Source organism: Mucilaginibacter gotjawali, from assembly GCF_002355435.1.
Taxonomy (GTDB): Bacteria; Bacteroidota; Bacteroidia; order Sphingobacteriales; family Sphingobacteriaceae; genus Mucilaginibacter; species Mucilaginibacter gotjawali.
The window spans coordinates 4,723,025-4,780,695 of the sequence record NZ_AP017313.1; the positions used below are offsets into that span (position 1 = coordinate 4,723,025).

Annotated in this window: 50 protein-coding genes; 33 read left to right on the plus strand and 17 right to left on the minus strand. The window is 42.8% G+C overall.

Annotation, left to right across the window (positions count from 1 at the left end):
* Positions 1-1,034: 1,034 nt before the first annotated feature.
* The 12 genes from MgSA37_RS20810 (at position 1,035) to MgSA37_RS20865 (ending at position 14,383) form a co-directional block, all read left to right on the plus strand.
* A complete protein-coding gene (locus tag MgSA37_RS20810) occupies positions 1,035-1,961 on the plus strand; it encodes an outer membrane protein assembly factor BamD (protein ID WP_096354681.1) in 927 nt (308 codons plus the stop codon).
* Between the two features lie 13 nt (positions 1,962-1,974).
* Positions 1,975-2,310, plus strand: coding sequence for a DNA-directed RNA polymerase subunit omega (locus MgSA37_RS20815; RefSeq protein ID WP_096354682.1), 336 nt, complete (start codon positions 1,975-1,977; stop codon positions 2,308-2,310).
* A 148-nt stretch (positions 2,311-2,458) separates the two neighbouring features.
* Entirely contained in the window at positions 2,459-3,661 is a 1,203-nt protein-coding gene (coaBC, locus tag MgSA37_RS20820; RefSeq protein WP_096354684.1) for a bifunctional phosphopantothenoylcysteine decarboxylase/phosphopantothenate--cysteine ligase CoaBC, read from the plus strand.
* Complete coding sequence (gene porD, locus MgSA37_RS20825) at positions 3,658-4,554, plus strand: type IX secretion system protein PorD (protein ID WP_096354685.1); 897 nt, start codon at positions 3,658-3,660, stop codon at positions 4,552-4,554. Before coaBC ends, porD begins: the two co-directional genes overlap by 4 nt.
* A gap of 151 nt (positions 4,555-4,705) precedes the next feature.
* On the plus strand, positions 4,706-5,176 hold the full coding sequence (locus MgSA37_RS20830; RefSeq protein WP_096354687.1) for a TolB-like translocation protein: 471 nt from the start codon (positions 4,706-4,708) through the stop codon (positions 5,174-5,176).
* 104 nt (positions 5,177-5,280) lie between these two features.
* Positions 5,281-5,640 (plus strand): hypothetical protein, encoded by a 360-nt coding sequence (locus MgSA37_RS20835; RefSeq protein WP_096354688.1) that lies wholly within the window; start codon positions 5,281-5,283, stop codon positions 5,638-5,640.
* A 179-nt stretch (positions 5,641-5,819) separates the two neighbouring features.
* Positions 5,820-6,194, plus strand: coding sequence for a BlaI/MecI/CopY family transcriptional regulator (locus MgSA37_RS20840; protein ID WP_096354690.1), 375 nt, complete (start codon positions 5,820-5,822; stop codon positions 6,192-6,194).
* Positions 6,195-6,313: 119 nt separating this feature from the next.
* The gene (locus MgSA37_RS20845; RefSeq protein ID WP_096354691.1) at positions 6,314-8,188 is read left to right on the plus strand and encodes a M56 family metallopeptidase; all 1,875 of its coding nucleotides are present in this window, start codon (positions 6,314-6,316) and stop codon (positions 8,186-8,188) included.
* Positions 8,189-8,297: 109 nt separating this feature from the next.
* The gene (locus MgSA37_RS20850) at positions 8,298-10,334 is read left to right on the plus strand and encodes a M56 family metallopeptidase (protein ID WP_096354693.1); all 2,037 of its coding nucleotides are present in this window, start codon (positions 8,298-8,300) and stop codon (positions 10,332-10,334) included.
* 143 nt (positions 10,335-10,477) lie between these two features.
* On the plus strand, positions 10,478-12,154 hold the full coding sequence (gene recN, locus MgSA37_RS20855; RefSeq protein WP_096354695.1) for a DNA repair protein RecN: 1,677 nt from the start codon (positions 10,478-10,480) through the stop codon (positions 12,152-12,154).
* A 143-nt stretch (positions 12,155-12,297) separates the two neighbouring features.
* Positions 12,298-13,110, plus strand: coding sequence for an enoyl-ACP reductase FabI (locus MgSA37_RS20860; protein WP_096354696.1), 813 nt, complete (start codon positions 12,298-12,300; stop codon positions 13,108-13,110).
* A 130-nt stretch (positions 13,111-13,240) separates the two neighbouring features.
* Entirely contained in the window at positions 13,241-14,383 is a 1,143-nt protein-coding gene (locus MgSA37_RS20865) for a carboxypeptidase-like regulatory domain-containing protein (RefSeq protein ID WP_096354698.1), read from the plus strand.
* A 122-nt stretch (positions 14,384-14,505) separates the two neighbouring features.
* On the opposite strand, the gene MgSA37_RS20870 is transcribed toward MgSA37_RS20865, so the two are convergent.
* Positions 14,506-14,916: a hypothetical protein gene (locus tag MgSA37_RS20870; protein ID WP_096354700.1), complete on the minus strand. Its 411-nt coding sequence runs from the start codon at positions 14,914-14,916 to the stop codon at positions 14,506-14,508.
* Positions 14,917-15,125: 209 nt separating this feature from the next.
* Here MgSA37_RS20870 and MgSA37_RS20875 point away from each other — a divergent pair, with 209 nt between their 5' ends.
* Positions 15,126-17,087: a PAS domain S-box protein gene (locus MgSA37_RS20875; protein ID WP_096354701.1), complete on the plus strand. Its 1,962-nt coding sequence runs from the start codon at positions 15,126-15,128 to the stop codon at positions 17,085-17,087.
* A 46-nt stretch (positions 17,088-17,133) separates the two neighbouring features.
* Here MgSA37_RS20875 and MgSA37_RS20880 read toward each other — a convergent pair whose 3' ends face one another.
* Positions 17,134-17,775: a fibrobacter succinogenes major paralogous domain-containing protein gene (locus tag MgSA37_RS20880; protein WP_096354703.1), complete on the minus strand. Its 642-nt coding sequence runs from the start codon at positions 17,773-17,775 to the stop codon at positions 17,134-17,136.
* Between the two features lie 369 nt (positions 17,776-18,144).
* Here MgSA37_RS20880 and MgSA37_RS20885 point away from each other — a divergent pair, with 369 nt between their 5' ends.
* The 4 genes from MgSA37_RS20885 to MgSA37_RS20900 are packed head-to-tail and all read left to right on the plus strand — an operon-like array spanning position 18,145 to position 25,154.
* Positions 18,145-20,055, plus strand: a complete 1,911-nt coding sequence (locus tag MgSA37_RS20885) for a type I restriction-modification system subunit M (RefSeq protein WP_096354705.1) — start codon at positions 18,145-18,147, stop codon at positions 20,053-20,055.
* 1 nt (position 20,056) lies between these two features.
* Complete coding sequence (locus MgSA37_RS20890) at positions 20,057-21,301, plus strand: restriction endonuclease subunit S (RefSeq protein WP_096354706.1); 1,245 nt, start codon at positions 20,057-20,059, stop codon at positions 21,299-21,301.
* Positions 21,292-21,843 (plus strand): uracil-DNA glycosylase family protein, encoded by a 552-nt coding sequence (locus tag MgSA37_RS20895; RefSeq protein WP_096354708.1) that lies wholly within the window; start codon positions 21,292-21,294, stop codon positions 21,841-21,843. Before MgSA37_RS20890 ends, MgSA37_RS20895 begins: the two co-directional genes overlap by 10 nt.
* 38 nt (positions 21,844-21,881) lie before the next feature.
* Positions 21,882-25,154 (plus strand): type I restriction endonuclease subunit R, encoded by a 3,273-nt coding sequence (locus tag MgSA37_RS20900; RefSeq protein WP_197706030.1) that lies wholly within the window; start codon positions 21,882-21,884, stop codon positions 25,152-25,154.
* Positions 25,155-25,587: 433 nt separating this feature from the next.
* Here the strand turns inward: MgSA37_RS20900 and MgSA37_RS20905 are convergent, their stop codons facing one another.
* The 4 genes from MgSA37_RS20905 to MgSA37_RS20920 all read right to left on the minus strand — a co-directional run bounded on the left by MgSA37_RS20905 (position 25,588) and on the right by MgSA37_RS20920 (position 29,799).
* The gene (locus MgSA37_RS20905) at positions 25,588-26,298 is read right to left on the minus strand and encodes a transposase (RefSeq protein WP_197706031.1); all 711 of its coding nucleotides are present in this window, start codon (positions 26,296-26,298) and stop codon (positions 25,588-25,590) included.
* A gap of 560 nt (positions 26,299-26,858) precedes the next feature.
* Positions 26,859-27,395 carry a dCTP deaminase gene (gene dcd, locus MgSA37_RS20910; protein ID WP_096357639.1) on the minus strand — a complete coding sequence of 179 codons (537 nt, stop codon included), beginning with the start codon at positions 27,393-27,395 and terminating at the stop codon, positions 26,859-26,861.
* A gap of 249 nt (positions 27,396-27,644) precedes the next feature.
* A complete protein-coding gene (locus MgSA37_RS20915) occupies positions 27,645-28,832 on the minus strand; it encodes a Gfo/Idh/MocA family protein (protein WP_096354709.1) in 1,188 nt (395 codons plus the stop codon).
* Between the two features lie 112 nt (positions 28,833-28,944).
* Positions 28,945-29,799, minus strand: coding sequence for a phytanoyl-CoA dioxygenase family protein (locus MgSA37_RS20920; protein ID WP_096354711.1), 855 nt, complete (start codon positions 29,797-29,799; stop codon positions 28,945-28,947).
* Between the two features lie 97 nt (positions 29,800-29,896).
* Here MgSA37_RS20920 and MgSA37_RS20925 point away from each other — a divergent pair, with 97 nt between their 5' ends.
* Genes MgSA37_RS20925 through MgSA37_RS20940 form a run of 4 tightly spaced genes read left to right on the plus strand, consistent with a single transcriptional unit; the run spans position 29,897 to position 32,741 of the window.
* Positions 29,897-30,547, plus strand: a complete 651-nt coding sequence (locus tag MgSA37_RS20925) for a 4'-phosphopantetheinyl transferase family protein (RefSeq protein WP_096354713.1) — start codon at positions 29,897-29,899, stop codon at positions 30,545-30,547.
* Positions 30,537-31,262, plus strand: coding sequence for a lipoyl(octanoyl) transferase LipB (gene lipB / locus MgSA37_RS20930; RefSeq protein ID WP_096354715.1), 726 nt, complete (start codon positions 30,537-30,539; stop codon positions 31,260-31,262). Before MgSA37_RS20925 ends, lipB begins: the two co-directional genes overlap by 11 nt.
* Positions 31,259-31,981, plus strand: coding sequence for an SGNH/GDSL hydrolase family protein (locus tag MgSA37_RS20935; RefSeq protein ID WP_096354716.1), 723 nt, complete (start codon positions 31,259-31,261; stop codon positions 31,979-31,981). The genes lipB and MgSA37_RS20935 overlap by 4 nt, the downstream gene beginning before the upstream one ends.
* Before the next feature lie 31 nt (positions 31,982-32,012).
* The gene (locus MgSA37_RS20940) at positions 32,013-32,741 is read left to right on the plus strand and encodes an SGNH/GDSL hydrolase family protein (protein WP_096354718.1); all 729 of its coding nucleotides are present in this window, start codon (positions 32,013-32,015) and stop codon (positions 32,739-32,741) included.
* Here the strand turns inward: MgSA37_RS20940 and MgSA37_RS20945 are convergent.
* Positions 32,738-34,039, minus strand: a complete 1,302-nt coding sequence (locus tag MgSA37_RS20945; RefSeq protein WP_096354719.1) for an aminotransferase class V-fold PLP-dependent enzyme — start codon at positions 34,037-34,039, stop codon at positions 32,738-32,740. The genes MgSA37_RS20940 and MgSA37_RS20945 overlap by 4 nt on opposite strands.
* Positions 34,040-34,092: 53 nt before the next feature.
* The gene (locus tag MgSA37_RS20950; protein ID WP_096354721.1) at positions 34,093-35,520 is read right to left on the minus strand and encodes an L-serine ammonia-lyase; all 1,428 of its coding nucleotides are present in this window, start codon (positions 35,518-35,520) and stop codon (positions 34,093-34,095) included.
* 138 nt (positions 35,521-35,658) lie between these two features.
* On the opposite strand from MgSA37_RS20950, the gene MgSA37_RS20955 reads away from it, so the two are divergent.
* Complete coding sequence (locus MgSA37_RS20955) at positions 35,659-36,126, plus strand: DUF5684 domain-containing protein (RefSeq protein WP_183475879.1); 468 nt, start codon at positions 35,659-35,661, stop codon at positions 36,124-36,126.
* Positions 36,127-36,138: 12 nt separating this feature from the next.
* Positions 36,139-36,489 (plus strand): DUF2752 domain-containing protein, encoded by a 351-nt coding sequence (locus MgSA37_RS20960; protein ID WP_096354722.1) that lies wholly within the window; start codon positions 36,139-36,141, stop codon positions 36,487-36,489.
* Here MgSA37_RS20960 and MgSA37_RS20965 read toward each other — a convergent pair.
* Entirely contained in the window at positions 36,471-37,196 is a 726-nt protein-coding gene (locus tag MgSA37_RS20965; RefSeq protein WP_096354724.1) for an RDD family protein, read from the minus strand. The genes MgSA37_RS20960 and MgSA37_RS20965 overlap by 19 nt on opposite strands.
* A gap of 85 nt (positions 37,197-37,281) precedes the next feature.
* On the opposite strand from MgSA37_RS20965, the gene MgSA37_RS20970 reads away from it, so the two are divergent.
* The 7 genes from MgSA37_RS20970 to MgSA37_RS21000 all read left to right on the plus strand — a co-directional run bounded on the left by MgSA37_RS20970 (position 37,282) and on the right by MgSA37_RS21000 (position 43,769).
* Entirely contained in the window at positions 37,282-38,235 is a 954-nt protein-coding gene (locus tag MgSA37_RS20970; protein WP_096354725.1) for a stage II sporulation protein M, read from the plus strand.
* A 6-nt stretch (positions 38,236-38,241) separates the two neighbouring features.
* Positions 38,242-39,138: a hypothetical protein gene (locus MgSA37_RS20975; protein WP_096354727.1), complete on the plus strand. Its 897-nt coding sequence runs from the start codon at positions 38,242-38,244 to the stop codon at positions 39,136-39,138.
* Positions 39,139-39,140: 2 nt separating this feature from the next.
* The gene (locus MgSA37_RS20980; protein ID WP_157750666.1) at positions 39,141-39,896 is read left to right on the plus strand and encodes a hypothetical protein; all 756 of its coding nucleotides are present in this window, start codon (positions 39,141-39,143) and stop codon (positions 39,894-39,896) included.
* A complete protein-coding gene (locus MgSA37_RS20985) occupies positions 39,893-41,074 on the plus strand; it encodes a DUF4350 domain-containing protein (RefSeq protein ID WP_096354729.1) in 1,182 nt (393 codons plus the stop codon). Before MgSA37_RS20980 ends, MgSA37_RS20985 begins: the two co-directional genes overlap by 4 nt.
* A 1-nt stretch (position 41,075) precedes the next feature.
* Positions 41,076-42,053 (plus strand): AAA family ATPase, encoded by a 978-nt coding sequence (locus tag MgSA37_RS20990; RefSeq protein ID WP_096354731.1) that lies wholly within the window; start codon positions 41,076-41,078, stop codon positions 42,051-42,053.
* A 60-nt stretch (positions 42,054-42,113) separates the two neighbouring features.
* Positions 42,114-43,460 (plus strand): DUF58 domain-containing protein, encoded by a 1,347-nt coding sequence (locus MgSA37_RS20995; protein WP_096354732.1) that lies wholly within the window; start codon positions 42,114-42,116, stop codon positions 43,458-43,460.
* Positions 43,461-43,547: 87 nt separating this feature from the next.
* Positions 43,548-43,769, plus strand: coding sequence for a hypothetical protein (locus tag MgSA37_RS21000; protein WP_096354733.1), 222 nt, complete (start codon positions 43,548-43,550; stop codon positions 43,767-43,769).
* A gap of 5 nt (positions 43,770-43,774) precedes the next feature.
* On the opposite strand, the gene MgSA37_RS21005 is transcribed toward MgSA37_RS21000, so the two are convergent.
* From MgSA37_RS21005 to miaB, 8 genes are all read right to left on the minus strand, one after another.
* The gene (locus MgSA37_RS21005) at positions 43,775-44,563 is read right to left on the minus strand and encodes a mechanosensitive ion channel family protein (protein ID WP_096354734.1); all 789 of its coding nucleotides are present in this window, start codon (positions 44,561-44,563) and stop codon (positions 43,775-43,777) included.
* A gap of 404 nt (positions 44,564-44,967) precedes the next feature.
* Positions 44,968-46,602, minus strand: a complete 1,635-nt coding sequence (gene groL / locus MgSA37_RS21010; RefSeq protein WP_096354736.1) for a chaperonin GroEL — start codon at positions 46,600-46,602, stop codon at positions 44,968-44,970.
* An 88-nt stretch (positions 46,603-46,690) separates the two neighbouring features.
* Positions 46,691-46,966: a co-chaperone GroES gene (gene groES, locus MgSA37_RS21015; RefSeq protein WP_096354737.1), complete on the minus strand. Its 276-nt coding sequence runs from the start codon at positions 46,964-46,966 to the stop codon at positions 46,691-46,693.
* 284 nt (positions 46,967-47,250) lie between these two features.
* Positions 47,251-47,613, minus strand: a complete 363-nt coding sequence (gene secG / locus MgSA37_RS21020) for a preprotein translocase subunit SecG (protein WP_096354738.1) — start codon at positions 47,611-47,613, stop codon at positions 47,251-47,253.
* Between the two features lie 9 nt (positions 47,614-47,622).
* A complete protein-coding gene (locus MgSA37_RS21025; protein ID WP_096354739.1) occupies positions 47,623-49,428 on the minus strand; it encodes a hypothetical protein in 1,806 nt (601 codons plus the stop codon).
* A 20-nt stretch (positions 49,429-49,448) separates the two neighbouring features.
* On the minus strand, positions 49,449-49,982 hold the full coding sequence (locus MgSA37_RS21030) for an LptE family protein (protein ID WP_096354741.1): 534 nt from the start codon (positions 49,980-49,982) through the stop codon (positions 49,449-49,451).
* A gap of 5 nt (positions 49,983-49,987) precedes the next feature.
* Positions 49,988-51,226, minus strand: coding sequence for a sigma-54 interaction domain-containing protein (locus tag MgSA37_RS21035; RefSeq protein ID WP_096354743.1), 1,239 nt, complete (start codon positions 51,224-51,226; stop codon positions 49,988-49,990).
* 242 nt (positions 51,227-51,468) lie between these two features.
* Positions 51,469-52,938 (minus strand): tRNA (N6-isopentenyl adenosine(37)-C2)-methylthiotransferase MiaB, encoded by a 1,470-nt coding sequence (miaB, locus tag MgSA37_RS21040; protein WP_096354744.1) that lies wholly within the window; start codon positions 52,936-52,938, stop codon positions 51,469-51,471.
* Between the two features lie 113 nt (positions 52,939-53,051).
* Here miaB and MgSA37_RS21045 point away from each other — a divergent pair, with 113 nt between their 5' ends.
* The 3 genes from MgSA37_RS21045 to MgSA37_RS21055 all read left to right on the plus strand — a co-directional run bounded on the left by MgSA37_RS21045 (position 53,052) and on the right by MgSA37_RS21055 (position 57,540).
* Entirely contained in the window at positions 53,052-54,917 is a 1,866-nt protein-coding gene (locus tag MgSA37_RS21045) for a hypothetical protein (protein WP_096354746.1), read from the plus strand.
* Positions 54,917-56,734, plus strand: coding sequence for a hypothetical protein (locus tag MgSA37_RS21050; RefSeq protein ID WP_096354747.1), 1,818 nt, complete (start codon positions 54,917-54,919; stop codon positions 56,732-56,734). The genes MgSA37_RS21045 and MgSA37_RS21050 overlap by 1 nt, the downstream gene beginning before the upstream one ends.
* Before the next feature lie 98 nt (positions 56,735-56,832).
* Positions 56,833-57,540, plus strand: coding sequence for a head GIN domain-containing protein (locus tag MgSA37_RS21055; protein ID WP_096354749.1), 708 nt, complete (start codon positions 56,833-56,835; stop codon positions 57,538-57,540).
* Positions 57,541-57,671: the final 131 nt, after the last annotated feature.

The window sequence follows — 57,671 nt, forward strand, 5'->3', positions numbered from 1 at the left end:
GCGGCTCAGCTGTTATGCTACATGATTATCTATCTTTTATAAGAACTTTTCATCTTCGCCTCACGGTTCAGACTTTATAGTGTTCCACTCTTTCAAGTGTCAACTTTTCATTTTTTAAAGCTGAGAATCGCTCTCCGCTTTTTGCCTTTCGGCGACCCTTTCTTTTGGGACTGCAAAGGTATCAACCTTTTTCTGTTTCGCAAACTTTATTTTTTTTTATTTTCTAAAGCTTACTTTTCTTCTTTTTCCCCGCTTCCCCTCTCCTTTTCTTTCCTCGTTTGCGGGCTGCAAAGGTAAGCACAGTTTTCGATTTTGCAAATAGTTTGTAAGAATAATTACATGTGTATTGTTAACACTTTGCAAATCAGCAGGAAAAAGTTTAGTTGACTGTTCATCGCTCATGGTTTATAGCTAAAACAGGCATCCAGGAACAGGTATTCCGGATTTATCAATATATAGACTTATACATCAAATCAAACAAATCCGGCATGGAAACTTTAAATGAAAGCAGCAGCCAGGTAGCTTAAATGAGGCATGTTGCTTTAAATAACCTATCGCACATCGTTTGCACCTGGCATTTGCCGGCCCGATCTGCCGGGATCAGGTGAGCTATTCTGCCTGAAACCCGACTTAACGCAAAAGATTGCGCGGTTGTATTATATATATACTATATAAAAACAAAACAGTTAAATTAACCCCACTCGTCCCTCTTACCTAAACTAAACAGTTTTAATTAAAACTATTTGCCCCTCTTATATATACTATATAAAACCAAACAGTTTTAATTTAAAACCATTCACCGATCAAACTATAATCTATGAACTATCAACGATGAACCATGAACCACTCACAATTCGTTAAAAGATGTTAAATCATACCTGTATATATACTACGGGCAAAACAAGCATCCTATATTAGCCGAAGAAAAAGGGAACCGCTTCAAAAGCAGCAATGGGTTTGAGCCCATTTGCTATGGAAAAGGCCGAAGAAAATAATTAATTGACTGATTTATATTATTCACGTATCTTTGCAAAATGTTTAAAAAACAACTAGGGTTATTAGCCGGTGTTTTCACTATTTTAATTATTGCGCTGGGCAGTTGTAAAAGCAAATATGAAAAATTGCGCACCGGTAACGATAATGCCAAAAAGTATTCGGAGGCGATTAAGTTATATAACAAAAAGGAATATTCAAAAGCTTTAGGCTTGTTTGATCCCCTGGTAACACGTTACCGCGGACAGGAACAGGCGGAAGATTTGTATTATTACTATGCGTATACCAATTATAAGTTGAAGGACTATACTTCGGCCAGGTATCATTTTAAAACATTTGCGGATACCTATCCGTCAAGCCCCCGGGCTGAAGAATGTCGCTTTATGTCGGCCTATTGTTATTACCTTGATTCGCCGATCTTTTCGCTCGATCAGGACAACACCAACAAAGCTATTGAATCGCTACAGTATTTTATCAACTTATACCCTAAAAGCGACCGTGTGCCGGAAGCCAGCAAACTGATACAAAACCTGCGGGATAAACTGGAACAGAAATCATACGCAAATTCAAAGTTGTATTTAACAATAGGCGACTGGCAGGCTGCTGTTATTGCATTTGGTAATACCCTGCGCGATTACCCTGATACCAAATACGCTGAAGAGCTTGATTTTTTAACCATAAGGGCACAGTACCAATATGCTGACCATAGCCGCGAAGACCACCAGGTTGACCGTTTTAACCAGGATATTGCCTATGCACAGCAATTTATTGAAAAATACCCCAACAGTAAATATTTAAAAGAAGCTAAGGACTATTTAAAGGAAAGCACCCTGGCCATTGAAAAAACCAAACGTGTTTTGGCTGAAGCAGCTTTTAACCCCAGGTTAGCCAACAAAATAGCGACAAAAGATACAGTAAAAAGTCAGCCACCATCTGAAAAAAACAATGGTGACCAAAAAATCCCATAAAACATAATTGATTATGAACACAGTTAACAATACTACCAAGCCAGCCGTTGCCAACAGCACGGTAACCCGCGACTTGCGCGAACTGGATGTAAAAACCAACAACATTTACGAATCGTTGGTGATTATGTCAAAAAGGGCTAACCAGATATCAAATAACGTAAAGGAAGAATTGCACCAGAAGCTTTCGGAATTTGCGTCATCAAATGATAACCTGGAAGAAGTTTTTGAAAACCGCGAACAGATCGAGATCTCAAAATATTACGAAAAACTTCCAAAACCATCTTTGGTAGCTATCCAGGAATTTTTAGAAGACAAGATCTATTACAGGAATCCGGCTAAAGAACAATAACCCTCGCCCCCCAGCCCCCTAAAGGGGGAGCAAAGGAGGAGTGCTTCGGTTACCCATATTAAACACCCTTATAGGGTGTTTTTTGTTTACATATTTTAGTAATTTTACTTCTAAATTCCCCCTTTAGGGGGCCAGGGGGCTTGGCCTTATGCTACAGGATAAAAACATTGTTTTAGGCGTATGCGGCAGTATTGCAGCTTATAAAGCGGCTACCTTAATAAGGCTACTGGTAAAAGCCGGCGCTAATGTACAGGTAGTGATGACGCCGGACGCTACCAATTTCATCACCCCTTTAACCCTTTCTACCCTTTCCAAAAAACCGGTATTGGTTGATTACTTTATTCCCGAAACCGGTGAATGGAACAACCATGTGGACTTAGGGCTTTGGGCCGACCTGGTGATTATAGCCCCGGCGAGCGCCAATACCATGGCAAAAATGGCCGGCGGCTTATGCGATAATTTGTTGATGGCGGTATATCTTTCGGCTAAATGCGAGGTGTATTTTGCGCCGGCTATGGACCTTGATATGTGGAAACATGATGCCACCCGCGAAAACATTGTTAAACTACAATCCTTTGGGAATATCCTGATCCCGCCGGGTGTTGGCGAACTTGCCAGCGGGCTGAGCGGCGAAGGACGCATGGCAGAACCTGAAGAAATAGTAGCATTCATTTCCTCATCGCTTAAAAAAAAGCTTCCCTTAGCTGATCAAAAAATACTGGTAACCGCCGGCCCTACCTACGAAGCAATTGACCCGGTACGTTTTATCGGCAACCACTCTTCGGGCAAAATGGGCTTTGCCATTGCTGATCAACTGGCGCGGCTTGGCGCCGATGTTACGCTGGTTTCGGGGCCATCGGCACAAAAAAGCAAACAGGCATCTATAAAAAGGATTGATGTCACTTCCGCAGCCGAAATGCTGGAAGCCTGCCTGCTGCACTTTCAAAATTCCGTTGCATGCATCATGAGCGCCGCCGTTGCTGACTATACCCCGGCGCACCCGGTGCAGCAAAAAATAAAAAAAGCAGACAACTATCTTCATATCGAACTCAAACAAACCGTTGATATTTTGAGCACTTTGGGTGCGCAAAAAACAAACGGCCAGGTGTTGGTGGGCTTTGCACTGGAAACTAATGATGAAGAAAAAAATGCAATAAAAAAGCTGCAGATGAAAAACCTGGATTTTATTGTGCTAAATTCGCTGAATGACGCGGGGGCCGGGTTTAAAAAGGACACCAATAAGATAACGATCATCGACAAAACCTTACAAAAAACCACCTACCCTGTTAAAAACAAAGATGAAGTTGCCCTGGATATCTGCCATAAAATTATTGAGCTGATAAAACGATGAAAGTATTAAGTATTTATATTTTTCTTTTTTTGCTATGCGGTATGGCTTCTGCTCAGGACCTGAATGCCACCGTCCAGGTTTTGTCGCCCAAAGTCCAATCAACCAATAAACGGATCCTGCAAACGCTTGAGACAGCGATGAAGGATTTTTTGAACGGCCGCAAATGGAGCCAGGATAATATTTTACCACAGGAACGCATTGAATGCAACTTTATACTGAACGTTACCAACTGGGACGGCAACAGCAATTTTAGCGGCGAATTGCAGGTACTCTCTGTAAGGCCCGTTTTTAATTCGGGTTATACCTCCACTTTATTAAACACGCTTGACAAAGATATCTCATTTTCGTACACCGAAGGGCAAACGATGGATTTCAGCGACCAAAGTTACCTGGGAGAGTTGACCTCGATACTGGCTTTTTATGCTGATGTTATTGTTGGATTGGATTATGACAGTTTTTCGAGGTTTGGCGGCACTCCTTATTTTGCCGCGGCCCAAACCGTAGTTGCCAATGCCCAGGGCTCCAGTGCAAAAGGCTGGAAAGCATTTGACGGGAATAAAAACAGGTATTGGCTGCAGGAAAACCTCAATAACAAACTCTACCAGCCGCTACGCAGTTTTATGTATGATTACCACCGCAACGGGTTGGACCTGATGGCTGACAATGCCTCTAAGGGAAAGAAAGCCATTTTCGACCTGATGCCTACCCTTTCGCAGGTGGATATGCAGCGCGTTGGGGGTATGTTCCCGCTGGTGTTTTTTACAGCGAAGCGGGATGAGTTCGTCTCCATTTTTGCCAATGCTGATATGCAGCAAAAGGTGCAGGTAATCAATATATTAACCCAGGTTGACCCGGCCAACGGTTTGAAGTACCAGGCACTGCAGAAGCAGTAGGCAGTTGGCAGTAGGGCAAATTTATTCAGTATTCAGCTCGTTATTACAGCGTTGTATACATTTTTGTTGAATTTATAATAACCAAAGCATTAAATAGGCGTCCAGCAAAACTCCTTATTAACTTCTAAGATCTAACTATTATCACTATTTTATGATCAATTCATTCAAAATCGCGGTTATAATTTCGATACTTTCAACAATTTCTTCTTGCAGTCGTGCAACTCAGAACAGTAGCGATCTAGGTCTGTTTGATATTTCGAAAAACGATCAGTATATTTTATTTTCAATTTATTCGAGGCAAAATTCTTCCATCTACCAGATAGGTACAGATGGCAGCGGATTAACTTGTATAATACCTTCAACAAAAGACAGCAACTATTTTAACCCAAAATATTCGAAGACTGTGACGAAAATTTTGTTTTTGGCGTGTCCAAAAAAAGACATCAATAATACAGCAATATACATATCTAATTTAGATGGTTCGCAAAAACAAAAAATCACGACCGGCAATGAAAACATAAGCGAAGCTTTTTTTCGGAGTGCGAGGATAAAATTTATTATTGTAAAGCAAACGACTACGGGCACTCGTCGCCACTTGGGACAGATCAAAATCATGATGTAGACATCTATTCAATATCGTTAAGAGATAAAAAAGTTGAGAGAGTTACGAACCTGAAATCCTACGGCATTTTTGCCATTTCAGAATATGATTGTCGGCACATTTTAATGTTTGTCCCAGTCCCCAATCAAGAAGGAATGACGTTGGTTTCAAAAGACAGTTCAACGCTAACCGTCATTGATCCTGTGAACAATCCTAAAGATGATTTTGGCTTATATTATAATCCAAAATATTCTCAAAAATATAATATGCTCGCGTTTTCTGCTCCTCATTTATTGTACATAATGAGCATGGCAAATAGAAATGCAAAATTGGTAGTTAATAATGTTGATCACCCAAACTTAGCAGATTTTCGTTTTTTTAATAATCAAGAAAAAATTATTTACACCAATGAAGATGAAAATACTTTTTATATAGTAGATTTTAATGGCGCTATGATGAAAACGATATTGATTAAGATCAAGTAGTATCTCTTCCAGACATTTAGCTCAAATAATAATTCCGAAATCGAACATCCGAAATCCGAAATTCCTGTAACATCTCCCATTTTCGCGCGTCATTTTTAAAAAAATATTCAAATTAATTTGCATATACGAAAACTATCGTACATCTTTGTACGAAGAAATTCGTATAACATAAAAGGATAATGGAAATTAAACCAACAGAGAGTGAATTAGAGATCTTACAGGTGATCTGGAAGAAAGGCCAGTGCACCGTTCGCGATGTGCATGAGGAATTGGCAAAAAACAAAGATGCCGGCTATACCACCACTTTAAAACTGATGCAGATAATGCACGAAAAAGGCCTGGTTGAGCGCGATACCGCAGCAAAAACGCATTTATATAAAGCGTTGATCACCCGCGAGCAGGCGCAGCAAACGGCTTTGGATAAAATTATATCCACGGTTTTTAAAGGCTCCACCTCCGACCTGGTGATCCAGGCCCTCGGTCACCACCGGGCATCAAAAGATGAGATAGATGCGATAAAGAGTTATTTAGAGAAGTTTCGTGATAGTGATTAGAGATTGGAGACTAGAGATTAGTGTTTTGTTGTAAGGGTAAAGGTTAAAGATAAAAAACAGACGGCAGCGTCTTTCGGACTTCCGGACTTTCCGGACTTTCGGACTAAATAAAAACGGCAATGGAAAACATATTATACAACATCAGCCAGGTTTTTGGCACCACCATTATTCACTCCTTATGGCAGGGGATGCTGGTTTATTTTTTGCTGCGGATGGTTTTTGCGGCAGCGCCGGCGTTATCGGCGGTAAAAAAATATAACCTTGCCATTGTATCGCTGGCATTGGTTTCGCTGTTGTTTATTTATACTTTGCTGGTTGAGATCCACTCTTATAGCTGGTTAAATGCAGGGCCGGTGAATTTTGCCCGGTTGCTGCCATCTTTTAAACTGGCGTATTATACACCTGTTAAACCATCTTTCTTTGTTTCACTGGCGGTTTACATGCCTTATATATGTACCGCTTATTTTGCCGGGCTTTTGGTAAATATTTTTAAGCTGGCGTTTGAATGGAATAAGATCAGGCAGATCAAACGGTCGGTGATCCCTGCCGAACAAATGCAGCAGTTTATCACTAAATTTTCAAAAAGGCTCGACATCAGCAAACCCGTCCAGCTAAAATTCAGCCAGCTGGTGGATGTTCCCTGTATAATAGGCTGTTTTAAACCGCTTATTCTTTTGCCGGTATCTATAGCCACCCAGCTTTCTGCCTGTGAGATTGAAGCCATTTTATTACATGAATTGTCGCACATCAAAAGGAATGATTACCTGGTTAACATCGCGCAGCAAGTTATTACCATTCTCCTTTTCTTCAATCCGTTTGCGCACCTGGTTAACCGGATCATTCACCAGGAAAGGGAAAACAGCTGCGACGACCTGGTGATTGAAAAAACCCGCAAACCATTGATATATGCCAGGGCTTTGCTAAAGCTGGAAGAAACAAGGGTGTCCAGCCTGCCATTAGCGCTGGCCGCAACAGGCAAAAAGTATCATTTATTAAACAGAATTGAACGAATTATGAAAACCAATAAGCCGATAGGCAACATCCGTCACCTGGTGATCGTCATGTTTTTGCTGGCAGGAAGTTTGGGCAGCCTTGCCTGGTTTAACCCTAAAACTGCCGTTGCCGCTACCCGCAGAAACGAGGCACACCAGTTAATAGCAAAATCAAATTTTGTTATCGATACAACAAAACAAGCTGTTATAAATACTGACGCCAACAGGAATTTATTTGACAGCGATACGATCAAACATCCCCGCAAAGGTAAAACTACTGTTAAGGGCAAAAAAGGGGATGCCATGGCAGACAGCGTTATGGAAGAAGCAGACAGCAATTTCTATTCGGGCACGGCATGGAGGCAGCAAATGGAAATCTTCCGCAAACAGCGCGGGGAGATAAGGAAACAATTTAACAGCCCTGAATGGAAGGCACAGATGGATGCTATGAAAAAACAGGGCGAACAAATGAAAAAGCAGTTTAACAAACCTGAATGGAAAGCCCAAATGCTGGCGATGAAGAAACAGGGTGAAGAAATGAAAAAACAATTTGATAGCCCCGAATGGAAGGCGCAGACGGACGCTATGAAAAAACAGGGTGAACAAATGAAAAAGCAATTTGACAGCCCCGAATGGAAGGCGCAGATGGATGCTATGAAAAAACAGGGTGAACAAATGAAAAAACAATTTGACAGCCCTGAATGGAAAGCGCAGCAGGAACAGTGGAAAAAACAAGCTGAAGACCTCAAAAAACAATTCAACAGCCCTAAATGGAAAGCGCAAATGGATGCTTTTAAAAAGCAGGGCGAGGAAATGAGAAAGAAATTTGATAGCCCTGAGTGGAAAAAGCAAATGGAGGATATAAAGAAACAAGGCGAAGAGTGGCGCAAAAAATTTAACAGCCCAGAATGGAAAAAGGCCATGAAAGACAAGAAGTGGAAATTGAGAGATACCGTTGGCGGCGTTGAAATTTACGAACCGGCGAAGAAGGATTCGCTGTAAGAGGTTGCAAGGGTTGTAAACGTTGTAAGGGGTTAAAAAAAGTAAACCAACAATAATCTTTCGGACTTTACTGACTTCCGGACTTTCGGACTAAAACTAAAAAGAGGCAATGGGAAACATATTATACAACATCAGCCAGGTTTTGGGGATAACGGTGATCCACTCGTTATGGCAGGCACTGGTGGTATACTTTATACTAAAGGTCGCGCTGATGTTCGGCAATAAGCTGTCGTCTTCAGCCAAATATTTGATGGCCGTTAGCGCTTTGTTTGCTATAACCGGCTGGTTTTTTTATACACTGATTACCGAGATTAATGTTTATGAATGGATAGTTGTTAAGTCTGCACCCCCATCGGTTTTGCCGGTAATTACCGGGATACCTGCGGCTATTCACCAGTTTAATGAGGTAACCGCGCGCTATTACTACGATATTGAACAATATCTGCCTTATATCGCTATCCTTTATATTGCCGGCCTGCTGTTCAATACAGGGAAACTTGTTATCGCCCGCAAAAAGCTGGATAACATTAAGCAAAATATGAGTATCGATATTGAGCTGCAATATCTTGTAAATAAGTTCAGCGATACATTCGGCATCAGCAAAAAAGTAAAAATAGGGCTGAGCAACCTGGTTGATGTACCCTGCATGGCAGGTTATATCAAGCCGGTAATATTGTTACCCTTAACTTTAACTACCTACCTGTCGCCCCGGGAACTGGAAGCTATTATATTGCACGAACTGGCCCATATCAAACGAAATGATTACCTGGTGAACCTGCTGCAGCAGGTAATAGCCATACTGTTATTTTTTAACCCCTGTGCGATATTGATCAACAGGGTTATAAATGAAGAACGTGAGCTCTGCTGCGACGACCTGGTTGTAAAGGCCACCGCAAGCCCGCTCATCTATGCGAAAGCATTGTTAAAACTGGAACAAACCCGCCAAAACGACCAGAAGCTAGCGCTGGCCGCAACAGGCAAAAAGTATCATTTATTAAACAGAATTGAAAGAATCATGAAATCAAAACCAACTACAACAGGCATGCGCCCGGCTTTGCTGGCCATGCTTATATTTACGGCAGCAATAGGCTGCATCACGCTGCTGAAACCTGAAATTGCGCAGGGTAAAATATCTGTAAAGGCAATCAGTCCGCTGATCAACAGTATGCTGGCTGATACCGGCCATAAGTCGTCCGCAAATAAAACCGCGCAGGCCCATCCCATCAAAAAGCATCATGCAAGTGCTGTTCACAAGGAAAATGACCACTACGCAGAAGCTGAAAACGATAAAAAGATGGAGGATTTGAACGCCGAGATCCACAAACATTCGGAAGCGGTTAATGGCTATTTTAACAGTGGAAGTTTTAAGGAAATGCAGGAGAAGATGGAGCGCCTGGGCAGGGAGTTGCAGGAGTATTACGACAGGCCGGAAGTAAAAAGGGAACAGCAAGAATTGGAAAAAGCGGGTAAAGACTTCTCAAAAAACTGGGGAAGGGATGAAAAAGAGGAAAAGATGTCGACTCAGATGGGTGAACTTGGCGGGAGCATCGGCGCTTATTTCAAATCCCCTGAATTTAAGAGAATGGATGCCGAACTAAGGAAAAAGTACGGGATCCCGCTGGAAAGGAATTATAATGACGACAGGGACGAAAATTATAAAAAATACGAAGAGGAACTCGAAAGCAAACTGCCCCCGGAAATAAAGGATAAAACTGAAAAGTTAAAAAGAATGGGCGAAGAAATAGGCGCCCGCTATAAATCGCCGGAGTTTATGGAGCAGAACAAGCGGATGCAGGAACTGGGCGACAGCATCAACAAAGCCTATTCCAATCCAGAAATAAAGGAAAAACAAAAAGAAATGGAAAGGCTGGGCGCAGAAATGAGTGAATGGCAACACAACCCCGAAATAAAAAGAGAACAGGAAATGCTGAACGCTGCAGTTAAAAAACTGACCGCTTATATCAACAGCCCAGCTTATCGCGCATACATTAAACAGCTGCAACACATGAACTTTAATTATAATTTTAACTTTAACGACGACGAGAGGTCTGAGAAGGTAGAGAAAACAGAAAAAGTTGAAAAAACAGAGAAAGCTGAAAAACCCGAGAAACCGGAAAAGCCGGAGAGCCCGGATGGGGATAACTAAGTCGTAATTGTTGTAAAAGTTGAAAAGGTTGTAAGGTTTTTTCGGGTCGAACATTTACAACCATTACAACTTTTACAACATTTATAACCCTTACAACACAAAAACAGTAACTTAGTATCCTCCAAAACAAGGATACTTTTTTTATGCTTCAAAAGCTCAGTATTAGCAATTACGCTTTAATTGATAACCTCGAAATTACCTTTGGCAAGGGGTTAAATATACTTACCGGCGAAACAGGGGCCGGAAAATCGATCATTTTGGGCGCGCTTTCGCTTATTTTGGGACAGCGTGCCGAAAGCCGTTATTTTTTTAACCAGCAAAAAAAATGTGTGATAGAAGGCCAGTTCAGCATCGGTAATTTTGAGCTGAAACCTTTTTTTGAAGATAACGACCTGGACTATGAGGCCGAAACTGTTTTACGCCGTGAAATCTCTGCCGACGGCAAATCGCGTGCTTTTGTAAACGATACGCCGGTTAACCTGAACGCCTTAAAATCGCTGGGCGAAAAGCTGATCGATATCCACTCGCAGCATGCTACGCTGGAGATCAACGACCCGGAGTTTCAGCTTTTGGTGGTGGATGCAGTTGCTAAACACGATGGTTTGCTGAATGATTATCGCACGAAATTCCGGTCGTATAAAAAATCAACCTCAAAATTAAAGCAACTGATTGAAGAGAGTGATAAGGCCAAAGCCGACCTGGATTATTACCAGTTCCAGTTTGATGAATTGGAAAAAGCGAACCTCGCCGAGGGCGAGCAGGAACAGCTGGAACAGGAGTTTAACGAACTGAGCCATGCCGAAGAAATCAAACGCAACCTGCTTGGCGCTTATTACCTGATGCATGAAGGCGAAACCTCGGCTATTATTCAATTGCGGGAGGCTGCGCACCAGCTATCGGTTTTAGAACATTTTAACCCGCAGTTTGCTGAACTTTACCAGCGCCTCAACAGCGCCATCATCGAATTAAAAGATGTGGCCAATGAAGTTGAAATTATAGAACAGCGCACCCATACCAATGAAGCCCGCGCCGAGGAGATAAACGCTAGGCTAAGCCTGATCTACAACCTGCAAAAGAAACACCGGCTGAACAGCACGGCTGAATTATTGAAACTGCAAAATGAGTTGTCGGACAAAATACAGCAGGCTGTTTTTGGCGATGAAGCCATTGAAAAACTGCGTAAACAATTGGATGCGGACAGAGCCGAACTGGAAAAACTGGCCGCCGAACTATCTGCCAACCGTAAAAAAGCTATCCCCGGTATTGAAACCGATGTGCTGAAAACCCTGGAAGAAATGGGCATGGGGAATTCGTCTTTGAAAATAGAACTTTCACCAAGCGGACATAACTCTCCGCCCAATGGCGGAGGTTTGGGGGACAACGGAATTGATGTTGTGCGCTTTCTTTTTACCGCCAATAAGGGCCACTCCCTTGCCGAAATGAGCAAAGTGGCTTCGGGTGGTGAGCTATCGAGATTGATGCTGGCGATTAAATCCCTTATCACCCAAAACACCGCTTTGCCAACCATTATTTTTGATGAGATAGACACAGGAGTATCAGGCGAAGTTGCGAATAAAGTAGGGCAAATAATGGAGCGCCTGGCGGATAATTTGCAGGTGATCACCATAACGCATTTGCCGCAAATAGCCAGCAAAGGCCAAAACCATTATTTTGTTTATAAAGATGAGGAAGGTGCCACCACCTATACCCGCATGAAACAACTGGATAAACAGGAACGTGTATTGGAAATTGCCAAAATGCTGAGCGGTGATAAACCGGGCGAAAGTGCACTGCAGAACGCGAGGGAGTTGTTGGGGTAGTGGGCAGTTTTAAGTTGGCAGTTGGCAGTACCAGTTGGCAGATATGATAACCTATTAACTGCTATATTTTTAGTTGCAAACTGCACACTAAAAACTGTAAACTAATTTTATAACTTTGCGTCCATTATAATCAAAATCTTAACATGGCATACAATTTATTAAAAGGTAAAAAAGGGATCATTTTTGGAGCGCTGAACGAGCAGTCCATTGCCTGGAAAGTAGCACAACGTGCTGTAACAGAAGGCGCTGAAATTATTTTAACCAATGCCCCTATTGCCTTGCGCATGGGCGAATTAAACAAACTCGCCGAAGAATGTAATGCCCCCGTAATAGCGGCTGATGTAACCAGCAACGACGATATTACCAACCTGTTTACCAAAAGCCAGGAACATTTTGGCGGCGGCGTTGATTTTGTTTTACACTCCATAGGTATGAGTGTTAACGTACGCAAAGGCATCAGCTATCCTGAAAATAATTACGATTTTACCCACAAAGGGTTAGATATATCTGCATTAAGCCTGCACAGGGTATTGCAAACCGCCATGAAAATGGATGCCATTAATGATTGGGGATCCGTAGTGGCCCTTACCTATATTGCCGCACAAAGGGTATTCCCTGATTATAATGATATGTCGGACAATAAAGCCTACCTGGAAAGCATTGCCCGCAACTTTGGTTACTACTACGGGGTTAAAAAGAAAGTGCGCATCAATACCGTATCACAATCGCCAACCCGCACTACTGCAGGATCAGGCGTTAAAGGGTTTGACGGTTTTATCAATTATGCCGAAAAAATGAGCCCGCTGGGTAATGCCAGCGCCGACCAATGCGCCGATTACTGCGTGAGCTTATTCTCTGACCTTACTAAAATGGTGACCATGCAAAACCTGTTTCATGATGGTGGTTTCAGCTTTACCGGCGTAACCCAGGCCATTATTGAGCAGATGGAAAAGTAGGGGTTAGTCGGGAAAGTCCGAAAGAAGAAGAGAAGTAGTAAAAAAAGAATATATAAAAAGCGCCATTGAACATTCAGTGGCGCTTTTGTTTTTCAGGGCTTTGATTAACTAAATAATTAGTTTATTTTTGATGATGCGGCGGATCTGGATCATCTTATTTTTAGCATTGCCTTTTACGGGCTTTGCCCAATATTCCATTTCCGGCAGGGTGATCAACAAAAACGATCAAAAGCCCGTAGCCGATGCCAGCGTATTTTTAAATAACGCTAGCGCCGGTACCAAAACTGCGGACAACGGAACCTTTACCCTCACCAACGTGCGGCCCGGGCAGTATGACCTGGTGGTATCTATTATCGGGTATGAAACCGTTCATCAGCCTATTATGGTGAATAAGGACCTCCGGCTGGGCGATATCCTCATCAGCCCAAAAACAATCGCCCTAAACGAAGTAAAAATAATGCCGCCCGGCGACCGGGATAAATACTACCAAAAGTTTTTACGGCTTTTTTTTGGCTACGGCGAGTTTGCGGCAGATTGTAAAATATTAAACCCCGACCTGCTGGATTTTGATTACGACCGACCGGCGAAGGTATTTACGGCCTCTTCGTCGGATTATTTGGAGATTGAGAACAAAGCCCTGGGTTACCGCATCAAATATTTTTTAAACAATTTTAAGAATGATGAGAAATCGGGTGTTTTATATTTCGAAGGGACGGCGGCTTTCAGCGAGATGCAGGGCAAACCATCGGCAGTACGCAGGTGGGTAAAAAACAGGCTGAAAGTTTACCAGGGCTCCAGTATGCACTTTTTGCGCTCAGCCATCGCCAATGATATAGAAACGGAGGGCTTCAGGGTGCTGAAGCTGATCAGAACGCCCGACACGGCGAAAAGCGTAACCGGTATCCCCCGTTATAAGGAAACCCTGGTAAGCAAACCTTATTTAAACGTCAGCGATTTTATCCGCACCACCGATATACCGGGCGAATATGCACTGGGCTATCCCGATTGCCTTTATATAATGTACGCCAAAAAATGGGCACACCAGGCTATAAAAAATCCTGCTGCTCCCCTGCCGGATAAACCTGCATTTTTGGACGACCCGGTATGCACTACCCTCATCTTCAACGGGGCCTATAGCTATTTTGATGCAAACGGCATTATCATTAACCCCCAAAGTATTCTTTTTGAAGGCGCCTGGGGAATCGGTGGCGTAGCGGAATTACTGCCGGTGGATTATGTGCCGGGGGAAGTTGGGAAAGTTGATGGGCCATAGTCCATGGTAAAAGGTCGCGAAGTCCAAAATCTAACAAAAAAAATAGTCCGTGGTACATGTTCTGAGGTCTGTCGACCAAAAAGAACCATGGACCATGGACTATCAGCGATGGACTCCCCTGCTTAACTATTCGAGTCCACTAAAATAATTTTCACCTTGATAGGTAAAGTTGGCTGCACTGCCGTGGTACCATCTGCCGATTGCGCATAAAGCGAAATATTGCCGCCGCTATAGGTAAAGCTATAAGCAACGTTGGCATAAGTTTCGGGCAATTGCTCGTAGGTTTTACCCCCATCGTAGGATATGTCAATAATAACGCCGCCAATGGCTGCAAAATTATTGGTGAGGGCGTTAATGTTGATGGATGCCGTATACGATTTACTGCCGTTGTTGTCGGTGTACGCGGTCCAGTCGCTGCTGGCTAAATCAGCATAAAGCGTTTGGTTGGTGGTAGCCGGCGACACATACTGTTTGGTACATGCAGAAAACGCCAGTAAAATAACACATCCTAAAATAGTGATGATTTTTTTCATAAGTGTATAATGTTAATTAATCCTAAACCATTAAACTAACGCTTTTAAAAATGGTTTAATGTGTTTTTTTATTTTTTTTAAAGAAAATCTGTTTTTTTTAGTGTTATACGTAGTGTTGCCGGGTTACGCTACAAGCTTAACGTATTAATTGGCCCTTTGGGTAAATATCGCTTATATTTACGATCGAAAAAAAACGCTTTAAAAAAAATATGCAAATTACACCGGGGGACGAACTTTTTCAACTTGCGCAAACCGCACCCATCGGTATTTGTATATTGGATGCGGCCACCCTTACCTGTGAAATTGTTAACGGGCAGTTTTTAACCATAGCGGGCAAACCTTTGGATGCCATTAAAGGAAAACATTACTGGGACGCATTTGCCGAAGTGAGGGTCTTTTATGAAGCGGCATTGGCGGGCGTGGTTAGTACAGGCAATGTATATTCGGCCAACGAGGTGGAAATGACATTGATCCGCCATGGGCGCGAAGAAACCATGTACGTAACCTTTGTATATTCGCCGGTAAAAAACAGCGAAGGCAAAGTAATAAAGGTTGCCGTTTGGGTGCTTGACAATACCCTTGAAGTGCTGGCCCGGCAAAAATCTGCCGAAAACGCGCTGGCGCTGCAGGCCGTAAATGAACGCATGGCCGACATCAACGAAGAGCTTAATGCAACCAATAGCGAACTGGAAAACACCATTGAAGAACTGGCGGCCATTAACGAAGAACTGGCCAGCACCAATGACGAACTTACCCAAACCCGCGACGAACTGCAGCGCAGCGAGAACCTTTTCAGGTCCATTGCAACAAATATACCCAACTCCATAGTAGTAGTGATTGACAGGGAACACCGCTACATTATTGTGGAGGGCGACCTGATGGAACGCCTGGGCTATAACCGTACCGATTATGAAGGCAAACACCCTACCGAATTAGGGCAAACCGAACGCTACCTGGCCGTAAAACACTTGTACGACCGCATGATGGCCGGCGAAAAATTTTCGCTCGAGCGCAGCGGCGCCGGCGGCGAAACCTATATGGTGCATTTTGTACCGCTGAAAAATGAATACGGCGGCGTAGATGCGGGCATTATTATGGCCATTGATGTTACCGAACTCAAACATGCCGAAGAAAAATCGGCTAAGCTGGCAGCTATCGTGCAATCGTCTGATGATGCCATCATCAGCAAGACCCTCGAAAGCGTGATCACCAGCTGGAACGACTCCGCGCAACGCATCTTTGGCTATAAAGCCGAAGAGATCATCGGCCAAACCATTTACAAACTAATCCCGCCCGACCGGCAGGACGAGGAACCCCGCATCCTTCAACGCTTAAAAAAGGGCGAACGGGTGGAACATTTCGAAACCCAACGCCTCACCAAGGACGGGCGCCTGCTGGATGTTTCGCTCAGTATTTCGCCGCTTAAGGATGGACAGGGCAATATCATCGGCCTTTCAAAAATTGTGCGCGACATTACCGAACGCAAGCTTGACGAAGCCCGCAAAAACGACTTTATCGGTATGGCCAGCCACGAGCTGAAAACGCCCCTTACCTCGCTGCACGCCATTATACAGGTGGCCAACGCCAAATTAAAAAACAGCGACGACAAATACCTGGCCCACGCCATGGAGAAAGCCAACATGCAGGTAAAACGCATGACGCGCATGATCAACGGCTTCCTCAATATTTCAAGGCTCGAATCGGGCAAGCTCATTGTTGAGCGGCAATCCTTTGATATGGGGCAGCTCATCCGCGAAATCCTGGACGAAACCAGCCTCACCGTCAGCACGCATACCATCAGCCTGCAAAGCACCGCCCCGGCAGTGGTTACCGCCGACCGCGACAAGATCAGCTCCGTGCTGTCAAACCTCATCAGCAATGCGGTTAAATATTCGCCGGCGGGCGGCACCATCGCTATCGATTACCAGCTTGCCGGGCAAACCCTTACGGTAAGCGTAAAGGACCAGGGCATGGGCATCAGCCCCGGCGATCTCGACAAAATTTTTGAACGCTATTACCGCGTTGAAGCCGCCGAAATGCGCAATATCTCCGGCTTCGGCATCGGCCTGTACCTCAGCGCCGAAATCATTAAACGCCATAACGGCACCATCCGCGCCGAAAGCAGCGAGGGCGAAGGTTCTGTTTTTTCGTTTACGCTACCGGTTGATTAAGGTTAAATCCGAAGTCTAAAGTCGGCAGGCAGGGAGTCTTTGGTCATTAATTATCTTTCACAAATCGTAACAAAGTACAGGTAACCATGCCCGCGCTGTCCAACAGAACGATGCCCGCACCCGTGCTGTTTAACTTGTAAGCATAATTGTTATACCAGTTGGACCCTGGGAAATTTATATCCGAAGTAAGGTAATACGCGCTGTTTTTATCAAACCGATAAGCAACAGCCGTTTGGTAATAATAATACCCGGTGGGGGTGTTTAAAAAGTGTAGCTTGTTTACCAGGGTTGCTACTTCGGCGCCGGCGGTATAATTGCCGGCGGCATCCGCCTTTTTCGAAACATTGGCTGTTAGCTGATTAAAATCGGCCACGGTGGGCACACGCCATAACGGCGGCAATACTACGTCGTAAAGCGCTACGTACTGCGGGTACCAGGCCCCCAGGGGGTCGCCGGCTATTGGATATACAAACCCGCCCTTGCCCTGGTAATTGTCCACCGTCCAGGTTTGGCTGCCTATTGCTACCGTTCTGTAGTCCGATCCGTCAACGGTAATTTTACCGTAATCGTTAAAAGGTGGCTGCACCGGCGCCGGCATGTTTTTTTTACAGCCCTGCAGTATTGCGCAACAGCCAAGCAAAAACAGGAAACAGGTACGGATTTGGCGAGAGGTATATTTTGCTGACATCAGTGTAAACAAGGCGTTAGTTTTTGTTTGATAAAACTAAGCATTATAATGGGGATTTGCAGGGCACAGTTGCGCCGGGGGGAAATTATATTGATTGCGCCGCTGTTTGGTGTTTTCACCAACAGCATAGGGTGTATTGAAAACAGGGTAAGGAGTGTTATTTACTGGCAAGACTTTTGACTTCTGAAACGCGGGCGTTTCCCGCCTGGTAGAAAGCGGGCCGCGCTTTCTGCTCATACGCCTTCAGGCCTTAAGCGCGGGCCGGTAGCCGCGCCAATCGCTAACGCGGGGAGTGGGGTAAAAACGAATTTTACCTAAAATATATGGACAATAGCGTTTGTTTTTACTAATTTGGTTCCCTTACAAGATATGACAGCGGAACAGATAAAGGAATTGGAAGACAGCCTCTGGCAGGCAGCAGATAAATTACGGGTTGACAGTGGGTTAAAGGCAAGCGAGTATGCAACCCCTATTTTAGGGTTGATTTTTCTGCGTTTTGCCTCTATAAAATACAACAAGGTAAAAAAGGATATTGAAGCGGAACTCGAAGCGCAGAAAAGCAGCCGCATGCAAAGGGAAAAGCACGAAATAGCGATTGATAAATACGGTTTTTATTTGCCGCCCGAAGCGGAATATGATTACCTGCTTAACCTGCCCGAAAAGGAAGACATTGCCAAGGCCATAAAGGTGGCGATGGAAAAAGTTGAATTGTATAAACCTGAATTAAAGGATAGTTTACCAAAAGACGAATATTTTAAACTGGTGAACGACCAGGATAAAACCCTGCCCAAAACCTTGTTAAAGTATTTTAAGGATATACCTGAGGATGCTACAGGCGATGTTTTCGGAAAGGTTTATGAATACTTTTTGGCAGAGTTTGCATTGGCTGAAGGCCAGGGCGGCGGCGAGTTTTTTACGCCGACCAGCGTAGTGAAATTGATGGTAGAAATTATTGAACCCTACCGGGGCAAGATACTTGACCCGGCCTGTGGCAGCGGTGGTATGTTTGTACAAAGCTCGTATTTTATCGACCGGCGTAAAGAGGAATTGCACGATACCGATAACAAAGACCTGTTTGTTTGCGGCGTAGAGCGCACACCGGAAACCGTAAAGCTGGCACGGATGAACCTTGCGGTAAATGGTTTGCGCGGCGAGATAAAACCGGCAAACAGCTATTATGACGACCCGTTTGACAGTTACCAAAACTTTGATTTTGTAATGGCTAATCCGCCGTTTAATGTGGACGACGTAAACCTCGACCGGGTTAAAGCTCAAAAACGTTTTAGCGAATACGGCATACCGCAAAACAAAACCAAAAGCAGCGCCAAAAAGAAAGAAAAGGAAGTTGATACCGTGCCTAATGCGAATTATTTATGGATCAATCTTTTTGCAACCTCGTTAAAACCAGAAGGTAGGGCGGCCCTGGTAATGGCCAATAGCGCCAGTGATGCCCGCAACAGCGAAGCCGACATCCGTAAAAACTTAATAAAAGCCGGGGTAATTGATTGCATGCTTACCCTGCCCAAAAATATGTTTTACACGGTTACCTTACCGGCTACACTCTGGTTTTTCGATAAATCAAAAGCCGGCTCCGAACCAAAAGTATTGTTTATTGATGCCCGGAATATTTTCAGGCAGGTTACCCGCGCTTTGAGGGAGTTTACAGAGGAGCATATCCAAAACATTGCCACCATTATGCGGCTGCACCGTGGTGAAACGGAGCGGTTAACGCAACTGCTGGAAAGCTACCAACAAAAGGCGGAGGATTATGAAGTGAAAGCAAATGCGCTGGAACCATCGGTAAATGAAGCCGTTGCAGAATATGATGACGCAAAATTAGTTTGGGATGAAATACAGGACAGGATTACCACTGGTAAAGGCGAGGCCAAACAATTGAAAAATGAATTGGGCAAAGCCGGTACAGCTTTAACCAAAGCCCAAAAAGCAAAAGAAGAACTTGAAAAAGAATATAAAGCCCTGACCGATAAGGTGGCTTATTTTAATGGACATATCAATTGGCTGAATGAGCGTTTCCCCAATGGCGTATATGATGATGTGATAGGATTATGTAAATCTGCTTCATTGAAAGATATTGAAGAGCAGGATTATAGTTTAAACCCTGGGCGGTATGTAGGGGTGGTAATTGACGAGGACGGTTTGACAGAGGAAGAATTTTTGTCAGAAATGAAAGGGCGTCATAAAACATTGACTATCTTGAATGCAAAAGCGAGAGATTTGGAAAATAGTATTGAAAGTAGTTTTAACATCCTATCGCTATAATATGCAAACCCAAGAGAAATTAGGAGCGAAGTGTTTAGTAGGGGACGGAGCACACGCAAGCATCAAAAGGGTTGATATTGGTATACCATATTTGTCTTCAAAAAACTTTAAACAAGCTGGAATAGATTTATCCTCAGTTAGTTTTATTTCAAATAACGATTATGAAAAGCACTTTAAGGTTTCGTCAAAAGCATTAACAAGGCCACAACCTAACGATTTGATCTTTAGTATAATTGGTTCAATTGGCGCTCCTTATTTAATTTCGGAAAATGATAAATTTGGAATATCAAGCAGTGTGGCAATTATTAGGCCGAAGGAAGAGGTAGACCCGAAGTTTTTATTTTACTATTTAAAAACAGATGCTGTACAAAACTATGTAGAAGCCATAAAGAGTGGTTCAGCCCAAGGGTTTTTAAGCCTGGAAATGATTCGTTCAATTCCACTTCAATATCCGCGTAAATCTGCCCAAGAAAAAATTGCTTCATTATTAGGCACCTATGATGAATTAATGGAAGTTAACGATCAACGTATCACAGTTCTAGAGGAAACTGCCCGTGAACTTTATAAAGAGTGGTTTGTGAGGATGCGTTTTCCGGGATATAAGATGGCTAAATTTGAAAAGGGAATACCGAAGGGGTGGGAGATGAAAAAAATCGTCAATGCCTTTGAAGTCATTGGTGGTGGGACTCCATCTACGGAAAAAGACGAATACTGGGGCGGCAATATAAATTGGTTCACTCCAACAGATATTACCGGATCTGATGGAATATTTTTAAACGAAGCTAAAAATTGCGTCTCTGAAAGAGGTTTGAAAGAAAGCTCCGCAAAATTGTTCCCGGCTTATTCCATTATGATGACAAGCAGGGCTACTATAGGCGCTGTCGGGATCAATTCATCCATTGGCTGCACAAATCAAGGGTTTATTACTTGCATTCCAAATGATGAGTTACCCTACATCTTTCTATATTTTTGGATACTTTTTAATAAAGAAACTTTTGAAATGATGGCCAGTGGATCAACGTTTCTTGAAATCACAAAGGGAACATTTAAAAAGGTCAATATCCTTGTGCCTGAAAAAGAGATTGTGAAACAATATCATAATTTGGCTGAACCAATATTCAAACAAATAGAAAACTTGCAACAACAAAATACTCAACTCCGTCAAATCCGCGACCGCTTGCTACCTCGTTTAATCAGCGGCAAACTAAAAGTAAAAACCGAAAGAGAGGAATTAGTATGCCCATAGTTTTACATAAATTCAGGGATCACCAGGTTAATCCAAAAGCAGAGATCTTAATACTCGGTACATTTAACCCTGATATTCCGGCCGGGCCTGATTTTTTTTATGGCAGGCCCAGGAACTTTTTATGGTATTTATTGCCACAATGCTGGGGATTAGATTCGCTTAAAGAGGCTGCTCTTCTCAATAAGCAGGAGTTTATGGTAGCCCATAAAATAGACTTTGCCGATATCATCCATTCGTTGGACATTCCCGTAGGAGAAGAGAATAATGTTGATGATGATTTTATTGACGGCCACATAGAAACATGGAAGGAAATAAATGATTTGATTGATACCCTCCCAAATTTAAAGGCGATTTATTTTACCAGAAAAACATTTAACGGGATCCCCAATATGCGGGCAAGGATAAATTTAATAGCCGGTTACTGCAATCAAAAAAATATTCGATTTTGCAAGCTGGAAACCCCGGCCCGGTTTCACAGCCCGGAGAAACAACAACAATGGATAGATACAATTATTTTACAGCATACATGTTTAAGACCTTAAATTAGCTTTTCCATCACCATAAAACCGAACCGATAGCCATGGCCCGAACCTTTATAGCCAATTTCATTTCTGAAGATCAAATTGAACAGGCTATACTGGGCATTTTTACCGGTCGTTTGGGCTATCGCCATTTAAATTGTTTGCTGGCGGACTTAACGGGCCGTTCAATGGAAACCGAAGTGGTAATCGAACCGCTGTTAAGGAAAAAGCTAATTCATCTTAACCCCGCCGCGCCGGAGGCAGCGATAGACTTTGCCGTTGACCAACTCACCAAAACCAGGTTAGATCAAACCGACTTCCAGGCAAATAAGGAACTGTACTTTTTAATGCGCGACGGTGTTACAACCACCATAAAAAACACCCGGGACCGCGACGAACCGGTCACCATTAAAGTAATTGACCTGGTTGACGAATCGCAAAACGATTACCTGGTAGTGTCGCAATTATGGCTGCAGGGTTCCTATATCCGCCGCCGGCCCGACCTGATTGTTTTTGTAAACGGCCTGCCATTAATTTTTATCGAACTGAAAAATAGCACGATAGCGCTTCGCAACGCTTATGATGATAACCTCACCAATTACCGGAAGGACATTCCATTGCTGTTTCATTATAACGCGCTCTGCATTTTAAGCAATGGCCTCGAAACCAAAGTCGGCAGCTTTAATTCGGGCTATAATCATTTTTTAAACTGGTTAAGAGTTGAAAACGAAGACGAAGTACCGGATAAAGAACGGATAAAAGATTTCGCGGTAAGTTTGGATTATGCCATTTTGGGCCTTTGCGAAAAAGCCCGCCTGCTGGATTATTTCGAAAATTTCCTGCTTTATTATAACGATGTAAAAAAGATAGCGGCCAAAAATCACCAGTTTTTAGGCGTTAATAATGCCGCCCGAAATTTTGGCGCTCGCCTAAAGCATGACAAGGAAAATACCGATACCGGCAATAAAGGAAAATTGGGTGTTTTTTGGCATACCCAGGGCAGCGGCAAAAGTTACAGCATGATATTTTTTGCGCGAAAGGTATTCCGCAAATTCACCGGTAATTATACTTTTTTAATTGTTACCGACCGCGACGATCTTGACGGGCAGATCTACAAAAACTTTGTCGGCGCCGGGGCTGTTTCAAAAACCGAAAAATGCCGCCCGCAAAACAGCGAGGAATTGCGGGAACTGCTGCAAACCAACCGCCGGTATATTTTTACGCTCATTCACAAATTCCGGTTTCCGAAAGGCAAAGCCTACCCCGTATTAAGTACCCGGAACGATATTATCGTAATTGTTGATGAAGCTCATCGTACCCAGTATAAAGACCTGGCCGAAAACATGCGTACCGGTTTGCCAAATGCGCAGTATATGGCATTTACCGGCACACCCTTGTTAGGAAGCAAAAAGCTTACTAATGACTGGTTCGGCGAAAATGTATCCGAATATAATTTTAAACAGAGTATTGAGGATGGGGCAACGGTGCCATTATTTTATCATAAACGCGTACCTGAAGTATTGCTGCAAAACGACGACCTGGACGATGACCTGGCAGAAATAGTTAGCGACGAAAACTTGTCAGATGCTGACCAGCAACGACTGGAGAACGAGTTTGGCCAGGAAATGGCCATTTTAAAGAGCGATGACCGGCTGGAAACCATTGCTAAAGACATTGTATTTCATTTTCCGCGTCGCGGCTATTTGGGTAAAGGAATGGTGATCACATTCGATAAGTTTACCGCTGTTAAAATGTACGACAAAGTAAAACGGCTTTGGGATGAAGAAAAACGGGCTATCCAATCCCAAATAAACTCTTCTATCACACAAAAGGAAAAAGAAGCCTTGCGGAAAACTTTGGAATGGATGCGCAAGGCGGATATGGCGGTTATTATAAGCGAAGAGGCGGGGGAAGAAGAAAAGTTTGAAAAAAATGGCTTAGATATCCGTATACATCGCAAACGAATGCTGACAGCGGATGATAACGGGAAGGACCTTGAGGATAAATTTAAAGAACCAACTGATCCGCTGCAATTGGTTTTTGTATGCAGCATGTGGCTAACCGGGTTTGATGCAGAAACAGTGTCGACACTGTATATTGATAAGCCAATGAAAGACCATACCCTGATGCAAACTATTGCAAGGGCCAACCGCGTAACAGATTTTGAAATAAACGGCAAACCCAAAAAGAACGGTTTGATTGTTGATTATTATAATGTTTTCAAAAACCTCCGGGAAGCTTTTGCTTCCTATGGCGGCGGTAAAATAGGTGGTGGCGAGCGGCCGGATGAAGATGCACCGGTAAAGGAAAAAGACCAGTTATATGTTTTGTTGCAGGATGCCATCGATCAATGCGATCAGTATTGTAAAAATATCGACATCAATTTAAAAACCATTACAGAATCGGAAATAATCTTCGGTAAGCTGGGCATGTTTGATCAGTTTGCCGATATCATTCTGGCAAACGACGATCAGAAAAAACAATTCATTGTTTACGATAACACTATTGATGCGCTTTACCAGGCTTGCCTGCCGGAAATTCTTGGGAGAAGAAAAGACTTCCCTTTGGTTGCGGTAATCAGCTATCTGCGGCAGATTATTGACGGCAAAAACCAACGGAATGACCTTGATAGCGCAAAACGAAGAATTAGCCAACTGCTGGATGAAAGTATTGTGGCAAGTGATGAGTTTAAAAATTCAAAAGATACCATTTCGGAGCCGAGCTACAATATTAAAGCCTGGCGGCAAATAGACCTTAGCAAACTTGACGTAGATAAACTTAAAGAAGAATTTAAAGAAGCGCCTTATAAGCATATTGAGATTGCCGACCTGCGGGCCTTTATATCAAATAAACTGGAACAAATGATGTCCAAAAACATCACCCGCACCAGCTTTGCGCAAAAACTTCAGCAGATCATTGACCGTTATAATTCCGGCGGGTCAATAACAGAAGACTACTTTAACGACCTGGTTGATTTTGTAGGCCAGCTAAAAGCAGAAGAATTGAGAGCTGCAAGAGAAGGCCTGTCAGAAAAGGAATTGGAAATTTTTGACCTTTTGAAAAAGGAAAATTTAACCAAAGAGGAAGATCAAAAAGTAAAACTTGCTGCCAAAAGCCTGTTACATCGCCTATACGAAGAAAAACCTACTGTATTATTACAGGATTGGCATAAAGACTTACAGTCGCAACTAAAGGTAAAATTGGTAATACAAGATATATTAGACAAAAACCTGCCCGAAACCTATGACAAAAACGTGTACGATACCAAATGCAATATTGTATTCAATCACCTATTTGTGCAAGCGGCAAACGGCGGAAGAGCGGTAGCGTAATATGCAATCTCACTATCGCCCCTCCGCGAGTTTAGCGGAGCGTAACTCGTGGTTTGCATTACCGCGGTTTTCAACTGCACCTTGCTTTCCGGTTAGCGAAGGGCGGCGTATACAATTATAACTAAGTTTGGCCCTGACGGCGTTTAGGAGCGGTTGAAAACCGCAGCCATGCAGTACCACGGGTTAGAAACCCGCGGCAGCGGGAAGGATGAACAATATGGAAAAGACGTTGTCATTTCGATCCGCCTGTAGGGGTTCAAAATTTTGAACCCCGACCGTTTATGTGCAGGTGTTTTCGATATTTATTACGGTACCAATTGATGGATATTTTCCATTTTTTGCCCCTGTAACCATGCACCGCAGGGGTTTAGGTAGGGGTTCAAAATTTTGAACCCCTACATTTTGAACCCCTACGACAATGTGCAGGTGTTTTTTACCCACGGTAGAATTTATCATTTTCCCATGCATTGGGGTTGTTGATGATATATTCCGAAATCCGCCAATACGATTGTTCGGACCTGATGATATGTTCGTGGTAATTGCGCTGCCAAACATGGTAGGGTTGAAAATTTAGAACCGATACCATGTTGTTGCGGAAATATTTTGTTACACCAATTTTATACCCCTTAACAATTGACCCGATTGAACGGGGTATTATATGTTGAAATTGATTTTGCGGCGGTAATGGTGACGGCGTTGGTGACGGCGTTGGTGGTAGGGGTTCAAAATTTTGCGGTAGGGGTTCAAAATTTTGCGGTAGGGGTTCAAAATTTTGCGGTAGGGGTTCAAAATTTTGAACCCCTACGGGTGGTTCCCCTACGGTTTGTATCCCCGCAATTCCATCGCCCGCCGCCGTGCCGCCTAATTCAATAATTCCGTGCACATGGTTAGGCATCACAACATGTTCATGCAAAACAGCATCGGGAAAATGTTCGGGAATTTTCAACCAGCATTCGTTGGCTATTTTACCGGCATCGTTCAATATCATTTTCCTGTCAATAATTTCGCCAAACAAACATTCACGATGATAGGTGCAAATGGTGATAAAATACAATCCGTTCTGCGAATAATCATACCCTTTTAGCCTGATTGATCTGCGGTGATGAATTGCCGGGTTGTATTTTGTTTTTTTGTCCATATTCATTGTGCAGGTTTAGATGTGTAGGGGTTCAAAATTTATTCCCGATTATTAAATATTATCCATAGGGGTTCAAAATTTTGAACCCTTACCAATCCGTAGGGTTAATATATGTATCCGTGGTAAGGGTTAAAATTTTGAACCCCTACCCCATGCAAACCGTAAATTTACAATTCAAATTAATTGGAAAATAAATAAAAATAAAATCAATATTGTCCAGTCCTGAAATACGAAACAATTGATAACCAGTAGATTACAGCGATATTGTCAAAAAAGCAAATTCGATATGGTTTGATTATCAATCACTTAGCCAAGTTCGGTAATTTGTTAAAAGATGAAAAATGCTGATAATGAGCGTGTTTCATAGCGTTCCGCAGTGTTCCGCGCGCGAAAAAATGGAACGCTGGAACGGGGGGGAAGACCATAGTCGATGATCGATGGACCATGGCAAAAGGGGGGGGAGGGGGAAGTCGATGGTCAATGGACCATAGTCCATGGCAAAAAGGGAGGAAGGTACTATGCACACTCCTACTCCTACCATGAACCATGGACTATGGTCCATCGACTTAAAACACATTCTTCCACATCATGCTTTCCACCGGGCGGGTGCTGGGTTTGTTGTATTTGGCGTTCAGCTTGGTATTATAAAACGTTTCGATCTCGCCCTCAACCACAAAGTAAATGAGCTGGCCGATGGGCATGCCGGTATACACCTTTACGGGCTGGGTGCAGCTGATCTCGAGCGTCCAGGTGTTGCAGAAGCCAACGTCGCCCTTGCCTGCGGTGGCATGGATATCGATGCCCAGCCTCCCGGTGCTTGATTTACCTTCAAGGAAGGGCACATGCAGGTGGGTTTCGGTATACTCCTGGGTTACGCCCAGGTACAGGGTATTGGGCTGCAGGACAAAGCCATCTTTAGGGATCTCAAAAGGGACTACCTCGTTGTGGAGCTTGGCGTCCAGCACACGGTCGCGGTAGGTAGCAAGGTGTTTGCCGAGGTGTACGTCGTAGGAGTTTGTGCCCAAACATTCGCGCCTGAAAGGCTCTATAATAATGGATCCCTGCTCCATTTCTTCTAAAATGCGCTTGTCTGATAGTATCATGGGGTCAGCGGTTGAAGCGGCTAAATTAGAACTTATTAGCACGCACAGCAAGGGCATGTTTTTCACAAAAGTTTTTGGAAATTGTGGAAAGAAAAAGGGGTGAAGATTTACGAATTACGGTTTACGATTTACGAATGTTGGAAGAAGAAAAAAGGGTGTCATGCCGAGCTCAGTCGAAGCATGTGGACAATGGCCTTTACGCGCGCCCTTCGACAGGCTCAGGGTGACACCCCCTTGTTATTGGTTTACCTACTCCACATCCAGGGCCACTACTTCGCCGGTAACTTTATGTTTAAGGATCAGTTTGCGGTCGCCGTTGGGGAGGATCTCTTTTTTGATGAGGTAATGTTCGTCATCATAGGAAATGAAGTTGGAGCCGTAATCGTCGGTTTGGTCGCCGCGCCAGCCTTCAATTTGCACGGGTTCCCATTTGCCGGTTTTGGCCGACAGGTAGCAGGCGTCGATAATGGCGTTAACGATGTAGCCGTCGTAAAAGGTTTCCAGGGGTTCGGTTTTGTTTTCGATGGCGTTAAACATATCGGTAAACATATTGGTATAACCCAGCTCGTGTACCTCATCCCCCACCGGGAACAGCCAACCGCTGCTGCTTTCGGCTTTTTCGGCCACATAACCGCCCTTGCCGGTGCTAAACATCTCGAAGCCGGTACGCAAAAAGTTATTGAGCCAGATGGTGCCTTCGGTACCCATCACTTCGTCGCGCAGGTCCATCCCCCCGCGGAAACACCAGCTCACCTCGAACTGCCCGATGGCGCCGTTGGCGTATTTTACCAGGCCAATGGCGCCGTCTTCGGCCTTGATGGGGTGCACCTGGGTAGCGGCCCAGCACATTACCTCCACCGGCCGTATATTTTTGCCAATAAAACCACGGCTGATCTCGATGCAATGGCAACCCAGGTCGACCATGCAGCCGCCGCCTGATTGTTCGTGATCCCAAAACCAGTCGCTATGCGGGCCGGGGTGCGCCTCGCGTGATTTTGCCCAAAGCACCTTGCCAATGTTACCGTCCTGCACCGCCTTTAGCGATTTCAGGAATTTGGGGGTGTAGCAGAGGTCCTCCAGGTAACCGCCCATGATGCCGGCTTCTTCTACCATATCCAGCATTCGTTTGGCTTCGGCGGCATTGCGGCCGAGGGGTTTGGTGCATAAAACGTGCCTTTTTGCCCTGGCGCAGGCGGCCACGGCGGCTTCGTGCAGGTTATTGGGCAGCGAGATCACCACGGCATCCACATCCGGCCGGCTAACCACGGTATCCATATCGTCCGAATAAAAACCAAGGTGGTAATCATCCGCGAACTTTTTAGCTTTATCAATATTCCTTGAGTAAACGCTGATGAGCGAATCTTTTGCGCGCTGCGCCTGCAGCGAGTCTGCATAAAAACGGGCGATGAACCCGGAGCCTAACATTGCTATGTTCATTATTCTTTAATTTTTAAATTGTGATAGTTTGAAGTCCCGAGTCTAAAGTCTAAAGTCAAAAAAGCTAGACTATAGACTCCGGACTTAAGACTCAAGACTTTGAACTGAAGACTTAAACCTCCACCTGCTTCTCCCAGCCGGTGTCTTTCAGGCCGGGGTCGTTTTCTTTTTTCAGGAAATCGGCGTTGGAGAGCGATTCTGCGTCCCACTCCAGTATGGCGCTATCGGGAACTACATCAACCGGCACTTTATAAGCGGTTGATGTTTCGTTATAAGCCAAATTAGATTGCAGGTTATAGCAGGAAATAATGGACCATCGCGGACGATCAGATAAATTAGCCTCCGACCGGTGCAGTATATTGCTGTGGAAGATGAGGGCATCGCCGGGCTCCAGCTGGACATACACCAGCTCCATTGTTTTTAAGGCGTTGTTTACCATCACCATGTCGGCGCCGGTTTGTTCGCCGGCAAAACCGTGGTTAACCCGGCCCAGCTTGTGCGAACTTTTGATCACCTGCAGGCAGCCGTTCTCCTTGTTGGCTTCTGTCAGTGCTACCATCACACTGATCATTTCATCAGGGAAAATAAACTGGTTTTTGTACCAGTAGCCGTAGTCCTGGTGCCATTCCCAGGCCCCGCCAACCTTTGGTTCCTTTTGCATTAGTTTGGAGTGGAAGTGGCAAACCGGCGCTTCGCCCCCCAAACATTGCTTTACTGCGCTGATCATTTTTTTGCTGCGGGTCATGTAGCCAAAAATATCATTGCCCGGCGTAAACCATAGCGACAGTTTGCTTTTTTTGCCGCTTTTATCGTTTACGTCCAAAGCGTTGTTGCGCATGGCGTTGTCATCCAGCGCGGTTTGGTATAATTTGTTGATTTCTTCGGGATTAAAAAAGCCTTTTAAAATGAGGTATCCCTGCTGATGGTAAAGCCCCACCTGTGCAGGCGTCAATATTTCTGTTAGCATGGTAATTTTTTTAAGTCCTGGTTTATTATTGCTGAAAAGCGATACAATTTAGGTTTATTTGACATAAGTTTGTTATCCTTTTTGCAATTTTACTTTTATGGCTATAGCATACAGGCAGCAAGTTGATGACGATACTGAATTTGCGATCTGGAAGATTGAGGAAGAGGCTGAGGATCTGTACAGCCAACTCCAATTAAACGACGAAGAAAAGGCTTATTACGAGCAGCTTAAAATAGGCAAGCGTAACCTGCATTGGTTAGGTACGCGCGTTTTGTTGCGTAAAATGCTGCGCACTGATGAATATATCGATTGTAAAGTAGATGCCCATGGCAAACCTTATTTGGTGCATCTCCCTTACCATATTTCATTGAGCCATTCCTTTGATTATGCTGCGGTGATGATCAGCAAGGAGCCTGTGGGGATTGACATTGAACAGGTGAAACAAAAGGTTGAACGCATCGCCCATAAATTTATGCGCAAGGAAGAACTTGATTTTATTTCGCCCGATCGCAGGATAGAGGAACTATATGTTTGCTGGTGTGTAAAAGAGGCGGTATATAAATGTTTCGGGCAAAAAGAGGTTTCGTTTTTACATAACATCTTTTTGGAGCCTTTTAATTTTGAGGGACATGGTGTGGTGAATGCGAGGCTGAAAAAAGATAATATCGACATTGAATATGAAGTTGGCTATATGCAATACCATGATTATATGGTGGGCTATGTGAAAGGCAAAGAAGATGAAAAATAAAAAGGTTATTGCGCAAGACTGGGGACTGATAGACTATAAAGAAGCCTGGGATCAGCAGGAAGAGGTATTTTCCGCGATTGTTAATTTAAAAACCGAGATACGCAACCGCAAAGCCGGCACTGAAGGGGATGAATACGAAGAGGAAACCTTAACGCCCAATTACCTTGTATTTTGCGAACACCCGCACGTTTATACCCTGGGCAAAAGCGGCAAACCCGAGCATCTGCTTTTAGACGAAAAGGGACTTATTGAAAAGCAAGCATCCTACTACCCGATTAACCGCGGGGGCGATATCACTTACCATGGCCCGGGACAGATCGTATGCTATCCTATCCTCGACCTCGACAATTTTTTTACCGATATACATTTATACCTGCGCACCCTTGAAGAAGCCGTTATATTAACCCTTGCAGAGTTTGGTTTGCGCGCCGGACGATACCCCGGTTATACCGGTGTTTGGTTCGATGCAGATAATGACAAGGCCCGCAAAATTTGCGCTTTGGGCGTCAGGTGCAGCAGGTGGGTAACCATGCATGGCCTGGCATTTAATGTAAATACCGATCTTGATTATTTTAAAAATATAGTCCCCTGCGGTATTGATGATAAAGATGTAACCTCGATGCAAAGAGAGTTGGGGTATGAAGTTGATATAATTCAAGTAAAAAAAATCCTTAAACACCATATTTCCGTATTGTTCAATATGGAGATGGTATGAAAACATTACAGATTATATTAATAGCGATAACGGCATTATCAGGATGTAATAAAAAGGCCGATGTAGCCCGGCTGATGACGGTAGACACAACAACTAAAACAAAACCTATGACGGATTCTCTATCCTATCTTGCCTTAGGCGATTCATATACCATTGGGGAAGCCGTTCCTTCCGCTGAATCATACCCGTACCAGCTGACAAGCGCATTAAGGGACAATTCCTTTAACGTAGAAATTCCGAAAATTATTGCCACCACCGGATGGACAACTGATAACCTGATCGCTGCGATTGCCAAGAGCGGCATCACAAGTAAAAAATTCAATTTTGTAACACTTTTGATCGGTGTAAACGACCAATTCCAGGGCCTGAGCCAGGATAATTATAAAATAAAGTTTGCCCAGGTTTTAAACACGGCAATAACCTTTGCAAACGGCGATACCAGCAGGGTTTTTGTATTGTCGATACCCGATTACGGGGTAACACCTTTTGCGGGCGGGCGTGATGGTGAAATAGGGCCGGAAATAGATCAATTTAATGCCATTAACAAATCCATAAGCCTGAAGGCTGGAGTTAATTATCTTGATATAACAGCGATATCAAGAACTGCGGCCAACGATCCAACTTTGATTGCTCCCGATGGCCTGCACCCGTCAGGCAAGATGTATTTATTGTGGGTTAAACAGCTGGCGCCGATGCTGGCGACTGAATTAAAAAAATGAACCGCTCAAAAAAATCGCTTAGAAATGTGTTATGAAACGGTTGCTATTTATGCTGTTGTTACTTGCCGGGTTATCCGGATGCACCAAAAAAGCGGCGACCGTTCCGGTTGCTGTTGCTATTAGGCTTCCGGATACCACCAAAACTACCGCTTCGGATACACTTAGTTACCTTGCATTAGGCGATTCCTATACAGCAGGAGTAGATGTAAACCAGAATGACACCTACCCTTACTTGTTGGATAGCGTATTAAATAAACGATCCATTCATATACTGCCCCCCATTGAAATTGCTAAACCAGGCTGGACGACGGTTGATCTGATCAACGCAGTAGGCGGAAGCGGGATTGGCAGTACAAAATTTGGATTAGTTACCCTGATGATTGGCGTAAACGACGAAGCACAAGGGCTAAGTATTAGCGATTACCGATTGAAATTTGCTCAAATATTAAATACCGCCATCAATTTAGCTGGTGGTAAAGCCAGCCATGTTTTTGTCTTGTCGATACCGGATTGGGGTGTAACGCCGTTTGCGAAAGGCCAGGGAAGTACGATCGGACCGCAGATTGACCTTTTTAACGATATAAATAAAAGCGTCACTCTGCAAGCTGAGGCCAATTACCTCAACGTCACTGATATTTCGCGGCTGGCGGCCACAGACACTACGCTACTCGCAGCGGATGAACTCCACCCGTCAAAAAAAATGTATACCTTGTGGACTAACCTGCTTGCCCCCCTGGTGACCCGCAAATTAAAAAATTAACTTTTTCCTTTGGCGGCTATCTCTCCTATCCCTTTAACCAGTTTATCAAGGTCATTTATTGAAGTGTAAACGTGCGGTGTTACCCTAACGCAACTGATATTTTCCCAATTAATACCAACGGTATGTATTTTATATTTATCAAAAAGGGCAGATTCCAGCTGGCCGGGCGTCATTCCATCCACACTTACGCCGCAGATAGCACAGGAATATTTGGCGTTTAACGAGGTATGCAGTTTAACCTTGGGGATGTGCTGAACTTTTGATGCCCAATAATTCTTCAGGAAGCGGATCCGTTCTTCTTTGCGTTTGCTGCCTATGCCTTCATGAAAATTGATGGCCTCGCCTATCCCCTGTTCAATCGGGAAACTGCGGGTACCCAGATCTTCAAATTTACGGATGTCGCCATCATGGGGTTTGTCACCGCATACCATCGGCCAAACATTTTCTATCTTTTCTTTTTTGATCCACAACATCCCGCTGCCTATTGGTGCCGACAGGAATTTATGCAAACTGGTACCAAAATAATCGCAATGGAGGTCGGGTATTTTAAAATCCAGTAAACCAAATGAATGTGCACCGTCTACAAGAACCTCAATGCCTTTGGCATGCGCCATATCGCTTATTTTTTGCACCGGCATGATCTGACCAACCCAATTGATCATATGGGTGATATGGATAAGTTTTGTTTTTGGCGTGATCGCCTCTTCATAAGCTTTCACAATTTCGGCATCATCCTCAATGGGGAAATCAAAACTGATCTGCTTATATACGATGCCATCGCGGATAGCCCGTTTCCGGTAGGCCTGTATCATATGCGGGTAATCCTGCTTCGTGCCGATCACCTCATCGCCGGCTTTAAGGTCCAAACCATAAATCATCGTATTAAGTGCTTCCGTTGAATTGCGGTTAATGGCAATTTCGTCCGGCAGTGTCCCTGCCAGTTCAGCCAGCTTTTCGCGCAAGGGTTCGCGGCCCTGGTCCAGAATGCGCCACATGTAGTATGACGGCCCTTCGTTGGTGAGTTGATTATAACGTTCCACAGCCTGCTGTACTACCAGCGGCGACGGTGAAACGCCGCCATTATTTAAGTTGATGATATTGGGGCTTACGGTGTATGATTGCTGTATCACGCGCCAAAAATCCTCATCTTCGGCTATCTGCGCATCGCTCAGATGGCTTACTTTTTGCGATGCTTGTTTCCAATCTGCGGCATGAACCTGGTTAAAAAGACTATTAACGGAAAAAGCACCTGCAAGGGCGGCAGCCTGCTTCAAAAATACGCGGCGGTCATTTGTCATGAACGAATTTAAGCTTTTGCAATTAAACAATCAAACTGCAACATAAAAATTACCTAACATTCCGGCAAACTCAACGGAATATTGATAGCCAGGCCGCCATCCGAGGTTTCTTTATATTTTGAATTCATATCCAAAGCCGTCTGCCACATGGTTTTAACTACCGCATCCAGGCTTACCTTGGCGTTATCCGGATTCGTTTGCAGGGCAAGCTGCGATGCCGTGATAGCTTTTATGGCACCCATCGTATTCCGCTCAATGCAGGGCACCTGTACCAGGCCGCCAATGGGGTCGCAGGTCATGCCCAGGTGGTGTTCCATAGCAATTTCCGCAGCCATTAAAACCTGGCGCTGGGTGCCGCCCAAACATTCGGTCAGCGCCGCGGCAGCCATAGCCGACGATACCCCGATCTCCGCCTGGCAGCCGCCCATAGCTGCCGATATGGTCGCCCCCTTTTTAAAAATACTGCCCACCTCGGATGCGGTCAATAAAAACTGAATGATCCGCTCATCGGTATAACCATCGCAAAAAACGAGGTAATATTGTAAAACTGCTGGTATTACGCCTGCGGCGCCATTGGTCGGGGCGGTAACCACCCGTCCAAATGAAGCATTCTCCTCGTTAACAGCCAAAGCGAAACAACTTACCCAATCCAGTATGTTTTGAAAGCTGTTGCCGGTATCCCGCACCGCGTCTACCCATTCGTCATAATTGGTATAAACCCGGTTGCCAATAAGCCTCCTGTTCAAACTCGCGGCCCGCCTGGCTACATTTAAGCCCCCGGGCAAATACCCTGTGGTATGGCAACCGCGGTAGATGCATTCCTTCATGGCTTTAAAAATATTGAGTACGCCGCTACGTGTTTCCTGCTCGGTGCGCCATGCGGACTCATTTTCCATCACTACTTCTGATATTTTGAGCCCGGTTTTGATGCACCAGTGCAGCAGGTTATTGGCCGTTTCTATCGGGAAAGGCAAATCAACGTCGGTTTTTGTTTGCCCATCCCCGCCTTCTTTAACCACAAAACCACCGCCGATAGAGTAATAGGTTTCGGAGATTGCCGCACCGTTTGTTAAAAACGCCTGGAAGGTTACCGCATTAGGGTGAAAAGGCAAACTTTCGTTAAAAAGAAATAAAAGGTCTTCCGATTCATTAAATATAACTTCTTGTTTTCCGCCAACCAGCAACTTACCTGTTTTCCGGATCTCTGCAGTTTTCGGAATCACCTGATCAACTTCAAAAGTTACCGGGTCATCGCCGCTTAAGCCTAAAAGTATCGCGATATCCGTACCATGCCCTTTGCCGGTTTTAGCAAGTGAACCGTAAAGCAAAATTTTGACTTCTTCAACAAATTCCAGCGCCTTTTTATCAATAAGTGACTGCACAAATTGCTGGGCCGCACGCCATGGGCCAAGGGTATGAGAACTTGAAGGGCCAATGCCTATCTTGAAAATATCAAATACCGAAATCTGCTCTCTTTGCATAGAACAAAGGTATAATTGTATGAACACCTTTCATCGTGTACCATTTTTTTTACTTAAAAGTTTGAAATTCCAAAATAGAATTGATACATTCAAATCATATTTAAATCCTAATCAAAATCCAATCAAAAACAAAAACACATGGAAAGTTACGATTCATCATCAGCCGGCGCAGCAGCTGGCATTATGGCTTTATTTGCAGCGATGCTTATCCCTATTATTATCGTATGGCTTATTGTAGTTATCGGGCAATGGAAAGTTTATGCCAAAGCGGGAAAACCGGGTTGGGCATGTATTATCCCGATTTACAACTTAATCGTATTACTTGAAATTGTGGGAAAACCCATTTGGTGGATCTTTTTATTCATCATACCTTGCGTAAACATTATTTTTCTGGTTTGGACTTTAAACCTGTTGAGCAAGAGTTTTGGACAAAGTGAAGGTTTTACCATTGGTTTAATACTGCTAGGTTTTATTTTTTGGCCGATCTTAGGGTTTGGCAATTATCAATACCTCGGCCCATCAGCAGCAGAAGCAGGCGGCTTAAAACCACGGCAGCCATTTGATTCTTCGGGCTACCAAGACCCTAATAGTCCGCCCCAGGTTTAATTCTTAATAAATATGTACTTACAAATATTTTGCAGCCATTTAGTTTTTATTAAATGGCTGCAAAATCATTTATTAAAATGCCCATTTAAAGCCTTGACCGGTATTGATTGCCCTGGTTGCGGTTTTCAGCGTTCGTTGCTGGAAATGTTGCAAGGCAACTGGCATTCTAGTTTTGCATTATATCCCGCAACAATTCCTGTTATCCTTTTCCTTTTATACGGCATTGCCGATACGTTTTTTAAGCTCGACAACTCAAAAGACATTGTAAAGAAGTCGCTGTTTGTGTTAACAGGCGGTATCGTATTGATCAGTTATTGTGTTAAATTATGGTCGATATACCATCACTACAACCTATCAGCCTGAGAAGTTATGTGCGTATAATCTTTAATGATAGTTTGTAAAAACTGCATACTGTTCATATCCGGTGGCAGGGATATGCCAAGATGATTTCTGATCTTATCGGCCATATTGTAAACAAGCTGATTATTGCCATTTTTAAAATAGGTGGCAATCACTTCATGTATCAGGGCTATATCACTGTCATTTAATTCGCTGGCCTGCGTAAACACCGGTTCGTAAGCGCTTTCTGTCAAAGGAAAGGCAATATTATTCATGGTGGTCCGGGGCGATGTTTTTATAAGAACTGTTCCTGCAACAAGGTCACCTACGCGCTGTCCGTTTTCAGTAACCGCAGCTGTTACCAGTCCACATAATCCACCCGTCAGGCTAAAATCAACCATCCTGAACAACCACCGTAACAAAAACTGGCTAAATTTCGGCCGGGCTCCATCCAAGCTGATCACGCGTATCTTAACGGCCCGCTTACCTAAGCTTTGCCCGTTAAAAAACACCTCGCAAACCAGGTCATAAAAAACAAAAATTAAAGCCAAAAACGCATAAAAAATAATGATAGCAGTTTGAGAACCCGACACGCTAAAAAAAATGCCGATAAATAAAAACGGGATAAAAATTACAAAATCAATTATCCGTGCCAGGATGCGTTCGCCAAGCCCCCCTATCTCATAGTCAATATCTATGTTTTGGGTTGTATGTATTGTGATTATTCCCATTTTTAACAAATATATATTTGTTATTTAATTTATGATTGCAGATTAAAAATTTGTCACTATTTTAAACAAAAAAATCCCAAAAAAAATGCGTGAGGCTTTATTTGTAAAACAAGGTAAAGAAAAGTGGAAAGGCTATGAAGATTTGAAAAATACCGGCCCGGATGAACTTGCCGAATCTTTTATTCAAATAACAGATGACCTTGCATACGCCAAAACGTTTTACCCAAAATCAAACACCACTAAATATTTAAATGGGCTGGCCTCTACCTTCCACCAATCTATTTATAAGAATAAAAAAGAAAAAACGAATAGGTTCGTCACCTTCTGGAGTTATGAATTGCCCTTAGTTTTTTATAAACAGCGGAGAGCGCTTTTATATTCTTTCTTATTTTTCATGGTTTTTAGCCTGATGGGTGCCCTTTCTGCAAAATATGATAACACGTTTGTGCGCCTGATCATGGGCGATCAATATGTTAACATGACCAATGCAAATATTGCCAAGGGCGATCCCTTTGGCGTTTATAAACAATCAAATCCGTTTTTAATGTTTGTCGGCATTGCTGCAAACAACATTATGGTTGAATTGATGATATTTGTAATGGGGATTTTTTTTTCGGTAGGGAGTATTTATCAGCTGCTAAAAAACGGCGTTATGCTGGGTGCATTCCAATATTATTTCTTTAGCAAAGGCTTTGGTTTGCAATCTATCCTGGTGATATGGTGTCATGGTACGCTCGAAATCTCTGCTATTATACTGGCAGGCGGTGCGGGGCTTGCTATGGGTAACGGCTTTCTTTTTCCAAAAACCTATTCAAGATTTGAATCTTTAAAAAAGGGTGCAAAAGACGGACTAAAAATAGCAATAGGCCTGATCCCTGTATTTTTAACCGCAGCTTTTTTTGAGGGTTTTATTACCCGCAAAACTGATATGCCGATATGGATAAGTATTGCTATATTAACCGGGTCGTTCTTGTTTATTAGCTGGTATGTTATTATATACCCCAGACACCTTAACCGAAAATTAAATCACAATAAATAACCTTTTATGAACCAACCTATTGAGCTTAGAAAAACACGGGACTTTGGACAGGTAATTAACGATTCTTTTACTTTTTTAAAGGAAAACTTCAAACCATTATTTCTTTCATTGCTTATTATCTGCGGCTTTTTTATAGTTGTTGGTACGGTAACTTCAGTTTTTCAATATATGGGGATGATGAATTTGTACAGAGGGGCGTTCCCGTTTAATGCCAATGCAAATGCATATAATGTGCCTGAATATACGGTTACTTATTTTGTGAGCCTGCTTTTTAATGCCTTTGTTATGATCATGTTACAGGTTTGCATACACATGGTAACATTGTGTTATATCTCGGTATATCTTCAAAAAGGAAATTTAAAACCAACTTTTGAAGAAGTTTGGGGCTATTTTAAATTTTATTTTTTCAGGGTGATCGGCAGTGGTATTGTTATTGCAATTTTAATAGGAGTTGGTTTCCTGCTTTGTGTTTTCCCAGGGATTTATGTTGCCAACGTTTTCTACCTGGTCATCCCCATTATTATTATCGAAAACACTTCATTCAGTTATGCTTTTAACCGGAGTTTTAAGTTAATTAAAAATAATTGGTGGTTTGTATTCGGCATTATATTTATCACTTCATTGATCGTTGGCATTGCCAGCTCGTTTGCGGGTATTCCCCTAACTATTCTCACTGTTGGTTCCAGTTTCTTTTCAAACAAAAGCTTTACACTCCCCCTGCTTATATTTTTTAGCGCATTAAGGAATATTTTGATGCTTGCATATGCCTTATCAGCTATCGCGGTAGCATTATGTTACTTTAACCTTTCAGAAGAAAAAGAAGGGCTTGGTTTAATGGAACGAATTGATAAGTTCGGTAAAAGCAATGAAAACGATTCTTCCCATCCTAAAGAAGAATACTAAATATGATGCGTCGGGTTTTCGTCTTTATTTTTTCGTTGGTATTTTCAATATTTTTATTGACTACGGCCCTTGCGTCCGGCAAAAAACATATCCAGGCAAAAATCAGGCCTGACAGTTCAAAAATAGAAGTAAAAAAAATCAGCGATCAGGCAATTGAAAAGTTCAACCATGATAAGGATTTTGATTACCGCGAAGGTACGGCATATGACATGTCAGCCTGGACAAGGTTTTGGGCATGGGTAGCTTATATTATCGATTGGCTCTGGTCCAAGATTAAAAGCGCGTTTATTTCAGTTCCGGGCAGCGCAACCTTTTTAAAATACCTGTTGCTGGCCATCGCCATTGGTTTTGTGGTATATATTGTTTTAAAATCACTGGGGATCGACGTATCTAATTTATGGCGGCGTGAATCGAAAAAAATACAGGTCCCCTTTACGGAATCACTGGAAGATATTCATGGGATAGACTTTGATAGTGAAATTGAAAAGGCCATTTCACAACATAATTATCGGCTTGGCGTACGCCTATTGTACTTAAAGTGCCTGAAACAACTCAGCGATGGCAAACTAATAACCTGGCAAATTGATAAAACCAATGCCGCCTATTTATATGAGCTAACTGATGCGGAACAAAAACAAACCTTCAGCTCATTAACAAAGGAATTTGAATATATATGGTATGGTAATTTTTCTATAGATCAAAAAGGCTTTAACGGAATTTACCAGCTTTTCCAGGACTTTAAAAAACAAATACTATGAAAAGCAAAAGCCTGAAAATATACCTGATCAGCGCCGGCATTTTACTGGTATTGTACATTATTGCGGAGGCGAATCGCCCTAAATCAATTAACTGGATCGATACATTAAATCATAACGATAAAATACCTTTCGGAACCTATATCATGTTCGAAAGGTTAAATGATATATATCCCGGTGCGCATATTGTTACTTACCGCCAACCGGTATATAGTGTTTTAGCCGAAGATTCTGTAAAAAATACATCGTACATCATCGTGGCCCCTGATGTGGAACTTACTGAAACTGATTATGACCAATTGGTAAAATATGTAAAAGCAGGCAATGATGTTTTTATAGGCGCAAAGTATTTTGGAAAGCTGATCAAAAAGGAATTAAAAGTTGAAACACGACAAACCTTTAATTTAAACAAAGCCGACTCCGTGCATTTTTTAAGCCCCGCCTTAAATCCTGATAAATATTATGGCTTGTTAAAAGGTGTAGGGAATATTTACTTCAATAATTTTGATACTTCCAAAACCATTGTAATCGGCGAAAATGCCGAGCATCGGGCTAATTTCCTGAAATTCAAGATGGGTAAGGGTGCCTTATATTTAATGGCCAATCCCAAATTTTTTGGCAATTACAGCATGCTCAATGTCCAGGGCCGCGCATACGCCTCAACAGCACTGTCATTTGTAAAAAATACCGACCAGGTTATCTGGGATGAATATTATACCATAGGTGATGAAACAAACGACTCGCCTATGCGGGTATTTTTTAGTCATGCTACTTTGGCTTGGGCTTATTACATCACCCTTTTCTCCTTGTTAGCTTTCGTACTATTTGAAATTAAAAGGCGCCAGCGCGTTATTCCGGTTATTGAGCCACTAAGCAATTCAACGCTGGATTTTGTTAATGTAGTCGGCCAGGTTTATTACGAAAAACGCGACAACGCAAATATCGCCCGGAAAAATATTCTCTATTTTTTGTCGCGCCTGCGCGATGAATTCCAAATTAAAACCAATAGCCTTGACGCAGAATTTAAAGAGAATTTGTCGGGCAAATTTGGTTTCGACAAAACGTTTTCCGAAAATTTTGTCGACTACTTAAATTATATAAATGAAAAGGATCACGTTACCGATCGTGACCTTATTAAATTAGACAATTTTATAGAAGAATTTTATACCAAATCAAGGTAATATGGAAGATGAACTATTTGAACAGAGAACCGATCTCAGCAAGTTGAGCCATGCTGTCGAACAAATAAAAACCACGCTTGCGAAAATCATTGTGGGCCAGCAGGAGAGTATCGACCTGTTGATCGCCGGGATCCTGGCCGATGGACATATTTTGATAGAAGGTGTTCCGGGTGTGGCAAAAACATTGACAGCGAAGTTAATTGCCAGGTCGATAAAAGCACAGTACTCGCGCATCCAGTTTACGCCCGACCTGATGCCTTCGGATATTTTGGGCACATCAGTTTTTAACCCAAAAACAACAGAGTTTGAGTTTAAGCACGGGCCGGTTTTTGGCAATATCATCCTGATAGATGAAATTAACCGCGCACCCGCCAAAACACAGTCGGCTTTGTTTGAGGTGATGGAGGAGCGCCAGGTAACCATTGACGGCCAGACCTATAAAATGCAGGAACCGTTTACTGTATTGGCGACCCAGAACCCTGTTGAACACGAAGGCACCTACCGCCTTCCGGAAGCACAACTGGACAGGTTTATCTTTAAGATAGAAGTTAAATATCCATCACTTGACGAAGAGATTGCGATCCTGACACAGCAACACCAGCATAAAACAGCTGAACAGCTGCTCGATATACAGCCTGTGTTATCAGGTGACGATATTGTTGCTATCAGGAACCAGGTTTTAGGCCTGCATGTAGAGGAAAAGCTCCTGGTATATGTTGCGAAACTGATCCACGAAAGCCGCAATAACAAGTCATTATATCTGGGGGGCTCACCACGTGCTTCGCTCGCCATCGTAAATGCTGCAAAAGCCATAGCTGCCATCAGGGGCCGCGACTTTGTAACACCCGACGATATTATTTACGTAGCCGCGCCGGTTTTAAGGCACAGGATAATGCTTACGCCCGATAAGGAAATGGAAGGCGCATCCCCTGATGATATCATTGCGCAAATGATCGGGAAAATTGAGGTACCGAGGTGAATTGGTGAGTAGTGAGTAGTGAAAGGTAATTTACATGTCAGCATCCAACTATAAAAAATAGTGAAGAAAGGTTCAGGTCTGTTTTATAAAAATCTGTTTTTAACTAACCGGTTATTTACCGCGCTGGGAGGCTGTGTAGTGTTGTTTCTGCTGGCTTTCTTTTTTCCATGGTTGGGTATCATACCCGAACTCGCCTTCTATTGCCTGGTTGTGCTGATGATGATGGATCTTTTTATGCTTTACCGCGTAAAAAAAGGCATTTTCGCCAAACGGCATGCCCCCGAACGCCTCAGCAATAATGATGATAACGAACTGGGGATCTATATTGAAAACTGGTACCCTTTTAATATTACTGCTGGTATTATTGATGAAATACCCATCCAGTTTCAAAAACGAGACCTTTGGTTCGATACAGAACTGAAGCCTCAGCAACGCAAACTAATCAACTATATCCTGCGGCCAACCAAACGCGGCGAGTATGAGTTCGGGTTGGTAAGGGTATTCGTAAAATCGCCTTTAAAGCTCATCAGCAGGCGTTACAACTTCGGTAAGGGCGAAACCTTACCAGTTTACCCTTCGTTCCTGCAGATGCGGAAATATGAGCTAATGGCCATATCTGATCACCTATCGGAGCTGGGCATCAAAAAAATGCGAAGGCTGGGCCATAGCCTGGAGTTTGAACAAGTAAAAAACTATGTACAGGGAGACGATTTCCGCACCATCAACTGGAAAGCCACTGCAAGGCGCGGAAGCCTGATGGTTAACTCTTACACTGACGAAAAATCTCAGCATGTATACTGTGTCATAGACAAATCAAGGGCCATGAAAATGCCTTTTGAAGGTTTGAGCCTGCTTGACTATGCCATCAATGCCAGCCTGGTACTCTCCAACATCGCTTTGCTAAAAGAAGACAAAGCAGGCCTGATCACCGTAGCCGAAAAAATTGGCGCAGTAGTACCTGCCGACAGGAAGCCTACACAGACCAACAAAATACTGGAGATTTTATACAAGGAGAAGACCCGCTACCTGGAAACAAATATGGAGCTGCTGTATAGCACTGTCCGTAATGTGATTAAACAGCGCAGCCTGGTGGTATTTTTCACCAATTACGAAAGCATCTCGTCCCTGCAAAGGCAGCTCCCTTACCTAAAAAGGATCGCTAAATTCCATTTGTTGCTGGTGGTATTTTTTGAGAATACCGAATTGAAAAAACTGAGCGAAAAACCGGCAGCCGATGTGGAAGGCATCTATATAAAAACCATCGCCGAAAAGTTTGCTTATGACAAAAAACTGATCGTTAAGGAACTGGCAAAAAACAACATCCAATCTATTTTAAGCACCCCGCAAAACCTGACCGTAAATACCATTAACCGCTACCTGGAAATAAAAGCTAAACAAAGGATTTGATCAGCCTGATTCAACGTGACATTTGCCGTTTTTTGATTTTGATCTAACTTAAGTGGCGACACTTTTTGAATTTTATTGTATTTGTGTATGCCCGAAGTAATTATTAAATATAAAAACATAAAAGCTTTGAAAGCTCTGCAGGAATTAGCAAAAACCTTTGATTTAGTAATTGAACAGCCTGAAGGCAAAAAACCACGATTAGATTTGCCAGTAAGGTTTGCTCAAAAACCGGATGCCAATGCTTTATCTGGCATATGGAAGGATAAGCCGGTTACGCTTGAAGAATTGCGTAAAAAAGCCTGGGGGTGAAAAGCCTAACCCGGTTTTGGGAAAGCAATGCCGGCAGCGGCCATTTTCTTCAGGATATTCTCCATTAATGAAATTTTAACCGACAAAAAATCATCCGGCAAAACCCAAACGTTTACGGTAAAACGGATACTGTCCACATCCATGGCAATAACTCCTACCCTAACCGGGAAATCCACTAAAATACTTTTCTCAGCCTTTATAATGTCAAGTACAATTGCTTTGGCTTTATCAATATCAGCCGCATAGCCCATTTTAAATTCAAAGTCCAGTCGCCTGCGGTTCTCACGGCTAACATTTACAATTACTTCGTTAAACAGCTTGCCATTGGGGATGATGATAGTTTTATTATCAACCGTTAATAACACCGTATAAAAAATCTGTATCGATGTTACTTTACCCTCCTGTCCCTGGGCTACAATACTGTCGTCAAGCTCAAATGGTTTTAGTAAAAGAATGAGCACTCCGCCGGCAAAATTTTGGAAGGTGCCCGATAGCGCCAAACCTGCCGCCACGCTAAATGCCCCTATAATAGTGGTAAACTCCGTTAAGGGCCAGCCAAGTATCTTCATCACTACGATGATCAGCAAAATATAAAAGGCAGTGATGGTTAAGCTTAAAAAGAACGGCTGTAAAGACGAGTGTACATGCCTTCTGGCCAAACGGTTGCTAAGCTTCGATCTGAGGAACCTGATCAGTTTTAACCCGATAAGTAATATGATGACTGCGACCAGGAAACGGGCGCCGTTGATTAATAACCAGTCGTAAACCAGGTCGTAATATTTTTGAAGCTTCATAAAGCTGCAAAGTTAGGGATTTATTATTTACCGTAAATAGTAATAAACAGTTCGGGGCCCTTAATGAACAACCAATCAACTATTTGGCTTTGTAAAAATTTCGTTTTTCCGGTCAGATGTTTCATAGCACGGATGCTGATTCAAATGCTGTGCCTGAATTACCATATATTGAATCTTAAACAAATTTACCCCGTATTGTAACTCAAAAAATACAAAATCAATCATTTGATTAACAAATGACCCTCCATTTACCCCATCATGACAATGCAAAAGTGTATAAAAACAAAACCCTGTCTGTTTTACCAGACAGGGTTTTAAGAAAAGTCTTGAGTCCTGAGTCTTAAGTCAAAAGTAAATACCACTTTTGACTTAAGACTTTCGACTCCAGACTCAGGACTTCATGATTACATCATGCCGCCCATGCCACCGCCGCCCATTGGAGGACCGCCGGCTTTTTCGTCTTCAGGATCATCAGCCAACACGCATTCTGTTGTTAACAACATTGCTGCAATTGACGCTGCGTTTTCCAAAGCTATACGGCCTACTTTAGTTGGGTCAATAACACCTGCACCAATTAAGTTTTCGTACTTATCGGTGCGTGCATTGTAACCAAAGTCACCTGTTCCTTCTTTAACTTTTTGAACTACGATAGAACCTTCGATACCTGCGTTTTCGCAAATCTGGCGTAAAGGCTCTTCGATAGCGCGACGGATGATCTGGATACCAGTATTTTCGTCTTCGTTAACACCTTTTAGGCCGGTAAGGGCAGCAACCGCGCGAATGAAAGCAACACCACCACCTGCAACAATACCTTCTTCAACAGCCGCACGGGTTGCATGTAAAGCATCATCAACACGGTCTTTCTTTTCTTTCATTTCAACTTCGGTAGCAGCACCTACGTAAAGTACAGCAACACCGCCTGATAATTTGGCCAAACGTTCCTGTAATTTTTCGCGGTCATAATCAGATGTAGTTGATTCGATCTGAGATTTGATCTGGCTTACGCGTGATTTGATCTCTTCTGATTTACCAGCACCGTTGATAACTGTTGTATTATCTTTGTCGATAACGATTTTCTCAGCAGTACCTAAGTAAGTAAGATCGGCGTTTTCTAATTTATAACCTCTTTCTTCTGAAATTACAGTACCACCGGTTAAGATAGCCAGATCTTCCAGCATTGCTTTCCTGCGATCACCAAAGCCTGGTGCTTTAACAGCAGCAACCTTCAGCGAGCCGCGGATCTTGTTAACTACCAAAGTAGCTAAAGCTTCGCCGTCAAGGTCTTCAGCAATAATTAAAAGTGGTTTGCCTGTTTGAACCTGTTTTTCAAGGATAGGAAGTAATTCCTTCATGGAAGAGATTTTTTTATCATAGATCAGGATATATGGATTATCCAGTTCAACTTCCATTTTATCAGCATTGGTCACAAAGTATGGAGAAAGGTAACCACGGTCAAATTGCATACCTTCAACAGTTTTAACTTCTGTTTCAGTTCCTTTTGCTTCTTCAACAGTGATCACACCATCTTTACCAACTTTAGCCATCGCTTCAGCGATCAATGAACCAATGATCTCATCGTTATTAGCCGAAATAGCTGCAACTTGTTTGATCTTGTTATTGTCTTCGCCAACTGTTTGTGATTGTTTTTTCAGATCTTCAACAACGGCTGCAACAGCTTTGTCGATACCGCGTTTTAAATCCATAGGATTTGCACCGGCAGCTACGTTTTTAATACCTGCGGTTACAATTGCCTGAGCTAATACGGTAGCAGTGGTAGTACCGTCACCTGCCTGGTCAGCAGTTTTTGAGGCTACTTCTTTAACCATTTGGGCCCCCATATTTTCTAAAGCATCTTTTAATTCGATCTCTTTAGCAACAGTTACACCGTCTTTTGTAATGATAGGTGAACCGAATTTTTTATCAATAATTACGTTACGACCTTTAGGGCCTAATGTTACTTTAACCGCATTGGCTAAAATATCCACGCCGCGTTTAAGGGCATCGCGTGCTTCAACATTGTATTTAACTTGTTTTGCCATGATTTTTAATTTTTGAATTAGTGATTTAGTGAATTAGTGATTGAAGGCCTGATTCGATAATTCAATCCTTCAATAATTCAATAATTGATTAAAGAACGGCGTAAATATCAGATTCACGCATAATTAAATACTCCTTGCCTTCGTAGGTGATCTCGGTACCTGCATACTTACCATATAAAACATGGTCACCAACTTTAACGGTCAAAGGCTCATCTACTTTTCCGTCGCCTACAGCAACAATAGTTCCGCGCTGAGGTTTTTCTTTAGCAGTATCCGGAATAATGATCCCGGAAGCAGTTTTCTCTTCGGCCGGAGCAGCTTCCACTACTACCCTGTCTCCGATAGGTTTAATGTTTAATGACATAGTTATACAATTATTTAATTTTTAGAAATAAATTTAAGTCCCGACTTCGCCGGGCTGGTCTGCCTCCCATTCCTCATCAATTATGCCAAGCAAAAATATCCGCCCTAATTGACATATAAATGCTGTTTTATTGTCAGATTTTTCAGTTTTTCAGTTTTAACTTAATATTACCTTAAAACTGAAATGCCATCGTGTCAGTAAGATTTTTTTAAAGCAGGGGCAAAAAAATAGCCCCATCTCAACAGAAATTGGGACGGGGCCATTTAATATATTTTTATAAAACCTTACTTTCCCTTTTGAGCGGGAGCAGGCTGATTGTTTGCAGGAGTTTGTGCAGGAAAACTTACAGGGGCTGCAGCAGGAGTAACCGGTTTTGAAGCGCCTTCTGTTTGCTCTTTAAATTTGTTTACGGTTGTTTGCGTACCGCCCTTAACGGCCACATTAATGGCCATCGATAATACGATAAGAATGATAGCAAGTCCCCAGGTTCCTTTTTCAAGGAAATCACCGGTTTTTTGAACGCCCATCAGTTGCGATGAACTTGAAAAATTTGACGATAAACCGCCGCCTTTAGGGTTTTGTATCAATACGATCAGTACTAATAACACACAAACGATGATCGCGATGATCAGTAATAACTGGTACATTATATTATATTAATTGGTTTTCTTTTCTAACTGTTCTATTTTGTCTGCAAAGTAACGGCTTTTTTCCGGAAATCTCAACATCAATTTTTTATACGATGCGATAGCTTTATGATAAAGCATCTGGTCGGTATAAATGGCCGCCAGTGTTTCGGTTACCAGCTCGTCCCTGTCTTCCGAGCTTTTTTTCGCCTTGTTCTCATTATCCAGCTTATCACTGCTTTGGGGCCTGATCTGGGGCTCTTCTTTTATAAAGCGCTCAATGATCACATGTTCCTTACGTTTAATGTCATAGGGGGCCTTTGGCGGCGCCGCACTTTTGTCCAGGTCGTCAACAGTAGTAATATGAAAAATATTCTCAAAATACTGCTGCTGCAGTTCGTCTGTAAGTTTTTTAGGCCTTTTGCCTGGCTGGGTATTGGCGGCCGGTGGCTTTACATACGGCTGGTAAACTGCCGAATGCTCTTTACGCGTTTTATCCAGCCACCACAAAAAAGAATAAGGTAGTTTTTCGTCGTTGTATTTTGATACGTCTATTTGTTCGGCGTCGGCTTGCCCGTTAGCAGCGGCCGTCGGCGCAGCTTGTTCCGCTTCCTCCTCTTCAGGGTCGGCATGCGCACCAAATTCCCTGTCAAATGAGAAAAAACTATCCCCCGTGGCGGGTTTATAAGTGGACTGATCGCTAAAATGAATATTTTCTATCCCAACAATCTCGTCGTAAGTTTCATCAATATCTTCGTTTACAGGTTTCTCCGTTTCCTTCGTTGCCTGTTCTTTATGATGCTCTTCAGCAGGGAAGGCTTCGGGTTCAAACCGTTCCGTTTCGTCAATAATGGCAATGGGTTCAATATTTTCAGCCGTTTCTATTTCAGCAACCGGCTCACCATTTTCGATGGACGCTTCTTCTTCAATTATCGCAATTGGTTCAATATTTTCAGTTGCTAATTCTTCATTTATTTCAGCAGCGGGTTCCGGAGCAGATGATTCAGGAGCAATAATGGTTACAGGCTCTTCCTGTGCCAAATGAATATCTTCAAAAATTTGGGGTGCTGATTCCGCCTCATTTTCTGCTATTTCCGGGCGAATAGCCTCTTCATGATTTTCATCACCAAAGTGCGGCTTCAAATGTGGTATTTCGCTTTCAGGGATGACTGATTCAATCAACTCATCCTTATTTTCAGCAAACGAATCTTCTATATGCTGCGTTAGCGGCGGCGCCTCCGTTACATTTGCAACAGCTTCAGGAATGAGTTGCGGCTCCCGTTCTTCAGCAGCAACATGCTCAACTGGTTCTATTCCGGGTTCTGCAATATCATGATTTTCGGCCGTTGGTTCATCGGGGTACGTAACTTCTTCATGCCCAGCAGCATATTCAGGTTCCGAAAAATGCCCCAATGGCGGCGATTCTATATCAACCAACTCAGCGGCATGATCGCCTGATTCTGCATGGATTTCGCTTTCCATTCCATTATACACCGGCAATCCAACATTTTTATCGCTAAAATGGGGTTCGCTTTGCTGAAAGCCGCCATTTATAGAAATACCGCTTTGTATAAATATCCGCTCCTCCGGTACGCCCGTAAAGCTGGAAGGCGCATTGATGAGTTTAAATAACGACTTCGGGTTAAAATAGGTGGAAGCCCGTTTTAAATTTTTCTCTTCGCTGGCATGTGCCAGCAATGCCTGTAAAATTCCGCTCTGTGGAAAATCATTCACCAGCCTTTGTAAATTATAGGCATATAAATGGGCATCATTTGCCGGATTGGCTAATAATGTCCATAAAAACTCATTCTGACTATTGTTTGAATATTGCTCCACGTGCTGAAACTACGAATTGCTTACCAATTTGCAAAGGCCTTATTAAAAATATCTTCTGTTAACTGTTTATTAATAGCTGCTATCAGGGTTTGTTCCTGTGTATTTATGTCGCCGCTGAAGTCCTGGTATTTGGTGAAAGACTCTTCAAAACTATCATTGTCTTTTTTCCCTTTTTCCAATAAGTTCTCATATTTTACCTTTACCGTAATAGTTAAACGGCTGGCCCCGGCTATGGGCGCCACATTGTTTGCCGTGGCATTGATAGATACCGGAGCGATGCTATAATCAGTAATAGCGCCAGACATAATAGCATCGGCCTCACCTTGTACCACAGCTAGCTTGGTTGTATTACGGATCCGGGTTTTCAATGCTTCGGTAAAATTCGTACTCAGATTATTCACCACCAGTTGGGCATTGTTCTCAAAAAATTCAACCCTGATGGTTTTCATATTGACCGGGATCGACGCGCCGCTTAATTTTAACGAATAACTGCACGATGAGCCAAGTAAAAACAAACCGATAACAACCAACAATAATCCGGGGATCCTTTTCATCTCAATTATAAATTTAACTCTTTTATTTTACGGTACAAAGTCCTTTCAGATATTCCCAGTTCGCTCGCGGCAAGTTTACGTTTCCCCTTATGCTTTTTCAATGCCTTGCGGATCAGGTCCGACTCCTTATCAACCAGCGAAAGTGATTCTTCAACCTCTTCTGCGTCATGCGTAATATTGTACGGATTGGTATTGATATTATTATTGGTAACGGGTTTTTGTAAAGTAAATTGCGGTTCGTGATTGCCAGGCATTTCAATATCCCTGTATAATTGGTTTATTGATTGCGCATTACCTGAATGATTGATAGAAACACCCCCGTTTTCGATAATATCGGCCACCAATTTTTTCAACTCCACCATATCCCGTTTCATATCAAATAACACTTTGTATAAGATATCCCTTTCTGAAAAATCTTCCTTTTGCTGGTTATCCAGGCGCATAGGCAAATTTTTGCCGGTTTGTTCGGCCGGGATATAGGATAACAGGGTTTGAGCAGTGATAACGCGGTCACGCTCGAGCACGGCAAGCTGCTCGGCCATGTTTTTTAGCTGCCTGATGTTGCCCGGCCACGAATAATTGATAAGCACCTGTTGTGCTTCCTCATCCAGCTGTATAGGCGGTGTGCGGTATTTATCGGTAAAATCCGAAGTGAATTTTCTGAAAAGCAGGTAAACATCTTCTTTTCTGTCGCGCAACGGCGGGATACGTAAAGGCACAGTATTTAACCGGTAATACAAATCCTCCCTGAATTTACCGTTTTTTACAGCCTCGTAAACATCAACGTTGGTAGCCGCAATAACACGAACATTGGTTTTTTCAACCTTTGATGAACCTACTTTAATATACTGGCCTGATTCAAGCACCCTCAGTAAGCGGGCCTGTGTACCCAGGGGCATCTCGGCAATTTCATCCAAAAATATGGTGCCGCCATTCACGGTTTCAAAATACCCTTTACGTTCGCCAACGGCGCCGGTATAGGCGCCTTTTTCGTGGCCGAATAATTCTGAATCTATCGTCCCTTCGGGGATAGCCCCACAGTTTACTGCAATAAAGGGCCCATGTTTACGCGGGCTGATCTGGTGAATAATATGTGAAAACACCTCCTTACCGCTACCGCTTTCGCCGGTAATCAATACAGAAATATCCGTCGGTGCCACCTGTATGGCTATATTTATTGCCCGGTTAAGCAATGGCGAACTGCCAATGATCCCGAAGCGTTGTTTTATTTCCTGTATCTCCATGCGGTTAGAATCAAGAGTCAAGAATCAAGATTCAAGACAAAAATTTAAGTTTGAGGATTTAATTAAGAAATCCCCCTAATTAGCTAAGACTATTCAGTCTCAATTTTATTTTAAATTATCCCTGAATACAAAAATCATTTTTTGTATTTCAGATGTTAACGCCAAACAACTCTTCAGTTTTTCAGCATCTCCATATTTTCGGCGTTCACAAATCAGCAATTGGGTTTCTTTGACTCCTGGCTCTAAACAACTTTCCCGATCAGGGTAGCTGTTGTACTCCTGTCGATTAAAACGTTTACATACTGCCCCGGTTTATAATTTTCACCTACCGGGAAAACCACCATCGCGTTATTATCACTTCTGCCGCAATAATCATTGTCTGATTTTTTTGAAAAGCCTTCGATCAAAACCTTTTGTACGGAACCAACCTGCGCCTGTAGCCGAGAGAATGAGTATTGCTGTTGTTTGGCAACTACATCTTTCAGGCGCTGGCGTTTTACCGCGTCAGGGATATCGTCAGCATAACGTTTGGCTGCTAAAGTACCCGGGCGTTCGGAATACATAAACATATAGGCAAAGTCATACTGCACATAATCCATCATGCTTAAGGTATCCTGGTGTTCTTCATCCGTTTCGCTGCAAAACCCGGTGATCACATCGGTTGAAATGGCACATTCGGGGATGATCCTCCTGATCGCGTCGATCCTGTTGATATACCAGTCGCGGTCATACGTACGGTTCATCATTTCCAGCACACGGCTATTGCCCGATTGTACCGGCAGGTGGATATAGTTGCAAATATTATCGTGTTTTTTTATGGTGTACAGCACTTCGTCGGTAATATCCTTTGGGTGGGAAGTTGAAAAACGCACCCGCAGATCGGGATTGATCAAGGCAACCATTTCTAAAAGGTTGGCAAAGTTGACTTGCTGTATATCACCTAAACCCTCTGCTTTTTCTTCTTCCGGACTTTCGGACTTCCCGACTTTCGGACTTCCTCCCCATTTATACGAATCCACATTTTGCCCCAGCAAGGTAACCTCGCGGTATCCCTGGTTAAACAAATCAGTACATTCTTTAACGATGGATTGCGGGTCGCGGCTGCGCTCGCGGCCACGTGTAAAAGGCACTACACAAAACGAACACATATTATCGCAACCCCGCATAATTGATACGAAGGCATTAATACCATTGCTGTTAAGGCGTACCGGGCTTATATCCGCATAGGTTTCTTCCCGTGATAAAAGCACATTCACTGCTTTCTGTCCACTATCCACCTGGTCTATCAGGTTAGGCAGGTCGCGGTAAGCATCAGGGCCAACCACTACATCCACCAATTTTTCTTCTTCTAAAAACTTTGATTTTAAGCGTTCGGCCATGCAGCCAAGCACACCAACTACCAGTCCGGGGTTCTTCACCTTGGCAATGGTAAATTCGCGCAAGCGGTGACGAACGCGCTGTTCAGCGTTTTCGCGGATAGAACAGGTATTGATAAATATCACGTCGGCAACATTAAAATCCGAAGTTGTTTCATATCCCTGATCCAGCAAAATAGAAGCTACTATCTCACTGTCAGAGAAATTCATGGCACAGCCATAACTTTCAATATAAAGTTTCCGGCCATTATTTTTTGCCTTTTTTGTTTCCAATACCAGGGCTTCTCCCTGCCTGCTTTCGTCGTGCACTTTATCTGCAATTGCCAGATCCATCATCTATATAAAAAATTGGTTTGCAAAAATACATAAAATTTAAATACAAGATGACATATTGTCAGTAATAACAAAATCCTTACATACTTGTTATAAAAACTGTTTAATAAATACTCGTGGAATCAATAGAAGCAAAAACTATCAAAAAAATCCGTAAATGGCCCTTTGTTTTTTTGGGAATTATCCTCCTGATCGCCGGCGCGGGCTATTATTTTTATAATCAATACGTTGCAGGCAATCGCTGGAAGCCCGTGTTACAAAAACGGCTGAAAGAATTGGTGCTCAGTTCCAGTGACAGCTTGTATCATATTGAATATTCAGATTTCGACCTCAATATCACATCCGGTAACGCAACGCTTTCGGATTTCAGGCTCATTCCTGATACAGCTGTGTATGAAAAGCTGGTAAGGCTGAAAAAAGCTCCGGATAACCTTTTTATACTGAGTGTTAAAAAGTTGTCCATCAAAAATATTGGCGCCCGTAAGGCATATTACGATAAAATACTGGATATAGACAATATCACCATCGAGAACCCAAGCCTCACCATCATTGATAAACGGTATCACTTTAATGATACTGTAAAGGTCGGAAAGCCAAAAACGCCTTATCAAATAATGAAAAAAGTATTTAAGCAATTGCGTATCGACTCGATCTCATTAAAAGATATCAGTTTAAATTACATCAACAAAAACAAACCGGTAACCAAACAGACTGAACTGAAACACCTTGATATTGATATTTCTGATGTTTTTATTGATTCATTGTCCGGGTCGGACTCATCGAGATTTTATTACACCAAAGGAGTGAATGTTACGGTTCATGACTATCATATCGCTACGCCCGACGGTTTATATGATGCCAGGGCGCAAAAAATCTATTTTTCGACCTCCGAAAGAAAAATTGTATTGGATAACCTTTCCCTTTCGCCCAGATACAACCGTGATGATTTTTACAAACAAACAGGAAAAACCGGCGATATTTTTACCTTAAAATTTAAAAAAATAGATATAAACGATATCGACCTGCAGGATTTTTTACGTGCCCAGGTGCTATATGCCGGCGTAATGAACATCAGCAAACCAGATGTGCAGATCTATACAAATAATGCTTATAAAGGAAAAAAAGGGACAAAAATTGGGATGGATCCCCAGCAGGCACTCCAAAAGGTAGCCCTGGATATGCGGATCAAACGGATCAACATTAAAAATGCAAGGATCAGTTATTCGGAAACGGATAAGATCACCAACGCCACCGGTGAAATTCTTTTTACCCATACCAACGGCTATATTTTAAATGTAACCAACGATGATGATCAAAAAAAGCGAAATCCCTATATGCGGGCCTTTATCGATACACGATTTATGGACGCCGCTCCGTTCAGCGTAAATTTTAAATTTAACCTGGTGGCAAAGGACGGCGCATTTAATTATTCGGGCGAATTGGGTAAGTTTGATGGAAAGGTGCTTGATAAGCTGGTAAAGCCTTTGGCCATGGTACATATCCAATCGGCCGATATTGAAAAACTTGATTTTAATGTTAATGCGAGTAACTATGCCGGTAAAGGCGACATTAAGTTTTATTATAAGAACTTAAAAATTCAGCTGCTAAAAAAAGTAGAAGGAAAAAACGAACTGCAAAAACTGGGATTTTTTTCGGCCCTGGCCAATAACCTGATCCTGGAGCAAAACAACCCGGGCAAGGACAGTGTATTACGGCCCGGCCCCATTGATTTAAAGCGCGAGCCGGATGTGTCGTTTTTCAGCTTTTTATACAAGGCCCTGCTGGATGGTTTAAAGCCGAGCGTGGGTTATGATAAAAAAACAGAGTCGCAGGTTAACACTACTATCGTAAAAGTTAGTAATTTGGTAAACACAATTAAGGAATTTAAGGAAAAACGAAAAGAACGGAGAGCAGCGCGAAAAATGGCGCGGCAGGCAAAACGGGATTCATTAAATAAAATAAAAGAAAACAAGGGTAATTAATGGCTTTTAACCTATTTAAGCGTAAATGGCATAAAACTACAGCGGTTATTGTTGCAATCCTTATCTCCCTTGTTTTAATTTTTTCCATATTCGTCAATAGCTACTGGTCGCCCATATTATCTTCAAAAGTGAAGGAAGTAGTGTTGAAGAGCAGCGATGGGTTGTACACTGCAAACTTCTCTTCTGCCGAACTTCACGTAATCCGGGGATCGATAGATATTTTTAATATTACCTTTAAACCCGATACTGCCGTTTATAACCTCAGGAAGAAACAAAACCTGGCGCCCAACAATATGGTTGAACTTCATGTAAAGCGCCTTACGTTAAATCATATACATCCTTTTAAATTATATTTTCAGCACAAACTCCAAATTGGCGAGGTTTTGATGGAATCGCCGGTAGTTGAAATAAGTTACCGTTTGAATCACAAAAAAGACACGGTGTTAAAAAACAACAGCACCGCCTGGCAAAAAATATCAAAAAACCTGCGTTCTATCCAAATCGGCAGTATTCTTTTAGGGGATGTGAAACTAAAATATGAAGATTATTCGGGTGCTGATTTAGCTACTACTGAATTTAAAGAGATGAATTTGAGCGCAAAAGACCTGCTCATTGATTCTGCTACCCAAACGGACAAGTCGCGGTTGCTATACTGCAGGGATATAATTTTAGAATTGAATAACTATGCAGCTAAATCACCAAACGGGTTGTACACCTATAAGTTTGATCACGTTAAATTATCCACGCGGCAATCAAGGTTAAATATTGAAGGGTTAACGCTTACGCCGATAAAAACCAATGCATTTTTTTCAAAGAGCGATAGGGACAAGTTCACAATGCGGCTTGATTCGTTGCAATTAGATCGGTTTGATTTTTTAAATTATCATAAGTACAGGCTGGTTACGGCATCAAAATTATCGCTAAAAAAGGGAAGTATTGAAGTTTTTGGTAACCCAAATCATAAAAAACCATCTTCAGACAGGGTGGTCACTTTCCCAAATGTCGGGCTGTTTAAAATAAATGCCGATATAGAGATAGATACCGCCATACTTCAGCACATTGATGTATTTTACAGTGAATTTAATCAAAAATCAAATAAAACGGGTACCATCTCTTTTAACAATACAGATGGCCGTTTTCTGAATATTACTACCCGGCCAACAGCATTGCAAAAAAACAACATTTGCGCAATTGACCTTAACACCTGGTTTATGAACCAGGGCAATCTTGATATCAAATTTGCATTTAATTTAACCGACCCCAACCATTCGTTTTCCTATAAAGGTCACCTGGGCGCGTTGAACCTGAAAGTGCTCAATTCGGCTACCCGGCCACTAACGATGATCAAGGTAAACTCAGGCACTTTAAAACAATTTGATTTTGATATTAAAGCCAACAGTACACAAAGCCGGGGGAAAATCACGATGCTGTACAACGACCTTACCGTAAGTTTATTGAAACCAGACAGCGTAATGAATAATTTACGGGCCCGGCCAATTGAATCGTTATACGCCAATGTATTTATATTAAAACATGATAATCCTGATAAGGCAGGCGGTAGACCCCGGTCGGTGTTCGTTACCGAAACCCGTCCGCCGGAGAGCCCGTTTTTTAAATTCGCGTGGAAAACCCTGTTAAGCGGCATAAAACCCGCCATCGGCCTCGACCAAAAAAAGCAGGGGGAGATTATTGCCAAGGTAAATCAGATGGCGATAAACAAACAGGACCGCCTGGTAAAAAAACAGTTGAGGATACAGCGCAGGGAAGAACGCCGCAAAAAAAGGGAAGCAAAAGCAGTTCAACAAAGTAAAAACTAATACGCCTGGCTAACAGCTTCCCGTATCGTATTTAAAATCTTCTCCCGCCGTGCAACACTTTTGTATTTGGTTACATCTTATCGTTAAAACAAACAATTATGAAAAGATTAACCTATACAATTTTTGCGGCAATGCTGGTAATTGCCGTAAGTTTTAAAGCCTCGGCACAACCTGGCGAAAGCAGGCAGGTTTCGGGGTTTCACAGCATAGCTTCGTCGGGGCCATTTGATGTGCATGTAAACATTAACGGAACTGAAAGTTTGAAAATATCAGCCGGTTCTGATATGATCAAAGAGATTGAGACCGTAGTTGAAGACGGCACGCTCAAAATAAAATTTAAACACCATCATGAATGGAATAACGACGACTATGGCAAGATTGACGTTTATGTAACTGCTAAATCACTTTCAGCGTTGGTTAATTCGGGTTCAGGCTCCATCAGGGTTGAGGGCGCGGCAGTTAGCGGCGAGAATGTAAATATAGTTTTAAGCGGATCAGGCGATATTGAATCTTCAGTAAAATCCGGCAGCCTGCATGCAACGATCAGCGGTTCAGGGTCTATCAAATTAAGTGGATCATCGGATGAAACTAAAGTAGTGATCAGCGGATCAGGCGAAATGAAAGGAAAAGAATTAAAAACCAATTCTGCTTCCGTGGTAATTTCCGGTTCAGGAAACGCCTATTTTAATGCTGATAAAACAGTTTCGGCCCATATTGCAGGTTCAGGCAACGTTGTCTATTCTGGAAACGCTACCATTACCGATAGCAAAACTGTAGGCTCAGGCAGTGTTAGTAAAGAGGATTAGTGTTAAGTCCGAAAGTCAGTAAAGTCCGGAAGTCCGAAAGAAGCAGCGACTGACGTTTCGGCAAAACAACCTAAGTCACATAAAAAGAAATAATAAAAGCCCGGCTGAAAGTTCTTCAATCGGGCTTTTAT

What these genes read in the sequence shown, in the direction of transcription:
- MgSA37_RS20810 (WP_096354681.1), top strand. Translation starts at nt 1,035, where the DNA reads ATGTTTAAAAAACAACTAGGGTTATTAGCCGGTGTTTTCACTATTTTA.
- MgSA37_RS20815 (WP_096354682.1), top strand. Translation starts at nt 1,975, where the DNA reads ATGAACACAGTTAACAATACTACCAAGCCAGCCGTTGCCAACAGCACG.
- coaBC (WP_096354684.1), top strand. Translation starts at nt 2,459, where the DNA reads ATGCTACAGGATAAAAACATTGTTTTAGGCGTATGCGGCAGTATTGCA.
- porD (WP_096354685.1), top strand. Translation starts at nt 3,658, where the DNA reads ATGAAAGTATTAAGTATTTATATTTTTCTTTTTTTGCTATGCGGTATG.
- MgSA37_RS20830 (WP_096354687.1), top strand. Translation starts at nt 4,706, where the DNA reads ATGATCAATTCATTCAAAATCGCGGTTATAATTTCGATACTTTCAACA.
- MgSA37_RS20835 (WP_096354688.1), top strand. Translation starts at nt 5,281, where the DNA reads ATGTTTGTCCCAGTCCCCAATCAAGAAGGAATGACGTTGGTTTCAAAA.
- MgSA37_RS20840 (WP_096354690.1), top strand. Translation starts at nt 5,820, where the DNA reads ATGGAAATTAAACCAACAGAGAGTGAATTAGAGATCTTACAGGTGATC.
- MgSA37_RS20845 (WP_096354691.1), top strand. Translation starts at nt 6,314, where the DNA reads ATGGAAAACATATTATACAACATCAGCCAGGTTTTTGGCACCACCATT.
- MgSA37_RS20850 (WP_096354693.1), top strand. Translation starts at nt 8,298, where the DNA reads ATGGGAAACATATTATACAACATCAGCCAGGTTTTGGGGATAACGGTG.
- recN (WP_096354695.1), top strand. Translation starts at nt 10,478, where the DNA reads ATGCTTCAAAAGCTCAGTATTAGCAATTACGCTTTAATTGATAACCTC.
- MgSA37_RS20860 (WP_096354696.1), top strand. Translation starts at nt 12,298, where the DNA reads ATGGCATACAATTTATTAAAAGGTAAAAAAGGGATCATTTTTGGAGCG.
- MgSA37_RS20865 (WP_096354698.1), top strand. Translation starts at nt 13,241, where the DNA reads ATGATGCGGCGGATCTGGATCATCTTATTTTTAGCATTGCCTTTTACG.
- MgSA37_RS20870 (WP_096354700.1), bottom strand. Translation starts at nt 14,916, where the DNA reads ATGAAAAAAATCATCACTATTTTAGGATGTGTTATTTTACTGGCGTTT.
- MgSA37_RS20875 (WP_096354701.1), top strand. Translation starts at nt 15,126, where the DNA reads ATGCAAATTACACCGGGGGACGAACTTTTTCAACTTGCGCAAACCGCA.
- MgSA37_RS20880 (WP_096354703.1), bottom strand. Translation starts at nt 17,775, where the DNA reads ATGTCAGCAAAATATACCTCTCGCCAAATCCGTACCTGTTTCCTGTTT.
- MgSA37_RS20885 (WP_096354705.1), top strand. Translation starts at nt 18,145, where the DNA reads ATGACAGCGGAACAGATAAAGGAATTGGAAGACAGCCTCTGGCAGGCA.
- MgSA37_RS20890 (WP_096354706.1), top strand. Translation starts at nt 20,057, where the DNA reads ATGCAAACCCAAGAGAAATTAGGAGCGAAGTGTTTAGTAGGGGACGGA.
- MgSA37_RS20895 (WP_096354708.1), top strand. Translation starts at nt 21,292, where the DNA reads ATGCCCATAGTTTTACATAAATTCAGGGATCACCAGGTTAATCCAAAA.
- MgSA37_RS20900 (WP_197706030.1), top strand. Translation starts at nt 21,882, where the DNA reads ATGGCCCGAACCTTTATAGCCAATTTCATTTCTGAAGATCAAATTGAA.
- MgSA37_RS20905 (WP_197706031.1), bottom strand. Translation starts at nt 26,298, where the DNA reads ATGAATATGGACAAAAAAACAAAATACAACCCGGCAATTCATCACCGC.
- dcd (WP_096357639.1), bottom strand. Translation starts at nt 27,395, where the DNA reads ATGATACTATCAGACAAGCGCATTTTAGAAGAAATGGAGCAGGGATCC.
- MgSA37_RS20915 (WP_096354709.1), bottom strand. Translation starts at nt 28,832, where the DNA reads ATGAACATAGCAATGTTAGGCTCCGGGTTCATCGCCCGTTTTTATGCA.
- MgSA37_RS20920 (WP_096354711.1), bottom strand. Translation starts at nt 29,799, where the DNA reads ATGCTAACAGAAATATTGACGCCTGCACAGGTGGGGCTTTACCATCAG.
- MgSA37_RS20925 (WP_096354713.1), top strand. Translation starts at nt 29,897, where the DNA reads ATGGCTATAGCATACAGGCAGCAAGTTGATGACGATACTGAATTTGCG.
- lipB (WP_096354715.1), top strand. Translation starts at nt 30,537, where the DNA reads ATGAAAAATAAAAAGGTTATTGCGCAAGACTGGGGACTGATAGACTAT.
- MgSA37_RS20935 (WP_096354716.1), top strand. Translation starts at nt 31,259, where the DNA reads ATGAAAACATTACAGATTATATTAATAGCGATAACGGCATTATCAGGA.
- MgSA37_RS20940 (WP_096354718.1), top strand. Translation starts at nt 32,013, where the DNA reads ATGAAACGGTTGCTATTTATGCTGTTGTTACTTGCCGGGTTATCCGGA.
- MgSA37_RS20945 (WP_096354719.1), bottom strand. Translation starts at nt 34,039, where the DNA reads ATGACAAATGACCGCCGCGTATTTTTGAAGCAGGCTGCCGCCCTTGCA.
- MgSA37_RS20950 (WP_096354721.1), bottom strand. Translation starts at nt 35,520, where the DNA reads ATGCAAAGAGAGCAGATTTCGGTATTTGATATTTTCAAGATAGGCATT.
- MgSA37_RS20955 (WP_183475879.1), top strand. Translation starts at nt 35,659, where the DNA reads ATGGAAAGTTACGATTCATCATCAGCCGGCGCAGCAGCTGGCATTATG.
- MgSA37_RS20960 (WP_096354722.1), top strand. Translation starts at nt 36,139, where the DNA reads ATGTACTTACAAATATTTTGCAGCCATTTAGTTTTTATTAAATGGCTG.
- MgSA37_RS20965 (WP_096354724.1), bottom strand. Translation starts at nt 37,196, where the DNA reads ATGGGAATAATCACAATACATACAACCCAAAACATAGATATTGACTAT.
- MgSA37_RS20970 (WP_096354725.1), top strand. Translation starts at nt 37,282, where the DNA reads ATGCGTGAGGCTTTATTTGTAAAACAAGGTAAAGAAAAGTGGAAAGGC.
- MgSA37_RS20975 (WP_096354727.1), top strand. Translation starts at nt 38,242, where the DNA reads ATGAACCAACCTATTGAGCTTAGAAAAACACGGGACTTTGGACAGGTA.
- MgSA37_RS20980 (WP_157750666.1), top strand. Translation starts at nt 39,141, where the DNA reads ATGATGCGTCGGGTTTTCGTCTTTATTTTTTCGTTGGTATTTTCAATA.
- MgSA37_RS20985 (WP_096354729.1), top strand. Translation starts at nt 39,893, where the DNA reads ATGAAAAGCAAAAGCCTGAAAATATACCTGATCAGCGCCGGCATTTTA.
- MgSA37_RS20990 (WP_096354731.1), top strand. Translation starts at nt 41,076, where the DNA reads ATGGAAGATGAACTATTTGAACAGAGAACCGATCTCAGCAAGTTGAGC.
- MgSA37_RS21000 (WP_096354733.1), top strand. Translation starts at nt 43,548, where the DNA reads ATGCCCGAAGTAATTATTAAATATAAAAACATAAAAGCTTTGAAAGCT.
- MgSA37_RS21005 (WP_096354734.1), bottom strand. Translation starts at nt 44,563, where the DNA reads ATGAAGCTTCAAAAATATTACGACCTGGTTTACGACTGGTTATTAATC.
- groL (WP_096354736.1), bottom strand. Translation starts at nt 46,602, where the DNA reads ATGGCAAAACAAGTTAAATACAATGTTGAAGCACGCGATGCCCTTAAA.
- groES (WP_096354737.1), bottom strand. Translation starts at nt 46,966, where the DNA reads ATGTCATTAAACATTAAACCTATCGGAGACAGGGTAGTAGTGGAAGCT.
- secG (WP_096354738.1), bottom strand. Translation starts at nt 47,613, where the DNA reads ATGTACCAGTTATTACTGATCATCGCGATCATCGTTTGTGTGTTATTA.
- MgSA37_RS21030 (WP_096354741.1), bottom strand. Translation starts at nt 49,982, where the DNA reads ATGAAAAGGATCCCCGGATTATTGTTGGTTGTTATCGGTTTGTTTTTA.
- MgSA37_RS21035 (WP_096354743.1), bottom strand. Translation starts at nt 51,226, where the DNA reads ATGGAGATACAGGAAATAAAACAACGCTTCGGGATCATTGGCAGTTCG.
- miaB (WP_096354744.1), bottom strand. Translation starts at nt 52,938, where the DNA reads ATGATGGATCTGGCAATTGCAGATAAAGTGCACGACGAAAGCAGGCAG.
- MgSA37_RS21050 (WP_096354747.1), top strand. Translation starts at nt 54,917, where the DNA reads ATGGCTTTTAACCTATTTAAGCGTAAATGGCATAAAACTACAGCGGTT.
- MgSA37_RS21055 (WP_096354749.1), top strand. Translation starts at nt 56,833, where the DNA reads ATGAAAAGATTAACCTATACAATTTTTGCGGCAATGCTGGTAATTGCC.